Genomic DNA, 56,570 nt, shown 5'->3' with positions numbered 1-56,570 from the left:
TTCATGCCATTGGTGTTCGGCATAGGTGCGAATGGCAATCAGCGACAGGCCGGGCCAGACCACCGCCAGCAGATACAGCCACAGCGGAATGCCCATGACCCAAAGCGCCCCCAGCACCGGCGCCAGCCCCAGCAGATGCAGCATCCAGGCCAGCCGCACCCCGCGCTGCCCGGCAATCAGCGCGCGCGCCTCGGACGCCAGAAACCCCGCCGCCCCCAGCACCGGACCCAGCACCAGCCGCCCCAGCATGGTATTGTTGACCACCAGCAGCCCCTGCAGCCAGCGCGGCATCCGGTCATGCTGCCAGCGCGCCCTGTAATAGCTTTCCGGGTCTTCGATCGGATCGGTCAGGCGCTCGTCGCGGTGATGCGCCAGATGGGTCGCCTTGTAACGCCGATAGGGATAGATGACCGAGATCGGCAGGGCCACCAGCGCCTCATTGACCAACCGGCGCCGCGTGGGATGCCCGTGCAGGCATTCATGCACCAGCGATGAATGCAGCGCCGCCAGAACTGCCATCACCGCCAGCGCCAGACCCGGCGCCACCGGCCACACCACCATACCCGCCACGACCCACAGGCCGTAACAGCCCACAATCAGCGCCAGCGTCGGCCATTCGATGCGCCGCATGCCTCCCCCTGTCCGTTTTTCGAATGTGTGCAGCATGCCCATGCAAATGCGCAGCGACAACGTGCGATTGAACGTCACCCAAAAGAAACATTGACGTTTTTGGTCACGCATGTTTACCAAAAACGGCAGACAACCGGGATCTTTACGATGGGAAAACGCGAAGCCTCGGCCATTTTCCGCGCCCGCCTCGCGCAGTTGCAGGCACAGTCGAGGCTGACCCAAAGCGCCTTTGCCGAAACCATCGGGATCGACCGCTCGGCGCTGTCGCAGCTGATGACCGGGGCCGCACCGCGCCTGCCGCGCGCCGAAACCCTGCTCGCACTCGCCGGGCGGTTCCATGTCTCCACCGACTGGCTGCTGGGGCTGAGCGAAGATACCGGCATCGCCACCCAGACGCTTGATGCCGTGGAAACCGAAGCCGCCCTGGATGAAGAACACCGCACCGCCATGGAGCGATGGCATCTTGACGCCTCGGGGCAGAAGATCCGCTATGTGCCCGCGCAACTGCCGGATCTGATGCGCACGCCTGCGGTCATTTCCTTCCAGGCGCAATCCTCGGAACAGGAACGGCGCCGCCTGCAGGCGCAAACTGCCCGCAGGCTCAACTTTTCACGCGCGCCCGAGGCCGACATCGAAATGTGCATGCCGCTGCAGACATTCGAGGTCTTTGCCGCCGGCGCAGGTGTCTGGCGCGGCCTGTCGGCGCAGGCCCGCGCCGAACAGCTTGACTACATCGCCACGACGGTCCGGGAGCTCTACCCGGCCTTCCGGATGTATCTGTTCGACGGGCGCAAACGCTTCGCCCCGCCGATGACGCTTTTCGGCTATTCCCGGGCCGCCGTCTACGCGGGCGAGGTCTATCTGCTCGTCCGCTCCAAACGCCTGATCCGCGAACTGGCCCAGGGGTTCGACGGCCACATCCGCGCCGCCGAGATCCACGCCCATGAAGCCGCCGACCATGTCCACAGCCTGCGCGTTACCCCGGACTGAGCGCACCCGGGTTGCCGGACCGGCGCCCACCGGCACCTTCCCCCGCTGCCCCCAGGCGACAGGGCTGTTGTCAACTGTGCGCTTGCCGCCGTCGCGCAAGCCTGCATAGCCTTGGGGGCAACCCTGACCACCCGGACGGATACCCCCATGCCCCCCGATGACAGCCAGTCACAGACCCGCCGCCCCAGCAGGAGCCGCGGCGGCGGGCGCGGCGGCAACACCCGGCGCAGCGCAACCTTCACGCTGGACCAGACGCCCTGGCGCGTCCCGCTCAACCCCGACCGGCCCATAGAACCGCTGGATGCCGACGGCGTGCAGGCCATTCATCGCGGCGCCCTGCATATCCTGTCCGAGATCGGGATCGAATTCCTGAACGAGGAAGCCCTCGCCCTGTTTGCAAGGGCGGGCTGCCGCGTCACCGACCAGAACGTGCGCATGGACGCCGATTTCGTCATGGAAATGGTGGGCCGTGCGCCCGCCAGCTTCACCATCACGCCGCGCAACCCCGACCGTGAAATCACCATCGGCGGGCGGCACATGGTGTTTGTCAATGTCTCCAGCCCGCCCAACGCCTGGGATCTGGTGCGCGGCAAACGCCCTGGCGATTTCGCCACGTTTCAGGAGTTCATCAAGCTCACCCAAAGCTTCAACTGCATCCATATCGCAGGCGGCTACCCGGTGGAGCCGGTGGACATCCACCCCGCCATGCGCCATCTGGACTGCCTGTTCGAAAAACTCACCCTGACCGACAAGGTCTGCCACGCCTATTGCCTGGGCCCCGAACGGGTCGAGGATGTGATGGAAATGGTGCGCATCGCAGGCGGGCTCAGCCATGCCGAATTCGATGCCCGGCCGCGGATGTATACCAATATCAACTCCACCTCGCCGCTGAAACATGACTGGCCGATGATCGACGGTGCCCTGCGGCTGGCGCGGCGCGGCCAGCCGGTGATCGTCACCCCCTTCACCCTGGCGGGCGCCATGGCGCCGGTGACCATGGCAGGCGCCGTCACCCTGTCGGTGGCCGAAACCCTGGCCGCCATCGCGCTGCTGCAATACGCCGCGCCCGGCTGCCCGGTGGGCATGGGCACCTTCACCTCGAACGTGGACATGCGCTCGGGCGCGCCGGCCTTCGGCACGCCGGAATACATGCGCGCCACGCAGATGACCGGACAACTGGCGCGCTTCTACGGCCTGCCGCTGCGGTCATCGGGCGTATGCACCGCCAATGCGCCCGACGGGCAAGCCATGTGGGAAAGCTCCAACAGCCTCTGGGCGGCGGTTCAATCAGGCTCGAACATGGTCTATCACGCCGCAGGCTGGCTCGAAGGCGGGCTGATTGCCAGCCCCGAGAAATTCGTCATGGACTGCGAAATGCTGCAGATGATCCAGCGCTATTTCGAACCCCAGATCACCGCCACCACCCCCGAAGACATTGCCCTCGAGGCCGTGGCCGAGGTCGGCCCGGGCGGGCATTATTTCGGCTGCGCCCATACCCGCGAACGTTACCAGAGCGCATTTCACGCCCCCATGGTATCGGACTGGCGCAACTATGAAAGCTGGGAAGCCGATGGCGCGATCCAGACACCCCAGCGCGCCCACACCCTCTATCGCCAGATCGTCGACAATTTCGAACCCCCGGCGATGGACGCTACACTCCGCGAGGAACTGTCGGACTTCGTCGCCCGCCGCAAGGCCGAAGGCGGCGCGCCCACCGACTTCTGACCCGCAGCCGGGCTATTCGTGCACCGGCCCCCAGGGACACCAACCGCACGCAGTGCCAGAAGGCTTGCGCCGCAAGGCGCTCCGTCGGATCAGACCAGCAACGGGCGCCAGCGTCAGAGGAAATCCTCTTCCTCGGCGCTGACATCAACGCCCAGCGCTTCCAGCCCGTTTTCCAGGTTCTCGGCCAGATGCGGCATGCCCATCAGGTAATCTGCCGTGGGGGTGGTGGCCTCGGCCTCGGCGGTGGCCACGGCCTCGGCATAATCCTCGGCCTCGAACGCACCGCGGCCGACCCAGGCGATCGCCACAAGTGCTGACTGCTCATCCATGTTCAGGTTGTCGATGAAGGCGCGCAGTTCGGCATCGGCCATGCGCCCCTCGCGGGCCTGAAAGATGATGTGAACGACTTTCCTGGCACTGATCTCCATGATGCACCTCCAATCCGGGTCGGACCCAGTGTCCACCAGCCGAGGCGTCGGCGCAACAGATATCGCGCAGTCTTCAGCCCTTTGCACCGAACAGCCGGTAATACAGCGCGTCCGGCAGGAATTGCGCGCCGCGGAACACCAGCGAAAACAGCCCCGGAAAGCTGCGCTTGAAGCGCGTACCCGACATCAGCGCAAACATCTCGGCCGCGGCCTGGTCGGGCTCCATCAGGAACGGCATGTGAAATGCGTTCTTGTCGGTCAGCCGGGTGCGGATGAAGCCCGGGTTGGCCAGCTGCACCTCAACCCCCGTCCCGCGCAGATCGGCGTGCATCGATTCGGCCAGATGCATCAACCCCGCCTTGGAGGACCCATAGCCGATGGAGCCGGGCAAGCCGCGAAACCCCGCAAGGCTGCCCGTCAGCACCACATGCCCGCGCCCGCGCGCCACAAAGCCCGGCACCACCGTGCCCAGCACACGGGCCGCGCCGGTGAAATTCACGTCCAGCATCGTCTCGGCCTTTTCGGCATCCCAGTCCTTCGCGCCAAAGGGCCAGTAGACCCCGGCCAGAAACACCACCCCGTCCAGATCGCCCGCAGCCGCAGCCGCCGCCTGGACCGAGGCGCGGTCGGCCACATCACAGGGCACCACATCCACCGGGCCGGGCAATTCTGCGGCCAGCACCTCCAGCCGGTCACGGTCGCGCGCGCTCAGCACCAGATGCGCGCCTGCATGGCTCATGCGCTGCGCCAGCGCCCGGCCCAGCCCTTCCGAGGCGCCCACAAGCCAGTAGCGTTTTCCGGTCCAGTCCCTCATGCCGGTTTCTTGCGCATTGTCGCCACCAGCTCGGCAACCTTGATCCCGAACTTGCGGAACTGGCTGCGGTTCACGATGGTTCCGTTTTCGACCAGATACATCCAGTCATTCACATCCAGCGTGTGCCCGCCCGCGCTCTCGGGCAGGCGGATGCGATAGGCCAGATGCACCGCCGAGCCCTCCTGCCGGCCCGCGCCGGGGCCGACCAGATCGGCGGCCTCGGCCTTGATCCGCCCGTCATTGCCAAGGGTAAGGCGCCATTCCCGCGTCTGTTCGGTGCCGCTGTCATAGCGGAAATGCTCAGTCACCACACCGCGATTGCCGTCCCAGCGGGCATCGAAATCGGCCACGAAACGCGAGGTCACGCGCCCGGTCGGCCCGTAGATCACCCCCTCGCACAGGATCGGGCCGTTCAGATGTTCGCGAATGTCGATCTGCGGCTGGCGCTCGGCGTAATCGGCGGCGCGTTGGGCCGCAAAACCGAAGCCGTAACGCTGCGCCAGCATGAACAGCACGGCGGCCAGCGCCATGCCCAGAAGCAGCGTTGCAAGCGTGCTCATTGGTGATCTCCCTCGTTGATGGGGGTGGCGGCCAGCAGTGCCATGGCCGCAAGTTTCAGGATGCAGGGCGGCCCGGCATAAAGCAGGGTCAGCATGGCCAGCGCCTGCGGCGTGTTTTCCGTGCCCGAGGTAAAGCCCGCCACATCCAGCAGCGGCAGGACGATGATCGCGGCAATGGCCAGCGTGGCCTTGGTGACAAAGGCCCAGAGCCCGAAGCCCCCGGCGGCATCGGGCAGCACCGCCGCCATCCGGCGCGAAAACAGCGCCGAGAGCAGCGTCAGATCCGCCCCCAGCCCCGCCCCGGTCAGCAGGCAGACCACTGCAAAGAGCGCCACATCGCCCGGCCCCAGGAACGGGACCACGGCAAAGGCCAGCACCGCCAGCCCCATCCCCGCCAGCAGCACCCGCTTCGCCCCGAAGCGCCGCGCCAGCCGGGCCCAGACCGGGGCGGACAGGGCGGCGGCCAGGAAGAACAGGATCAGCAGCGGCCCCTCCCACCCCGGCGCCATCAGGCGGCTTTCGACAAAGAACAGGAACAGGGTGGAGGTCACGGCCACCGGGGTTGCGTTCAGAAACGCCACGATCAGCAAGCGCCGCGCCTGGCGGTCGCCCAGGACCACGCCGAACCCCGCGCCGGGGCTGGCCTCCAGCGGATAGCGCGCCCATTCCGCCGCCATGGCCCACAGCGCCAGCGCGGCCAGCAGCGCAAAGCCCATGGCAAAGGCGGCGAAGTGGCTGTCGGTGAGCAACATCAGCGCGCTGGGGGCGGCGGCGGCAAGGCAGACGCCCAGCAGCGCGCCGGTTTCGCGCCAGCCCGCCAGCCGGACATGGCCGCCCGGGCCCAGCGCCTCGCCCTTCTGCGCGCCGGTGGCGTAGAAGGCGATTGTCAGGAAGCTGAAGGCCGAAAACAGCGCCGTCAGCATCAGCGCGAACCACAAGACCGGGGCGAAAGGCGGGGCCACGGCAAAGAGGCCCAGCATCGCCAGCGCCATCACCCCGCCCGCCACCGTCACCGCCAGCCCACGCGCCGCGCGCAGCCGCGCCGCCAGCCAGCCCAGCGCCGGGTCCTGCATGAAATCCAGCAGCCGCAGCAGGAACAGCGCTCCCGCCAGCGCGCCCAGGGTCACGCCATATTCATCGACATAGAATTTCGGCGCATGGATATAGATGGGCAGCCCGGCCATGGCCAGAAGCCCCGCAAACAGCCCATAGGCTGGCAGCGAGGCGCCGCGCGCAGCGGCGGCAGGGGTCCCGGCCAGGGCGGTCACCGCGTGACCTCGTCCAGTGGCGGTTCGGGCCGGGGGCGATAGCGCGCGCCCCGCCACCACAGTTTCAGCGCCTGCCAGTGGATCAGCGCCAGCACCCGGCGCGAGCCCAGCGGCCGGCGCAGAAGCGACCACAGGATCGCCCGGTTGTTCAGCACGCGCCGCCGCCCCGTCAGCGTGGCGATCAGCCCGCCATTGCCCCGGCCGTATTCGATCCAGATCCCCACGCGCTCGGGCGTGATGTCGAAGCGAAAGCTGTAGCCCCCCTCGATCGGCTGAAAGGGCGAGACGTGGAAGACCTTGCGCGCCGCAAGCATGTCCTGCGCGGTGATGGGGCGCAGGTCATCATGGTGGCACAGATAGGAATGGCGGTCGCCAAAGGTGTTGTTCACCTCGGCGATCACCACGCGCAGGGCGCCATCCCGGTCATGGCACAGCCAGAAGCTGACCGGGTTGAACACATGCCCCAGCACCCGCGGCTGCGCCAGCAGCAGCACCTGCCCGTCGGTCACGGCGTCCAGGTCACGCTCGGCCAGAAGCGCACGCACCCAGGCCGCCCCCTGCCCCGCCCCCACCGCGCCGCCATGGTCACGGTCATGCAGCGCGGTGACATTGGCGCGGTTGCGCGACATCAGGGCTGGCAGGCGCTGGTCGGCCTCGGGCTCCAGCAGGATGTAATCCACCGTATAGGTAAAGCGGTTTTCCACCCCGCCCCGGCGCCCGTGAAAGGTGCGCCCGGATATATGCTCCGGCACACTCATGCCGCGCTCAGCGCCGGGTTCGGCTGGCGGCGGATGGCATGGGCGACCTCGGCGGCGCTGGCAAAGCCGTCCTCGTGAAAGCCGTTCTTCATCCAGGCGCCCGCGAACCAGGTCCGTGCCGTGCCGTTCAGCCCGCGCAACGTCTTTTGCGCCTGCAAGGCGGCGCGGTCAAAGAGCGGGTGATCGAAGGTATAGGTGTCGTGGATCAGCTCCTCGCGCACCGGGGTGGTGGCGTTGAGCGTGACAAACAGCGGATCATCCATGGGGATCGGCTGCAGAGAATTCATCCAGTAGCTGAGCGAGATGCGCGCGCGATCCTGCGGCCCGAGTTCAGTATAGACCCAGCTGGCCCAGCATTTGCGCCGCTTCGGCATGACCGCCGGATCGCTGTGCAGGATCGCCTCATTCGGCTGGAAACGCACGGCGGCCAGGGCCTCGGCCTCGGACGGGGTGGCATCTGACAGCAGCCGCAGGGTCACATCGGAATGGGTGGCAAAGATCACCTCATCAAAGGCGTCCCACTCGCCGCCCCGGGCGCGGACTTCCACCCCAATGGGGGTACGCCGCACACCTGCCACCGGCGCGCCCGGGCGCAGGTCCACGCCCGCGTTTCGCAGATATTGCTCCAGCCGCTGGACATATTCGCGCGACCCGCCGCGCACCGTGTGCCATTGGTGTTGGCCGTGATACCCCAGCAACCCGTGATTGCGGAAGAACTCCATCATGGCCGCCGCCGGGAAATCCATGATCCGCGCCGTCGGCGTGGACCAGATCGCCCCCGAGAATGGCAGCAGATACCGCTCGCGGAACCACGCGCCGGTGCGCAACTGCGCCAGCAGATCGCCAATGGTCATGTCCGTTCCTTGCGCCATGGCCAGCCCGTCACGGTTGAACCGCAGGATATCACGGATCATGCGCAAGAAGCGCGGGTCCACCAGGTTGCGGCGGGTGGCAAAGATCGGATCCAGCCCGTGCAGCGCATATTCGCAGCGCCCCCCGTCGAAGGAGGCGCCGAAGCTCATGTTCGACGGCGCGGTGGGCACGTCCAGATCGCGGAACATGCGCAGCAGGCCGGGATAGTTGACATGGTTGAACACGATGAACCCGGTATCCACCGGCTGATCCCCGCGCTTGCCCGCCAGAACGGTGCGGGCATGACCGCCCAGACGGGCCTCGGCCTCGAACAGGACCAGGTCATGGGTGTCGGCCAGGTGCCAGGCCGCCGAAAGACCCGTGATTCCGGCCCCGATGACCGCGATGCGCCGCCGGGGAGTGTCAACTTTCTCAAATGGCATGCAGCCGCTCCTGTCTGATCGCCTTTACAGTGATACGCTGCTTGGACCAGTCCGGATGACATAAGGCAAGCCTGCGACATCATGCCGTGAGCAAGGTATCTTTCGCCGAAAAGCGGTGGATATTTTTCATCCAGCCCCGCAATGCCCCCGTATCACGATTATGTTCGAAGCCGTCCCCTGGCCTGAAAAAGCGGATGCGCCCGCTGTACTGCACACCTATGCTGGTGGGCAGCGACAGACAGGACATTCGCTTGAGGAACAGGCCAAGGTGACACGGACGCACGCTGAACCCGACTGGGTGGCAGACCTGAAACTTGTCGCGGCATCACAGGATGCCGCCGCTTTTGCCCGGCTGTTTGCGCATTTTGCGCCGCGGGTGAAGGCGTTCTTGATGAAATCCGGAGCGGATGAAGCCATGGCCGAGGAATGTGCACAGGATGTGATGGCGACCGTGTGGCGCAAGGCCGCGCTGTTCGACCCGTCGCGCGCCAGTGCCTCCACATGGATCTTCACCATCGCGCGGAACCGGCGCATCGACATGCTGCGCCGCCAGCGCCGCCCCGAACCCGAAGACCTGACCTGGGGCCCCGAGGCCGAACCGGACCAGCTCGATACCCTGTCGCTGCAGCAGGAAACCCGGCGCCTGACACAGGCGCTGGAGACCCTGCCCGAAAAACAGCGGGTGCTGATCGAACGCGCCTATTTCGGTGACCTGAGCCATTCCGAGATCGCCGAGGCGACCGGCCTGCCGCTGGGCACCATCAAGTCACGAATACGGATAGCGCTGGACCGCCTGCGCCATGCCATGTCTCACGAAAGCATACCGAAATGATCCGACATCACCTCACCGATGACCTGCTGATGGCCTATTCGGCCGGCACCCTGCCCGAGGCCTTCAGCCTGATCGTGGCCACGCATGTCTCGCTCTGCGATGACTGCCGCGCGCGGCTGGAAGCCTATGATGCCGTGGGCGGGTCGTTGCTGGACCAGCTCTTGCCCCAGGTGTCGATGGCGCCCGATGCGCTGGCGGCCACCATGCAGAAAATTGCCATGTCGGACGCCGAGGACGCACGGGCGTCACCGCCGAGGCCTGCGCACCGCGTGTTTCCGGAGCCGCTCTACGGCTATGTCGGCGGGGACCTGGACCATGTGCGCTGGCGTGCCGTTGGCGGAGGGGTCCGGCAGGCGATCCTGAACACCTCGTCCGAGGCGAGCGCACGGCTGCTGTATATCCCCGGCGGTGTCGCGGTGCCCGATCACGGCCATCACGGAATGGAACTGACCCTGGTGCTGCAAGGCGCCTTTCGCGATGAGCATGACCGCTTTGGACCCGGCGACATCGAAATCGCCACCGAGGAGACGCAGCATACCCCCGTTGCCGAACCCGGCCTGGATTGCATCTGCCTGGCCGTGACCGACGCACCGCTGAAGTTCAGCGGACTTCTGCCGCGGCTTGCGCAGCCTTTCCTGCGGATCTGAGCGGCGGGCCGGTCCCCCAGGGACTTTCACTTTTTGAACATCTGCCCCGCGGCGCGGTTTCAGTTGTGTTGCCACGCTCCGGGGCGCGCCTTGGTCAATGCAAGATTGACCCCCGGCGGCGCTGACTGTGAAATTTCCCGTTTTTTCCGGGACCTGCGCGGCGGAGTTAAGGCCGAAAAAGAAGGGGCGCCCGGTTATCGCCTGCCAAACAGCTTCTCGATATCCGGCAGTTTGAGCTCGATCCAGGTCGGACGGCCATGGTTGCACTGTCCGGAATGCGGGGTTGCCTCCATCTCGCGCAGCAGGGCGTTCATCTCGTCGATACGCATCGCGCGGCCCGCGCGGACAGACCCGTGGCAGGCCATGCGCGAGAGCACCGCATCCACCCGCTGCTCCAGCGCCTGCGTGCCGCTGCCGTCGCGCAGGGCGTCGGCGCAATCGGCCAGCAAACCAGCACCATCGACAACCCCCAGCAGCGCCGGGGTTTCACGCACCACAACCGCGCCGGGGCCGAAGGCCTCGATGACCAGTCCCAGCCGCGCCAGTTCCGGCGCGAACTCCAGCACCATGGCGGCATCGGCGGGGTCCATCTCGACCACCTCGGGGACCAGCAGCGCCTGGGCAACAACCCCATGGCGGTCGCGGGCGAGTTTCAGCCGTTCATAGACCAGGCGTTCATGGGCGGCATGCTGATCCACCAGGATCACGCCATCCCCGGATTGCGCAACGATATAGGTGCCATGAAGCTGCCCGCGCGCGGCACCAAGCGGGCCAGCCTGGGCGGGCTGAAGCGGCTGGTCGGCGTCCGGGGCGGCACCGCCGGGAAGCGTGTCGAACAGGGCGCGCGTGGCACTGGCTTCGGCAAACCCTTCGGGCGCCTGCGCCAGTTGCGCGGCGGAGAGCGCGCCCTGCGCCGGGGTGTGCGGCGCCAGCGGCCGGGGACCATACCCCCGGCCCGGAGGGGCGCTGCCTTCAGGCCGGAACGCCCCCAGCGCCGCCCCGGCAATGGTGCTGGAGGAGCGATGCCCCGCCCCCGCCAGCGCATGGCGCAGCGCCCCCACGATGAACCCGCGCACCACCCCGGGCTCTCGAAAGCGGACCTCGGCCTTGGCAGGGTGGACATTGACGTCCACAAGCTCGGGCGGGCAGTCCAGATAGAGCGCCACCATGGCATGCCGGTCACGCGGCATCAGATCCGCATAGGCCGCCCGCAGCGCCCCGATCATCAGCTTGTCCCGCACGGGTCGGCGATTGACGAACATATGCTGCGCCACGGCCGCCCCGCGCGATTGCGTGGGCAGCCCGGCCAGACCGGTCAGCACGAAACCGTCGCGCGCGGCCTCCAGGCGCAGGGCATTCTGCGCAAACTCTCGCCCCATGATGCGCGACAGCCGGGCCTCCAGCGCCTCGGCGCCCTGGCCGGGTTCGGGGTCGGCGCGCAGCAGGATGCGATCCCCGCCATCGGTCACATCGCGCAGGGTGAAACCGATCCCCGGCTCGGCCATGGCCAGGCGCTTGATCACATCGCCGATGGCCTGCGCCTCGGCCCGGTCGGTGCGCAGGAATTTCAGCCGCGCGGGCGTGGCGTGGAACAGATCGCGCAATTCGATCACGCTGCCCTGGCCCAGCGCGGCGGGGCGCACCCCGGCCACGCGCCCGGCGGATACCGTGATCTGCGCGGCCTCGGGCGTGCCGACAGCCCGCGAGGTGATGCTCAGCCGCCCCACGGAGCCAAGGCTGGCCAAGGCCTCGCCCCGGAAGCCGAAGCTGCGGATATTGACCAGATCACTGCCGTCGATCTTGGAGGTCGCATGCCGCGCCACCGCCAGCGGCAGGGCCTCCGGCGCCATGCCGTGGCCATCATCCACCACCCGGATCAGGGATTTGCCGCCATCGGCATAGGCGACATCAATCCGCCGCGCGCCTGCATCAATGGCGTTTTCCACCAGTTCCTTGACCGCCGAGGCCGGGCGCTCCACCACCTCTCCGGCAGCGATGCGGTTGACCGCCGCTTCATCCAGCGGGCGGATTTCAGGGCTGATATTGCGGTCCTGATGCGTCATACCACTAGGACTAGCATGCGCCCCCCGGCGGCGGCAATGATTCTGGCGCCGCGCTCAGTCCCGCCCGGCCTGCAGCGCATCCAGATAGTGGCGCACAGCCGTTTGCACATGGCGGAAACGGTCGCCGCCCAGATGCTTGCCGCCGAACCAGCGCGTGACCACCACAAGGTGATCGCGCAGCCCCTCGCGCTCCAGCATCCGCAGGATCACCATGCCCGCGCCAGCCTCGCCATCGTCATTCTTGATCGCACCGTCATCGCAGATCAGCGCCCAGGTGTTATGGGTCGCCTTGGCGAAGCGCTTGTTGCGTTTGAGCTCTCGCAGCAGGTCGCGCGCTGCATCGCCAGAGCGGCAGGGCGCGCCGGACACGGCGTATCTTGATCCGCGGTCGCTTATGATCCCGTCCATCACGCGCATGCCTGCCCCCGTAGCCCGGGCGCCCCGTGGCCGCAACCCCGGCAACGGCAAACACCCTTTGCGCGCAGGCGCACTGGTTTGCCGGGACCGGGGCCGTTATCTGTGCCCCATCGCAACAGGAGCCTGATCGGATGTTCTACCAGCCCAAGGATGGCCACGGCCTGCCGCACAACCCGTTCAACGCCATTGTCACCCCCCGGCCCATCGGCTGGATTGCGACCCGCGGCGCGGACGGGCAGGACAATCTGGCGCCCTATTCCTTCTTCAACGCCGTGGCCTATGAGCCGCCGCAGGTCATGTTTGCCTCCACCGGGGTCAAGCCGGACCGGGACGGAACCAAGGACAGCGTGGCCAATATCCGTGACACCGGCGTCTTTTGCGTCAATGTTGTGGAGATGGCAGCGCGGGACGTGATGAACCGCACCTCAGGGCCCTGGCCGCGCGAGGTGGACGAGTTCTCGGACGCCCGGGCGCCGCGGGCCGAGTGCAGCATGATCCCCTGCGCGCGCGTCGCCAATGCACCCGCGGCGCTGGAATGCCGGATGCGCCAGATCGTGCAGTTGGACGGGGCCGCGAATTTCCTGGTCATCGGCGAGGTGGTGGGCGTGCATCTGCGCGATGACTGCCTGCGCGATGGCATTTTCGACATCACCCGCTACCGCCCGCTGGCGCGCATGGGCTACCGCGATTACGCCGTGGTGCAGGACGTTTTCGCGCTCAAACGCCCCGGCGAGTAGCCGCGTTCCCGCGGCGGGACCCTTTGCATTGGCGCGCGGGGTTGCGTATGCAGGCGCAAACCCCAAGGGAGCGCGCGAATGTCCGCCGACATGCTGTCCACCGTCATCAAGCCCGTCCACCGCGAAGGGCACAAGTTCATCGCCATCTTCGCCGTCTGTGCGCTGATCCTCTATTTCATCTGGGCGCCACTGGGCTGGGTGGGGCTGGGGCTGACGGTCTGGTGCTACTATTTCTTCCGCGACCCGGAACGCTACACGCCGGTGCGCGAGGGGCTGATCATCAGCCCGGCTGACGGGGTGATCTCGTTGATCGAGCAGGCCGTGCCCCCGGCCGAGATGGAGATGGGCGACACGCCGCTCACGCGGGTGTCGGTCTTCATGAACGTCTTCAACTGCCATGTGAACCGCGCGCCCATCGGTGGGACGGTGGCAAAGATCGCCTACAGGCCGGGGAAGTTCCTCAACGCCTCGCTGGACAAGGCGAGCGAGGATAACGAGCGCAACGGCATGGTGCTGGAGATGGAGGACGGGCGCAAGCTGGGCGTGGTCCAGATCGCCGGGCTGGTGGCGCGGCGGATATTGTGCGAGGTGCAGGAAGGCCAGACCCTGGCCACCGGCGAACGCTTCGGCATGATCCGCTTCGGCTCGCGTCTGGATGTGTATCTGCCCGCAGGCGTGGAGCCGCTGGTCGCCCTGGGCCAGACGATGATCGCGGGCGAAACGGTGCTGGCGGACCTTCACGCCAATGAGGCGCACCGCCTGGCCGCGACCCGTTGAGCACCGGGCCCCGCCGATGACCCCGCCCGAACGCCGCCCGCTGTCACGAAACCTGTCGCTGGTCCGGCTGATGCCGAATCTGGTGACCATCCTCGGCCTCTGCGCGGGGTTGAGCGCGATTCGCTTCACCCTGGACGCGCGGTTCGAGGTTGCCGCCGCGCTGATCATCTTTGCGGCACTTCTGGATGCCGTGGACGGGCTGGTGGCGCGGCGCCTGAACGCGGCCAGCGATTTCGGCGCCGAACTTGATTCGCTGGCCGATTTCGTGAATTTCGGCGTGGCGCCCGGGGTGCTGGTCTTTGGCTACGCGCTGCAGGCGGATTTTGCCGGCCCGGGCTGGATCTTCGTGCTGGTCTTTGCCGTTTGCGCCTGCCTGCGGCTCGCCCGGTTCAACATCAACCGCGATTCCCCCAAGTCCAAGGGGCGGCAGTTCTTTACCGGCGTGCCCGCACCCGCAGGCGCCATGCTGGGCCTGTTCCCGGTGTTTCTGGGCCTGGCCCATCTGGCCGAGCCGCAGAAAGCGCCCTTGCTGGTGGCGATCTGGCTGGCCGCGGTTGGGCTGCTGATGGTGTCCACCCTGCCAACACCCTCGATCAAGGGGCTTTGGGTGCCCCGGGAAAAGGCGCCCTATCTGCTGATTGCCACGGCCTTTCTTGTCGGGCTGGGGATCACGCGCTTCTGGCTGCTGATGGTGCTGGTGATCCTGGTCTATCTGGTCACCATTGCGACGGTGGCGCTGTGGCAGCGCCGGAGCGGTTGAGCGGGTGCCCTCAAAAAACCGGATGAGAAAATCGGGCGTGGCGACGCAGTTTTTCGCCCAAATCCGCTTGACGCCGCGCGCCACGCTGAATATTACCGCGCCATCGCACCGTCGGATCGGCAGCGCGAATTCGGAGCGGTTGTAGCTCAGTTGGTTAGAGTACCGGCCTGTCACGCCGGGGGTCGCGGGTTCGAGCCCCGTCAACCGCGCCACTTCAAAGAACCCTCGCCTCTGGCGGGGGTTTTTTGGTTTTCAGCCCCGGCACAACCGCCCTCAGGGGCAATACAATGATCCAGATCAAGAATCCGCGCGCCTGCGACATCATCTGCATTGCCCCGCCCGCTGCGACCTTCTAAAACGGAGGCGTATTCGTCTGCGGTGTTCGGCCCGCAGGCGGCGCTGGACGTAAAAAATAATGGGAACGGGAGACACCTATGGCCGACGCAGCCACCCATGGCGGGGGACATGAGGACACGCGGAGCTTCTTCGTGCGCTGGTTCATGTCCACCAATCACAAGGACATCGGCATTCTGTATCTGTTCACTGCGGGCATCGTCGGCTTCATCGCCGTGCTGTTCTCGGTCTACATGCGCATGGAGCTCATGACGCCCGGCGTCGAATACATGTGCATGGAAGGGGCGCGCTTCCTCAGCGCCGCGCCCGAAGGCGAATGCACCCCCAACGGGCATATCTGGAACGTGATGATCACGGCGCACGGCATCCTGATGATGTTCTTCGTGCTGATTCCGGCGCTGTTCGGCGGTTTTGGCAACTACTTCATGCCGCTGCACATCGGGGCGCCGGACATGGCCTTTCCGCGGCTGAACAACCTGTCCTACTGGCTGTTCGTCGCCGGCTCCACCCTGGCTGTGCTTTCGGTCTTCTCGCCTGGGGGCAACGGGCAGCTGGGTTCGGGTGTGGGCTGGGTGCTGTATCCGCCCCTGTCGACCACCGAGGCGGGCTATTCGCTGGACCTGGCCATCTTTGCCGTCCACGTATCGGGCGCGTCGTCCATCCTGGGCGCGATCAACATCATCACCACCTTCCTGAACATGCGCGCGCCGGGCATGACCCTGCACAAGGTGCCGCTGTTCGCCTGGTCGATCTTCATCACCGCCTGGATGATCCTGCTGGCCCTGCCGGTGCTGGCCGGCGCCATCACCATGCTGCTGACGGACCGCAACTTCGGCACCACCTTCTTTGATCCTGCCGGGGGCGGCGACCCGATCCTCTATCAGCACATCCTGTGGTTCTTTGGCCATCCTGAGGTGTATATCATCATCATCCCGGGCTTCGGCATCATCAGCCACGTGATCGCCACCTTCTCGCGCAAGCCGATCTTCGGCTACCTGCCGATGGTCTATGCCATGGTCGCCATCGCGGTGCTGGGCTTCATCGTCTGGGCACACCACATGTATACCGTGGGCATGTCGCTGACCCAACAGACATACTTCATGGCGGCGACGATGGTGATTGCGGTGCCAACGGGGATCAAGATCTTCAGTTGGATCGCAACCATGTGGAAAGGGTCGGTCAGTTTCGAAACTCCGATGCTCTGGGCTTTCGGCTTCCTGTTCCTGTTCACCGTGGGCGGGGTCACGGGTCTGGTGCTGTCCCAGGCGCCCATCGACCGGGTTTACCATGACACCTATTATGTGGTGGCGCATTTCCACTATGTGATGTCACTCGGCGCCGTCTTCGCCCTGTTTGCCGGGATATATTACTGGATCGGCAAGATGTCCGGCCGACAGTACCCGGAATGGGCGGGCAAGCTGCACTTCTGGGCGATGTTCATCGGGTCGAACATCACCTTCTTCCCGCAGCACTTCCTGGGCCGTCAGGGCATGCCCCGGCGCTACATCGACTACCCCGAGGCCTTCGCGCTGTGGAACTATGTCAGCTCGATCGGGGCGTTCATCTCCTTCGGGTCCTTCCTGTTCTTCATCGGCGTGGTCTACTACACCCTGCGCCACGGCAAGAAGGTCGAGGAAAAGAACTACTGGAACGAGCACGCGGATACCCTGGAATGGACCCTGCCCAACCCGCCGCCGGAGCATACCTTTGAAACGCTTCCGAAGCGCGAGGAATGGGACAAGCAGCCCGCGCATTGACGCGGACCCATGCCGGAAATATCCAAAGGCCCCGCTTCGGCGGGGCCTTTTTTGTGAAGGTACATGTCCTGCAGCGCGTCCCCGCCCGAAGGCCGCGCGTGAGTCCGCGCCGACCCGGCTTATGTTGCCGTGGCCAGCGCCGCGGTCGGCCCCGCCACGTCCGGATGATAGGGCAGTTCGGCGAAACTGACCGCCTGGCCCGTCCGGGCCGAGTGCTGCGCCGCCATCCCCATGGCCACCGCCCACCATCCATCCGAAAGCGTGACTTCCACCCTGCCCTGCCCCCGCAAGACATCCAGAAACCGGCGGTGCTGGTAATAGGTGGAGCCATTGTGGTCGCCCGCATCCAGCAACAGCGGGTCCACCGGCACCTCCAGCGCGCGCGGGCCTTTGGGCAGACGCGGGCTGACGATCACCTGCGGCACCGGCTGCGGCCCCAGATCGGCGGGCCAGAACCGCCCCGGCCCTGGCACCAGGCATTCGATCTTGCCCTTTGGCCCCACGGCGCTGATCTCCTCCTGATAGCGGGTCCCTTCGGCGAACATGCACAGCTCCAGCATGGCCCGGGCACCGCGGGCAAACTCCACGATCACATAGCCATTGTCCCAGATATCCGGGCGCTGGCCGTCATAGCTTTCGTCCAGATGGTTCACATCCTGCCCGGCGCTGGCCATCACCCGGACCGGATCATCGCGCAGGATATGGCGCATCAGGTCAAAGAAATGGCAGCATTTCTCCACCAGAGTGCCGCCGGTATTGCGGTTGAAGCGGTTCCAGTCGCCCACCTTTGGCAGAAAGGGAAAGCGGTGCTCGCGGATGGTCAGCATGCGGATGCCGCCGGTCACGGCCTCGGCCTGTTCGATCAACCGGGCCACGGGGGGCATGTAGCGGTATTCCATGGCCACCCAGACCGGCGCCGGATAGCCCTCGCGCAACCGGCCCAGCGCGGGAGCCGCCTCAGGGTCGGTAAAGAGCGGCTTTTCCACCAGCAGCGGCAGCGGCTGGCGCGCGGCAATCGCTTCGATCTGCGCAAGATGGAGGTGGTTGGGGCTGGCGATCAGCAGGCAGTTCAACCCCGGATGCTCCAGCAAGGCCTCCAGGCTTTCGTAAAACCGCGCTTCCGGGGCCAGCATTTCCGCGGCCTGACGCATCGGGGCATCCGGTTCGAAGATCGCGGCCACCGCGGCGCCCTCCAGAAGGGCGATGTTGCGCAGGTGCTCCTGCCCCATCATCCCGCAACCAATGATCCCGTAGCGAATGGGTGCCATCATGCCGATCATCCTATGTCAGCCGCGCCACATACTGGGCGCGCGCGGGGTCGAACCATGTGTGCGAGACCTCGGCCCGCATATTGTCCTGCGCCCAGCCAATGCGCAGGATATGCCCGGCAGGCGCCCCTTCCGGCAGTGGAAAACCGGGCGGCGCCCAGTCGGGGACGGTGCCCAGGCCGATCCGGTCCTCGGCGCGCTGGATCCAGAGGCCAAGCGCGCGCCGGTAGTGCAGATACAGCGATTGCGACAGCGCCGAAGGCTCCAGCTGCGCACTATAGTCGCCGTCCAGCCAGATCTCCTCGATCGCCACGGCAATCCCCGACAGGCGGCGCAGCCTGCGGATGCGGTGCGCCTCGGGCGCCGTGCCGAAATGCGGCAGCGTGGCCGGTTTCACCAGCCGCTGTACAGAAAGCACCTCGGCCGTGGGCAGGCCACCGCCATCGGGCAGTTCCAGCCGGAACATGGCATAGATGCTGGGCACATCGGCACGCGCACGCACATAGTTTCCGGACCCTTGCACCCGTTCCAGCAACCCCTTGCCGGCCAGATCATCCAGCGCCTTGCGCAGGGTGCCCACCGCCACGCCAAGCTCCGCCGCCAGATCCCGTTCCGGCGGCAAGCGACTGCCATCGGGCAACCGGCCGGCGGCAATATCACGGATCAGCAACTCGCTGATCTGCAGGTAGCGCGGCAAGGCGCCGGTCTGGTCAGACATGCAGGTCCTGCCTTCAAATTGATACACTATTGATTTACATTTTCCCGCCTGCTACGCAAGCGTCATCCTGCGCCAGTGTGACGAGCCCCCATGCCCCCTGCAAGCCCCGACCTCGGCGCTGCTGCCCCCAACACCTCCCCCCGCGCATTGCGCCAGGCACTGGGGCGCTTTGCAACCGGCGTGACGGTGGTGACCACTCTGGCCAGGGTCGGTCCCGTAGGGATGACGGCCAACAGCTTTGCCAGCCTGTCGCTGGACCCGCCGCTGGTGCTGTGGTCTCCGGCCAGGGCCTCTGCCCGGTTTCAGCATTTCGTGGCGGCGCAATCCTATTGCATCCATGTGCTTGCCGAAGACCAACAGGACCTTGCCAGCCATTTCGCCCGCAACGGTTTCGACTTTGCGCTGCCGAATCTGGGGCAAGGGTTGAACGGCACCCCGCTTCTGCCAGGCTGCCTTGCGCGGTTCGAATGTCGCCGCACGGCCCTGCACGAAGGCGGGGACCACATGATCATGGTGGGCGAAATCCTGCGCAGCCAATGGCAGGAAGGCCGCCCCCTGGTCTTCTACGGCGGCCGTTACGGATGCTACAGGGCCTGACCCGCGGCCTCGCCGACATGAAGGCGCTGCTGCGCCACACCATCGCTGGCCCGGAACAGGTGGCAGAACTCCGGCCGGATCGCCAGCATCACGGTATCCCCGCGCCGGATGCCTGTCTGTCCCGGCATGTGCACCGTCACCTCGCGCCCATCGGCGGCGCTGCAATACAGGTAGCTCTCACCCCCCAGTTGCTCGATATTGCCCACGCTGACCGCGATGCCATTCTCAGCGCCACTCTCAGGATCCGTGCCGGGGCGCAGATGCTCCGGGCGTACGCCCAGGTCAACCTTGTTGCCCGGGTTCAATCCCCGCCCGTCCACCGCGACCGATATCGCCCGGCCCGTGGCATCCTCTACCACCGCGCCTGCGCCATCGGCCTCGACCACCGTGCAGGGTATGAAATTCATCCGGGGCGAACCGATGAACCCCGCCACAAAACGGTTCGCGGGGCGATTGTAGAGATCAATCGGACTGCCCACCTGCTCGATCCGCCCGTCCCGCAACACCACGATCTTGTCCGCCATGGTCATCGCCTCAACCTGATCATGGGTCACATAGATCATGGTATTGCCAATGCGCCGGTGCAGGGCGGCAATCTCGCCGCGCATGGTCACGCGCAATTCCGCGTCCAGGTTGGACAAGGGCTCGTCAAACAGAAACACCCGCGGCTCACGCACCACGGCACGGCCTATGGCCACCCGCTGGCGCTGGCCGCCTGAAAGCGCCTTGGGGCGGCGCTCCAGATAGGGCTCCAGCTGCAGCATGCGCGCCGCCTCACCCACCCGGCGGGCGATCTCGTCCTTCGGCATGCGGATATTCTCCAGCCCGAAGGCCAGGTTCTGGCGCACCGACATATGCGGATAGAGCGCATAGGTCTGGAACACCATCGCCAACCCCCGTTCGCTGGCGCGCTGGTCATTCACCCGGGTCCCGCCAATCAGCAGATCCCCGCCCGAGATTTCTTCCAGCCCCGCAATCATCCGCAGCAACGTGGACTTGCCACAGCCCGAAGGCCCCACGAAGACACAGAATTCGCCATCCGCAATGTCCAGGTCGATCCCGTGCACCACACGCACCGCGCCGTAGTCCTTCACCAACCCTTGCAATTCTACCCGTGCCATCCCCGCCCCTTCATCTTGCCCCAAATACGCAGGGACATTCCCCACCCCCTCACCCCGGCCCGAAGTTGCAGACCGGCGGCGGCGCGCAGCCCGCCGCCACGCCCAACCGAAGCGGTGGCATCTTCGATGCCACCAGCGCCGGGCGGGAGCGCCCCCTGCCCCCCGAGGCGCCTCATTTCACACCTGACTGCGCGATCCCCTGGGTGATGTATTTCTGCAGGAACGCGAAAACCACCGTGATCGGCAACAGCGTCAGCACCGTCATCGCCAGCAGGTTCGACCAGCTGGTCTGCAACTCCCCCTGAAAGGCGTTGAGCGCCAGTTGCAGGGTAAAGACCTCGGACCGGTTCAGCACGATCAGCGGCCACAGAAACTCATTCCAGCGCCACATGACCGAAAAGATCACCAGAACCGCCAGCGCCGGGGCCGAGAGCGGCAGCACGATCTTCCAGTAGACCCGCCATTCGCTGGCATGATCCATCCGCGCCGCATCGAGCAGGTCGTCGGGGATCGTCAGCATATACTGGCGCAGCAGGAACACCCCCGTCGGCGTGGCAATCGCGGGCCAGATCACCCCCCAATGGCTGTTGACCAGCCCCATCTGGCTGACCACCAGGAACAGCGGCACCAGGGTGATCGTTGGCGGGATCATCAGCGTGGCAATGATCAGCACGAACACCGCCGTGCGCCCCGTGAACCGATACTTTGCCAGGGCAAAGGCGGCCATGGAATTGAACAGCACCGTCAGGATTGTCGCCACCACGGTGATGAAGGTCGAATTCCAGAAATAGAGCAGGAAGTTGAAGCGCGTGAAGACGGTGGTGTAATTCTCGGTCGCCACGGCCACGCTGCGGATCGCCTCGCGGTCGTTGATATGGATGTTCAGCACCTCATCGGGGCGGGCGGGGTCCACCATCTGCGCATTCAGCCCGATCCGCCGGATCTGCGCCAGTTCGCGCCCGGCCTCGGGGCCGTCGGTGATGGCGTAGAGCGGCAAGGGCTCCGCATGCCCGGAAACCTCCACCATCACCGGCGCCAGCGGCATCAGCCGGGGCGGGAATTCCTGCAACGCGGCCTCGGTCTTGAAACTGGACAGCACCAGCCACAGGACCGGCCCCAGCATCAGCACCACCCCCAGCCCCAGAAAGCCAAAGGCCAGCCAGTCGGTCAGATCGAACCCGTTGCGCCCGCGCCGTCCCAGAAGCCAGGAAAACATCCGCCCGCCCCCCTTCAGCCGTCTTCGCCGCGTTTGCGGGTGGCGGCCAGCTGCGCCATGGTCAGCACGAACAGCACCCCCGCCATCATCAGCGAGGCCGCCGCCGCCAACCCATAGACCCGCGGCCGCGTGGCAAAGCCCACGTCATAGATATACTGGATCAGCAGCGTCGTGGCCGATCCCGGCCCGCCGCCGGTCAGCACATAGATCTCATCAAACGCCTGCACCGCGCGGATGAGCGAGAGCACCAGCACCACCAGCATGGTGGGCATCAGCAACGGCAGGGTGATGCGCAGCAACTGGCGCCAGCGCGGGGTGCCGTCCATCTCGGCCGCTTCATAGACATCGCCGGGGATGGATTGCAGCCCCGCCAGCAGGATCAGCACATAGAACCCCATGTTCGCCCAGATCGACACAAAGACGATCCAGAAGAAGGCCCAGTTGGCCTCGAGCAGCCAGTTCACCGTGCCGAAGCCCGCCCAGTCCAGCCCGGCGTTCAGCACCCCGTTGCGCTGCAGGATCCATTTCCAGATCAGCGCCACCACCACCGGCGACAGCAGCACCGGGTAGAAGAACACCGCCCGGAAGAACCCGCGCAGCACGATATCGCGGTTCAGAATCAGCGCGGTGATCAGCGAAAACAGCACCATGAACCCCACCTGCAGCACCACGAACCAGCCGGTGTTGTGCACCGCACGCCAGAACAGGTCACGCCGGCAGGTGTTGGGGTTCAGGTAACTTTCGCAGTCCAGGAGCGAGGCGAAATTCGCCGCCCCCACATACGGGCGGTCACCGATGATGATCCGGTCGCCCGAGGTGGTGGCGAAGGCGAAGTTCAGGATGATCGGCACAAAGGTGAACAGGCCAAAGATCAGCAGGTTCGGCAGCAGGAACACCCAGGCCAGCCGGTGCTGGCCCAGCACCCGCTGCAAGGCCAGCATGGGCCGTTCCAGCAGGTTGAACGCCCCTTCATAGAGCGCAACGCCCGCAGCCCTGATCTGCACCATCGCCCCAGCCCCCTTGCGCGATCCCCGGCCCCGAAACCACGGGGCCGGGCCGTCTGTCGGGTGTTACTGCGCTTCGGCCAGCGCGTCGGCGATATCCTGGTCCAGCCGCTCCAGCGCCTCGTCCAGGCTCAGCTCGCCCACGATCGCCTGGGTGATCCGCGCCGGGATCGAGGTATAGATCGCCCGGTTGTTGGCATAGCCCTGCAACGCATAGGCCGTGTCCGAGAAGGACGGGATCGAGGCAGCAAAGGCCGTAAGGGCCGCGGCCACATCCTCGCTGACATCCTCATAGGCGATGCCCGCTTCCTGCAGCATGGCATTTGCGGGAATGTTGCGGGTCTGGGCCAGCACCGCGGCTTGCACGTCATCACGGGCGATGAACTCCATCACCGCGCCCACGGCTTCGGGGTGCTGGGTGTGGCTGAAGCCCACGATCCCGGCCCCGCCGGGCATCCCGGTGCAGGCCTCGGGGCCGCAGATGGCGCCGGTGGCCACCCAGTCGAACATATCGCCGATATCGCGGCCAAAGCGGCCGATCTGCCAGCTGCCCGAGTAGTACATCACCAGGTTGGCGTTGATGAACTCTCCGGCGGCATCCTGATAGGTGCCGCCCCCCGCACCGGCCCAGACATCGCGGGCCATGGTGCCGTCTTCATGCCAGGCGACGAATTGTTCGGCAAAGGCGCGGAACCCGTCATCCACCAGAATGGGGTCGCCATTGTCATCGAAGAGCGCCGCGCCAAAGGACATGGCGGGGGCGGCGAAGCGGTGGCCGGTGCGGTCGATGGCCATGGCGAAATCCACGCCCACGGCGTCGCGCACGGCGCGGCTGGCCTCGGCCCAATCCGCCCAGCTGGCGCCGGGTTCGGGCATGTCCACCCCGGCCTGTTCAAAGAAGGTCTTGTTGGCAAAGCCGCCCGTGGCGGTCAGCTGGTCCACGATGTTGTAGATGCCATCGGGCGCATTGTCGCCCACCCGCGCCCAGGCCAGCGACTGGCCATAGCGGGCCTCGATCGCATCGGCGTCCGAGACATGGGGCCGCACGTCCAGCATGTAGCGCGCCAGCCCGCCGTAATCGGTCACGCGGGCCAGATCCGGGCCCTCGCCGACCTCAAGCTGGATGGGCAGGGATTCGATGATCGCGGCATAGGGCACCTCGTCCACGATGACGGTGATGCCGGGGTTTTCCGCGTGGAAGGTCTCGAACTGCGCCTCCCAGGCCTGGCATTCGGTGCCGTCCTGATAGCACATGAAGCGCAGCTCCTGCGCGTGGGCCATGCCCGCGCTCAGCGCCAGTGTGGCGGTGGTGGCAAGTATCCGTTTCATTGTGGTTCCTCCCGTCATGTTTCAACTGTCATGGCCCACCGCTCCCCCTTCGGTGGGCCTGTGATTGCGTCAGGGCACCTCGGCCCCGGCGGCGGCGGTCCAGAGTTCGAACCAGTCCTGCCGGTCAAGGTTGACGCGCAGCGCGTCCGATATCCGCGCGATCCGATCCAGACTGTTGGTGCCCAGCACCGGCAGGATCCGCGCGGGATGCGCCAGCAGCCAGGCCACGGCCACGGCATCCGCGCCCACCCCCGCTGCGGCCCCCATCCGCGCCAGCACCGGCGCCAGCCGCGCGGCTTCTGCGCCGGTGCCAAAGAGCGCGCCCCCCGCCAGCGGCGACCAGGCCATGGGCGGCACGCCCAGCCGCTGCAGATGCGCCAGATCGCCATTGGTGAAGGCCGCGCGCGACAGCAGGCTGAGTTCGATCTGGTTGGTGGCCAGCGGCGTGGTCATGGCCGATTGCAGCAGCTCCCAGTCCCAGGGGCGGAAGTTCGACACCCCCACGGCGCGGAGCTTGCCCTCGGCCACCAGCGCGTCCAGCACCTGGCCGGTGGCGTGGTGGTCCATCAGAGGATCGGGGCGGTGGATCAATAGCAGATCAATCCGATCCGTCGCCATATGCTGCAAGGATGCCTCGACCGACGCCCGGATATGCGCGGGCGAGGTGTCATAATGCTTCACCCGCGCATCCGCATAGCGGCCCACAGGGGCCACGATGTCGCATTTGGTGACGATCTCCAACCGATCGCGCAAGCCGGGGGCGGCGCGCAGGGCGGCGCCCAGCAGGGCCTCGGCGCCATAGTCGCCATAGATATCGGCCTGATCCATGGTGGTGACGCCCTGGGTCAGACAGGCCTCGATCTTGGCCTGGACATGGGCGGGGCGGGTGTCCGTGTCATCGCCCAGCCGCCACATGCCATAGACCAGCCGCGACAGGGCCACGCCGCCCGGAAGCTCCACGCGTTCCATCATTTGAATTCTCCGGCCATCATGCTCGCTCTCCAATTCCCAATGGGGTCGGCGGGGTGGTGGCCGGAACCCGCCCGTATTCATGCGGCAGCGAACAGGTCTTCAGCTCAGGCATGACCAGACGGCCGAACTGGTCGCATTCATCCAGATGCGGATAGCCCGAGAAGATGAAGGCCCGGATGCCCATGGCGCGATAGGCCTCGATCTCGGACAGGACCTGATCGGCGCTGCCCACCAGCGCCGCCCCGCAGCCCGAGCGTGCCCGCCCCACGCCGGTCCACAGATGCGGCTCCACATAGCCGAACTGATCGGCCAGTTCGCGCGCGCGGGCCTGATGCGACACACCCAGCGAGCCCGCATCATGCGCGCGATCCCGGATGGTACGGCCGAATTCGTCATCGAGCTGGCTGACCAGATGCTCGGCATAGTCGCGGGCCTCGGCCTCGGTGTCGCGTACGATCACATGCACGCGCAGCCCGTAATCCAGCACTCTGCCATGGGCTTCGGCGCGCTCGGCCACCGCCTGCATCCGCGCGGCGATCTGGTCCTTTGGTTCGGGCCACATCAGATAGACATCACACTGCGCCGCGCAGAGCTCCAGCGCCGCAGGACTGTAGCCGCCGAAATACAGAAGCGGGCCGCCGTTCTGCTGATAGGGTTTCGCGGGGGCCGAGGGCACCTTGTGGAATTGGTAGATCTCGCCCTCATGGCTGATCTCGTCACGCTCCCACGCCTGGCGCAGGATCTGGACGACCTCATGGCTGCGCCGGTACCGATAGGCGCTGTCGGCCTTTTCGCCCGGAAAATCGCTGGAGATCACATTCAGCGTCAGCCGCCCCTGCAGCATGTGGTCCAGCGTGGCCACGGTGCGCGCCAGCATGATCGGCTGCATCTCTCCGCAGCGGATGGCGGCCAGCATGTTGATCCGGTCGGTCACCTGGGACCCGGCGGCCACGAAGCTCAGCGTGTCCTGCCCCACCTGATAGCTGGAGGGGCACAGGATGTTGCGAAAGCCGTTGGCCTCGGCCCGCTGCAGGATCGAGGAACAATGCGCCCAGCTGGAGCGCAGATCGCCCTCGGGCACGCCCAGAAACCGATAGTCATCCGAACAGAGTGCCGCGAACCAGGATACCTCGGCGGCATCCAGATCGGCAGATTTCACCGGCACAACGCTCATCCAGTCCTCCCCCCGTTGCAGGATCGTTGATTGCCCTGCACTAGGCCTGCATAGCATCTGGATAAACGTAAATCAATTATGTATCAATCAGCAGGCGCGCTTCCCTGAAGGCAAGCAGAAAACCCCTGCCTGTTGCAGCCCATGGCGCATCCGCGGCCTGCGCCGCAGTGGTCGAAAGCATATGTCCGGGAACGGGCCGAGGGGCGCGGGGTGGCAATGGGCGCGCGGCTACCAGCGCGACAGGGCGTCCTCATCGGCCTCCTTGGCCGCAACCCAATGGGCGCCCTCGGCGGTGCGCTCCTTCTTCCAGAAGGGCGCGCGAGACTTGAGGTAATCCATCAGATACTCGGCGGCGGCAAAGGCATCCGCCCGGTGGGGTGCCGCGGTGGCCACCATCATGATGCGCTCGCCGGGGCCAAGGGGGCCGAAGCGATGGATCACCAGCGCATCGGTCAGCGCCCAGCGGGTGCGCGCGGTGTCCACCATGGCAGTGATGGCCGATGCGGTCATGCCCGGGTAATGCTCGATCTCCATGGCGTGCAGCCCGCCGTCATCGCGCACGATCCCGCAAAAGGTCACCACCGCGCCCGTATCGCTGCGCCCGGCGGCAAAACGGTCACATTCGGCACCAAAATCAAAGGGCTCTTGCTGGATACGCACGGACATGGGACCTAGCCCCCGGTCATGGGCGGGAAGAACGCGACCTCTCGTGCGCCTGCCAGAGGCGCGTCAAAAGCGGTGAGTTCCTGATCCACCGCCACGCGCAGCGCCGACAGGTCCGAGAACGCCAGCGCGTAGCGATCCTCGCGCGCGCTGAGTTCGCGGACCAGATCGGCCACGGTGGTGGCGTCGGTGTCCACGGTCTCGCGCGGTTCGCCAATACGTTCGCGCACCCAGGCGAAATACAGCACATCCAGTTTCATGTTGCGTCATCCTTGAGCAGCGGCAGGGATTTGCGGAAGTAGTCCCAGCCGGTGATCAGCGTCATGATGGCCGCGATCCAGACCAGCGCCAACCCGGTGTTCCACACGATATTGCCGCCGAATTCGGCCACCACCACCACGTTCAACTCCTCGGACCCCAGCTCGGCCAGGGTTTCCAGCAAGGCGGCGTGTTCGCGCGCCTGCGCGTTTTCGCGCACATACTCCAGCCCCATGGCCAGGAACAGCACCGCGATAGCCACCATCTGGGCCGTGGTTTTCCACTTGGCAAGGGCGGTGACCTTCAGCAGCCCGGACCGGTCGCCCAGATACTCGCGCAGGCCGGAGACGAAGACTTCGCGGAACAGGATGACCGTGGCGGGCAGGATCAGCCAGGGGTCCATGCCCGAATAGCCGGTGATCACCAGAAGCGCGATCACCACCATGGCCTTGTCGGCAATGGGGTCCAGCATGGCGCCAATGCGGCTTTCCTGTTTCCAGGACCGCGCCAGATAGCCGTCAAAGAAATCGGTGATCGCGGCCAGCGCAAACAGCGCCAGGGCGAACCAATCCGCCCAGGGGCGGTGGAAATACAGGAACATGACCGCCACGCCCGGGGCGGCCAGCAGACGCAGAATCGTCAGGATATTTGGTACGGTCCAGCGCATGGCTTTGTGTAGGACAGAACGCGGGCGCGTGAAAGCGCAATTGGCTGCCGCTCAGCGTAGGCGCGCCAGCACGCGGTGCAGGTCTTCATGCAGTTGCACGCGCTCCTCGGGGCTCAGGAAGCCCCCCAGCTCAACCTCGCGCCCGCCGCCCGAAAGGGTCAGGTACTGCTCCACCGGACCGCCCTTCTCGGTCAGTTTCAACTGCACCCAATAGGGGTTGGCCGCCCATGTAAGAGGGGCGCCACGCGGTTGATAGCGGGTCAGATGCATCTGGTCACGGCTCAACGTCAGTTCCTCACGCAGGCGGGCGCGGTCGGCATTGTTGCGGTTCAGCGCGTACCATACCCCCCAGAGCGCCGCCCCCATGAAGGGCAGCAACCCCCACAGCACCATGGTGCCCACCACGGCAACCATCGGCAACGCAAGGAAGCCAGCCGTCAGGCCGATGAACCAGACAAAGCCACGCGTGCCAAGCGACCGGTTCGGGGTCACCTGGATCCGGACCAAGGCGTCACTGTCACGGGTCATTTGATACGGCAAGCGCAGGATATCCTTTGCTGGCGGCAATGCCCGGCCTGGGGATCGCCGATGAAAACTGCGTGAATGATATGCTGCTCCTTGCGGCGGGCAAGCAATTCGTGGCCGAGGCCGCAGGGAAGCTGCCGACAAGCGGGGCAAGGGGCCACACCATCAAAAGGCGCCCCCGAGGCGCGCGGGGCGCGGCTCGGGGGCGCCTTGGCGCATGACAAGCAGCCCCGCGCCGGATCATGCAGGATCAGTCACCGCCCAGCAACCGGCCCAGCCCGCGCCCGATCTCCTGTTCCAGCCTGCGGCGGGCAGCATCCTCAAGCGATTCGCCCGCGCCGCGTTCCACGCCCAGACGCTCCTGCAACGCACGCTCGGCCCGGTCCCGCAGATCCTGCTCTCGGCGGCGCGCTTCATCGCGGGCGATCTCTTCCAGGCGCTGCTGCTCCTCACGCAAACGGTCCTGCGCCAACCCTTCCAGATCCAGCCGGAAGCGCGGCGCCTCCCATGGCCCGGTGATCAGCACCGGCACGCGCAGGGCCTGGCCGGTTTCGGGGTCGCGCATGGCCTCGGGGGTGACGCGATAGTTCAGAACGCGCTCTCCCAGCCCCACCGTTCCGCGCCCGGTGACATCCAGCCGCGATGCCGTCAGCCGCAGATCATCATTGCGCAGCACCCCGCCCTCCATGGTGAAGCTGCCGCTGATGCTGTCATAGATGGTGCGCGCGCCCTCCCCCATATACCCAAGGTCGAGGTTGCGGAGCATCCCGGCAAGATCCAGCCCGATGATCTCTCCCTGCCCCAGATCGATCCGCCCTTCGCCGGAAAGACTGGTCATGATCGCATGCAGGGAATCGCCCACGCCCAGGAACCGTAGCTGCATGTTGCCCTGCCCCTGAAGGCGTTCAAACCCGGCCAGATCGCGCAGGAAAGGCAAGAGCGCCACATCCGCGGCCCGCAGATCCCCGCCGACCGAACCGCTGCCCCGGCCGTTCAGAACGAACTCGCCGGTCAGCACCCCGTCAAACAGGCGCAGCTCACGCAGATCGAAGACGGCCCGGGCATTGTCCAGTCGCAGGCCCAGCCGGGTCTGATCCAGCCGCACGATTCCCGTTTCCACCGATGGCGCGGTCAGAGAGATTTCGGCATCCACCCCCCCCAGTGCCGCCAGATTCAGCGGTGCGCGCGACCAGCCCGGCGCCCCGCCGCCACCGCCCCCCGGCGCCCCACCAAAGGCGCGCAGATCCAGCGCATCGGCGGCAAGCTGCGCGGTCAGATGTGGCCGCTCGCTGCCCGGGCGCAGATCAAGCGCGCCGCGCATCCGGTTGGGGCCAAGGGCAAGGGCCCCCTCACGCAGATGCAGGCTGCCCTCGGCGCTGCGCGTCAACTGCCCCGAAACCCGCAGCGGGACAAGCGCCGTTGGCAATTCAACCCCGGCCAAGCCCAGCAAGGCCAGCGCCGGCTGCGCCGAGGGCACGTCCAGATCCAGTTGCCCCTCAGCCGACATCGGCGCGACCCCCATGCGCCCGTCAAAACCCAGCCGCGCGCCCGCGCCTTCGGCCCGCAGCGTCACGGCTGAGACCTGCCCCTCCAGCAGCGCGCGCGGACGGGCCAGCGTCAGATCCAGTGTCACGTCCTGCCCGTTGACCACCCCGCGTCCGCGCAGCGTCGCCTCGCGCGCGGGGTCCGGCAGGCGCAGATCCAGATCCAGCCCCGAGGCCGCGAACCCCGTCCCTGTGCCATGATCGCGGAAAATCACCTGCCCATCGCTGATTTCGGCCAGATCGAGCGTGATCTCGCGCCCGGGTTGGCCGCTGCCCCCCGCGCCGCCCCCGTCGCCCGCAGGGGCCAATTGCCAGTTCTCCTGCCCATCGGCGGCGCGTTCCAGCAGCAGCCGCGGCGCGCGCAGTTCCAACCGCCGGATCACGATATCCCCGGCCCAGAGCGCGGCGACATCCAGCCCCACATCGATGCCTTCGGCCTGCAGCATCGGCCCGGCCTCGGACCAGGGCGCATTGGCCAGCGTCACCGCCTCCATCCGCACCCCGATCAGTGGATAGATCGAAGGGCGCACCGCGCCCTCGATGCTCAGCGCCCGGCCTGTGGCAGCCTGAAACCGTTCGGCGGCAATGACGGCGATGCGTTCAGTCGGGATCAGAAACAGCGCCAGCAACGCCAGCACGGCGATCGAGGCCAAGACCCCCAGAAATCGGAAAATCCAGCGCATCGCGCCCCCAAAAGCTAAAGCTCCGACATCACCCTAGCGCAGGTTGCGCCACCGGGGGAATACCCCGGCCCGCACGCCGCCGTGAACCGGAACGCGACGCAGGCGCGTCAGAGCGTGATCCGGCGAAACGCATCGCGCAGCGCGGCGGACCAGGCCTCGGACATGGCGGCAAAGGCGGCATCGCCCGCTTCGATCCGGCGCGACCGGGTTACCGCGCAGGCGTCCTTTTCGATCACCGCCAGATCCAGCGGCATCCCCACCGACAGGTTCGACCGCAGGGTGCTGTCCATGGACAGAAGCACCGCCTTCTCAGCATCGGCCAGCGGCGTTTGCGGGGTGATCACGCGGTCCAGGATCGGTTTGCCATACTTGTGCTCACCGATCTGCAGATAGGGCGTGTCCTCGGTGGCTTCGATGAAATTTCCTTCGGGGTAGATCAGGAACATGCGCATCGCGCCGCCCCTGCGCTGCCCCGCCACGATCATCGAAGCACTGGCCGCCTGCTTCATGCGCGTCAACTTGTCCGCGACCTCCTGGCTGACGGCGTTGAGCGTGCGACCGACAATTTCCGCCACCTGCAGCATGGTGGGGGCGGCGAGGATGCTGGGGGTATCCTCGGTCTCGGCGTGAATGGCCTCTTCCAGCCGCGCCAGTGTGGTCTGCGTCACCGACAGGCTGCCGGCGGTCAGGATGGCGATGATACGCTCCCCCGGCTCTTCGAACAGGAACATCTTGCGATAGGTAGCAATGTTGTCCAGACCCGCATTGGTACGCGTGTCGGACAGCAGAACCATGCCCTCCTTTAGCAGCAAACCCACGCAATAGGTCATCTGGCGGGGCCCTTTCGCTGCCGCATCCGATCAATCCGCCTTACTGCTGCGCGATATTCACCGCAACCGTGACGTCAAGGCTCTCAGCTCCCGGACCGCGGGCGATGCCGCGGATGGGCGCCGCCTCGCGCGCATCGCGCCCCGAACCCAGCCGGACATAGCGGTCATCCGGGCAAACCCCGTTTGAGGCATCGAACCCCACCCAACCCAGACCGGGCACGAACAGTTCCGCCCAGGCATGGGCAGCCTCATGCGGGGCGCCGTCCTCGGTCGCCTGCAGATAGCCCGAGACATACCGCCCCGGGATGCCGACACAAAGCCCGGCGGCAATCAACGCATGGGCATGGTCCTGGCACACCCCCTCCCCCAGCGCGAGGGATTCGGCAGCGGTCGTATGCGCCTCGGTCACGCCGGGGCGATAGGCGATGGCCGCCTGCACGGCCCCGGCCAGCGCATGGGCACGGGCCAGCGGCTCCTGCGTCTCGGCCACGGCCGCCTGTGCCAGCTCATGCAGGGCCACATCCGGGGCGGTGGCGGGCGTGTGGCGCAGATAGGCCTCGGGCGGGATCCGCTCCCGGTGGCCACGCAGCACGCCGCTCAGGTCATTGGTCTCGATCCGCCCGGTCACGCGCACGCTCACCGCGCTGACCGGACCGACAACGGTGCAGCCCTGCACCCAATCGCCCGCCCCATCGCGAAAGCCCCCGCCCCACAGGACCGAGGCCCCATCGCAGCCCGAAACCTCCACCGACCAGTCCAGAACCGTCTGCCCGTCAAACCGCGCCGGGGTCAGCCGCTGGGTCTGGACCACCCCGCGCATGGGGTGGTCATAGCGATACAGCGTCTCATGGGCGATGGTCAGGATCATCGCGTGTCTCCACTCAGATAGACATCGAACACGGCGCCGCCGACATCCGACACCTCGCCGATGAAGCGGGTCAGGAACTCGTGCAACCCCTCGTCGAATACCTCGTCAATGGTCAATTCGGCCAGCCCCCCCAGCAGCGCCCGCGCCCGGCTCTGGGCGATGGTGGCAGTGCCATAGCCCCGGGCCAGACTGTCCAGATGATCATTCACCCCCTGGACCGAGGTCAGCAGCGATCTTGGCGACTGCCGGTTAAGAATCAGGAAATGCGCGATCTTCGAAGCCGTGACCTCGCCGCCATACGCCCAGTGAAACGCCCGATGCGCCGAGAGCGCCCGCAGCAGCGTCGTCCACTGGTAATTGTCCAGCCCCGAGCCCACGAATTCCACCCGCGGCAGCAGCACGAAATATTTCACATCCATCAGCCGCGCGGTGTTGTCCGCACGTTCCAGGAAAAACCCGATATTCATGAAATCATAGCCATCGTTGCGCAATTGCGTCGCATCGATGGCCCCACGGATCAGCGCGCTGCTGCGCAGCGTCCATTCCGTCAGCCGGGTCAGGGGCAGTTCGGACCGTTCGGTCCGCTCCAGCGCCATCAACTCCTGATAGGCGGTGTTGAGCGCATCCCACACCTGGCTGGTCAGGGCCGTGCGCACGATCCGCGCGTTTTCGCGCGCCGCCGTGATGCAGGACGCCACCGACGATGGGTTGTCCCGGTCAAAGAACATGAAACTTTCGACATTGCGCTGCACCGGGTCGCGATACTTGGCCATGAACCCATCATGGCTGCCATTGGCCTGCAACAAGGGCACCCATTCGTTGCGATTGCCGGCCCCGGTGCTGGGGATCAGCGACATCCGCTCGCCCACCTCCAGCAACCGTGCAGCGGTTTCGGCACGCTCGATGTAACGCGCCATCCAGAACAGATTGGCGGCCGTCCGGCTCAGCATGTCTCAACCCCGCTCACTGCATTTTCTTGCCGAAAATACTCGCGGGGGAGTCCAGCCCCCTTGCGGGGCTGGGCGGGGGCGGCAGCCCCCTGCACCGCGCGGCACACAGCAACCCCGCTCATTCCGACAGCACCCATGTATCCTTCACCCCGCCCCCCTGGCTGGAATTGACCACCAAAGACCCCTCGGTCATCGCCACCCGCGTCAACCCCCCTGGCACCAGGGTCACCCGCTCACCCACCAGACAATAGGGCCGCAGATCCACATGGCGCGGCGCCACGCCTTCGCCCACGAATGTCGGGCAGGTGGACAGCGACAATGTCGGCTGGGCGATGTAATTCCCGGGCTTCGCCAGGATCCGGTCGCGGAAACTCTCCACCTGCTCACGCGTGGATTTCGGCCCCACCAGCATCCCGTAACCGCCCGAGCCATGGACCTCCTTGACCACCAGCTCCGGCAGATGCTCCAGCACATATTTCAGATCATCGGGCCTGGCGCATTGCCATGTGGGCACGTTCTGCAGGATCGGCTCCTCGCCCAGATAGAAGCGCACCATCTCGGGCACGAAGCAATAGATCGCCTTGTCATCGGCCACACCGGCCCCGGGGGCCGAGCATATGGTCACCCCGCCGGATCGATACACATCCATCAATCCCGGCACGCCCAGCATCGAATCGGGGCGGAAACACAGCGGGTCGATGAAGGCGTCATCGATCCGGCGATAGATCACATCCACCCGCTGCGGCCCTTCGGTGGTGCGCATCCAGACGAACTCACCCTCCACGAACAGATCCTGCCCCTCGACCAGTTCCACCCCCATCAGGTTGGCCAGGAAACTGTGCTCGTAATAGGCCGAGTTATAGGCGCCGGGGCTGAGGATCACGATCGTCGGATCCCGCTCACATTTGCGCGGCGCGACCGAGGCCAGCGTGCGGCGCAACTCCTCGGAATAGCCATCCACCGGGGCGATCCGGTTCTCGCGGAACAGACCCGGGAACAGCCGCATCATGATCTCGCGGTTTTCCAGCATGTAGGACACGCCCGAAGGCGTGCGGCAATTGTCCTCCAGCACAAAGAACTCATCCGGCCCGGTGCGCACCAGATCCGCGCCGACGATATGGCTGAACACCCCGCGCGGGGGCGTGAAGCCCACCACGGCGGCCTCATAGGCCTCATTGCGATAGACCAGATCGCGCGGCACCAGCCCGGCGCGCACGATCTCGCCACGGGCATAGACATCGGCCAGAAACGCATTCAGCGCCTTGGCCCGTTGCACCACGCCACGCTCCAACCGGCGCCATTCCTCCTGCGCGAACACTCGCGGAAACATGTCAAATGGCATCAGGCGTTCGGGGTCGCCCCCTTCGCCATAGACGGCAAAGGTAATGCCGATGCGGCGAAACAGTTCCTCAGCCTCGGCCTGTTTGAGGCTGCGCAATTCGGCGGGCATGTCGCCCATCCAGCCCTGCAAGCCCTGATATGACGCGCGCACCGCGCCATCTTCGAACATCTCGTTGAAGAACTCCGCCTGTTTCACTGCTGCGCCACCTCGTAATTGCTGAACGCCACGGTCTTGCGCGGCTGCAAGAAGCGCCATGCCCGGCCCGTATGCCTCGCATGGCCATGCCCGCATTTGCCTTCATTCTTGTCGCACAACGCCAAGAATGCCAGCGAATAATGCACGATATCAATATCCCGGGAGGGTCATCGCCCCCCAGCGCGTATCCCTGCGGCAGCAGATCGCCCCCCGGTTGCCAGCTGTCCACGCAACGCCTAAAACTCCTGAAACAACCGCGAGGAGCGCATGAAAAACCATATCAAGATGCCCGTCTTCGACGCCGATGCCACCACAGGCAAAGGCTTCGGTGACCTGCCCGAATGGGATCTGAGCGATCTGTACCCCGCCCCCGATGCGCCCGAAATAGCCCGCGACTTCACAGCGCTGGAGGAAACCTGCGCCGCATTCGCCGCCGATTACGAGGGTAAACTGGCAGGGCTGGACGCTGCCGGGATGCTTGAATGCGTGCTGCGCTATGAGCGGATCGACCTGCTGGCCGGGCGTCTGATGTCCTATGCGGGGCTGCGCTACTACCAGAACACCACCGACGCGGGCCGCGCCAAGTTCATGGCCGATGCCCAGGACCGCGTCACCGTGGCCACCACGCCGCTGGTGTTCTTCACGCTGGAACTCAACCGGATCGACGATGCCGCACTGGCCGCGCTGTTCGCCGCCAATGCCGATCTGGCCCGCTACAAGCCCGTGTTCGACCGCATGCGCGCCATGCGCCCGCACCAGCTTTCGGATGAGCTGGAAAAATTCCTGCATGACCAGTCCACCGTCGGCGCCGCCGCCTGGAACCGCCTGTTCGATGAAACCATGGCCGGGCTGGAATTCACTGTTGATGGCGAGGCGATGGCCCTCGAATCCACCCTCAACCTGCTGACCGATCCTGACCGCGCCCGGCGCGAGGCCGCGGCCCGCGAACTCGCCGCTGTGTTCGGCCGCAACCTGCGGCTCTTTGCCCGCGTCCACAATACGCTGGCCAAGGAAAAGGAGATCGAGGATCGCTGGCGCAAGATGCCCTCGCCCCAGCACGCCCGCCACCTGGCCAATCATGTGGAACCCGAGGTCGTCCAGGCCCTGCGCGACGCCGTGGTGAATGCCTATCCGAAGCTCTCGCACCGCTATTACGCGCTCAAGGCCCGCTGGATGGGGCTGGACAAGCTGGAGGTGTGGGACCGCAACGCCCCCCTGCCGGTCGAGCCGCCCAGAACCATCGGCTGGGACGAAGCCCGCGCCACGGTGATGGAGGCCTACAAGGGCTTTTCCCCCGACCTCGCCCACCTGGCCGAACCCTTCTTTGACCGTGGCTGGATCGATGCGGGGGTGAAGCCGGGCAAGGCCCCGGGCGCCTTCGCCCACCCCACCGTCACCGATGTGCACCCCTACATCATGCTCAATTACCTGGGCAAACCGCGCGATGTGATGACGCTGGCCCATGAAATGGGCCACGGCGTGCACCAGCGCCTGGCCGCCGGTCAGGGAGAACTCTTGTCATCCACCCCGCTGACGCTTGCCGAAACCGCCAGCGTCTTCGGCGAGATGCTGACCTTCCGTCGCCTGCTGGCCCAGGCGAAAACGAATGCCGAGCGCAAGACCCTGCTGGCGGGCAAGGTCGAGGACATGATCAACACGGTCGTCCGCCAGATCGCCTTCTATGACTTCGAATGCAAACTCCATGAGGCGCGCCGCGGCGGAGAGCTGACCCCCGATGACATCAACGCCCTGTGGATGAGCGTGCAGGCCGAAAGCCTTGGCCCCGTGTTCAACTTCATGGACGGGTATGAGACCTTCTGGGCCTATATCCCGCATTTTGTCCACTCGCCCTTTTACGTCTATGCCTATGCCTTCGGCGACGGGCTGGTGAACGCGCTTTACGCCGTCTACGAAGAATCCCCCGAGGGGTTTGAGGAAAAATACTTCGACATGCTCCGCGCGGGCGGGTCCAAACACCACAAGGACCTGCTGGCGCCCTTCGGGCTGGATGCTTCGGACCCGAAGTTCTGGGACAAGGGGCTGAGCATGATCGCGCGCTTCATCGACGAACTGGAGGCGATGGAGGATTGAGCCGCCCAAGGTTCGAAATCTGTCACCAACCCCACAGGCCCGCCCCACAGCGGGCCTGTTTTTTTCATTAACTCATTGAAGAATTTGAAAACACCAGACTACAGCCAGAAACCCGAAAGCGGCAAACATCGCAAATTCAACATCCCCCGCGGCGCCAGAGCCACGGCACCGGGGTGCGCGTGGGTGGGTGGGTGGGCGCGCCCCGGGGGCGTGGCTCTGGCGCCGCAGCCTCAGGCGCTGCGCGCGAAAAGCTCCCAGATGCGCTGCGGCGTCAGCGGCATCTGCACGTCTGCCCCATCGCCCAGCGCGTCCTGCACCGCATTGACCAGCGCGGCGATGCTCCCCACCGTTCCCGCCTCGCCGCAGCCCTTGACCCCCAGCGGATTGGTGGCTGTCGGCACCGGCTCGGACACAAAGCGCAGGAAGGGCAGATCACTGGCGCGCGGCAGGGCATAATCCATGAAACTGCCGGTCAGGGGCTGCCCGTCCGGGTCGAACACCACCCGCTCGCTCAGCGCCTGCCCGAAGCCTTGCACAATCCCGCCATGCACCTGCCCTTCAACCAGACGCGGATGCAGCAGGTTGCCGAAATCATCCACCGCCGTATAGCGCTCCAGCCGCAGGGCGCCGGTTTCGGGGTCGATCTCGACCTCGGCCAGATGGGCGCCATTGGGGTAGGAACGCGCCTCCAGCGTGGCCGAGGCCTCGTGGCGCAGCAGATCGTCGCGGCCTTCGGCACGGGCCAGGGCTGCGGCTTCGATCAGCGTCAAGGTGCGGTTGGACCCGGCCGCGCGAAAGGTGCCGTCCTCGAACGCCACATCCGCACCCAGCTCGGGCGCCAGAAAGGCGGCAAAGGCTTCGGTCATCTGGCCCACCATGGCCACCGTTGCCGTTGTCTGCACCGTGACCGAGCGAGAGCCGCCGGTCCCCCCGCCGCGAGCAATCCGGTCACTGTCGCCCTGCACCACCCGGATCGCGTCCAACGGAACCCCGGTCTGATCCGCCAGGAATTGCGCGAACACCGTTTCATGCCCCTGCCCGTTGGACTGGGTGCCGACAAACAGCGTGAGCGTGCCATCGGCGTGGAATTCCACCGCGGCACCTTCGGTCGGATTGCCCAGGATGCTTTCGATGTAGAAACACAGCCCCAGCCCCCGGCGCATCCCGCGCGCTTCGCTTTCGGCGCGGCGGGCGGGGAAGCCTGCGACATCGGCCTCGGCCCGCGCGCGCTCCAGCACCCGGGCAAATTCACCGTCCATGATCCGGTCCTGCGCCAGGGTGTCATGCGGGAAGGCATCGGGCGCGATGAAATTGCGGCGCCGCAGGTCGAACGGGCACTGACCCAGTTGCCGCGCGGCCTTGTCCATGAGGCGCTCCAGCACCGTGATCGCCTCGGGGCGGCCAGCGCCGCGATAGGCATCCACCTGGGTGGTGTTGGTGTAGATGCCCCGGCTGTGCACCATCGCCGCAGGGATCGCATAAGCCCCGGTGGCCACCATGGAAAACAGCCCCGACTGAATCCCTTGTGCGAATTCTGAATTGAACGCGCCCAGATTCGACCAGTTCCGCACCCGATAGGCCAGAATTCTGTAATTCTCATCCAGCGCCAGTTCCGCGTCCGAGCGCAGGTCGCGGGCGGAATTGTCCGACAGGATGGCCTCGGACCGGTCCGAGGCCCAGCGCACCGCCCGCCCCAGCGCCCGAGCCGCATGGGCGACGACGAAATATTCCGGATGCGGCATGGCCTTCATGCCGAAGCCGCCGCCGACATCTGGGATGGTGACGCGCACATCCGCGGGCGCCAGGTGCAGCATTCTGGCCAACCGCTCCTTCATGGTCCAGACGCCTTGCCCGCTGAAACACAGATGCAGGCGCTGCCCGTCCCATTCGGCACAGGCGCCACGCGGCTCCATCGAGGCCGCCAGCAGGCGCGGCTGTTCCACGGTGATCGCCACCCTGCGGGCGGCACGGGCAAAGGCGGCCTCGACCGCCTGCTCATCGCCGATGGCCCAGTCATAGGCGATGTTCTCGGGCGCTTCCGGGTGGATCTGCGGCCCGCCGGGTTCCAGCGCCAGATGCGCGGGCAGCGGGTCCAGATCCAGATCGATCATCTCGGCCGCGTCACGGGCCTGCGCGGCGGTATCGGCCACCACCATGGCCACAGGCTGGCCGACAAAGCAGACGCGGTCCCCCGCCAGCAGCGGGCGCGGCGGATTGGCCCCCTGCGAGCCATCGCGGTTGGTGCGCAGGCTGGCCTCCATCGCCGGGGCAAGGCCCGCCTGCGCCAGCGCGGCGGCATCGAACACCGCATGCACCCCCGGCGCGGCGCGCGCATCGGACAGGTCCAGCGCGGTGATCCGGCCATGGGCGATGGGCGCGCGCAGGAACACCGCGTGAAGAGCATCGCGCGGGGCGATGTCATCCAGAAAGCGCCCCTGTCCGGTCAGCAGCCGCCTGTCTTCGATCCTGTGCACCGACTGACTTTTTCCAAAGGCTTGCATGGGTTTCTCTTTCTGCCGATCCGGTTTGCGCGAGACGGTAGCGCGCGCGGCGGATAATGCAAAGAGCCTGGCCGCCGACACCTGCAGGCCGCAGCATGGCAGCACCGATGCCACCGATCCGGTTGGCGCGCGCGCCGGGCAAGCTGGCGGTGTCGGCCCTGGCGGAAGGACGGCGCTACGATGCGCAACAGACCTGCAGCCCACCCGAAATCCGGCTGGACGGCCACCACTGGGCGTGGTCTGTTCACCCTGCCCAAGCGCGTTCCTTTCCAGACCGGAGGCCCCCCGGATGCCAGGACCATTGCACGGATTTCGGGTCATTGACCTGACCACCATGATCTCGGGGCCGCTGGCCACCATGACGCTGTGCGATCAGGGTGCCGAGGTGATCAAGATCGAGCACCCCCATGGTGGCGATCACAGTCGGCAGGTGACCGGGCGGCGCGGCGGGTTCGCGGCGTCCTTTCTCAACAACAATCGGGGCAAGAAGTCGGTGACGCTGAATCTGAAGACCCCGCGCGGCGTCAAGGCCGCGCTGCGGTTGTGCGAAACTGCCGATGTGTTCGTGCAGAATTTCCGCCCCGGTGTGGCCGAGAGGATCGGGCTGGGAGAGGCCGCCGTGCGCGCGGTCCGGCCGGACATCATCTACACCTCCATCGCGGGTTTCGGCTTCACCGGCGACTGGGCGCGCAGGCCGGTCTATGATCCGCTGATCCAGGCGCTTTCGGGGCTGGCCAGCCTACAGGGCGGCGCTGATGCCGCCCGGCCCCGGCTGGTCCGCACCATCCTGCCGGACAAGCTGACCGCGGTGCAGACCGCGCAGGCGATCACGGCGGCACTTCTGGCCCGTGCGCGCACGGGCGAGGGAAGCCATGTCCGGATTTCCATGCTCGACACCGTGCTGGCGTTTCTGTGGAGCTCTGACATGGCGGGCTATACCTTCGTCGGTGATGAGCTGGCCCCTGCGCAAGGCGATGACGCGCAGAGTTTTGTCGAACTCATCTACCAGACCACCGATGGATGGATGGCGGTTTCTGCCCATACTGACAGCACATGGGCGGGCCTGTCGGCCGCCGTGGGCCGCCCGGACTGGCTGACAGACCCCCGCTTCGCCACCGTTGCCGCACGAGAAGAGCACAAACCCGCCCGGCTGGAGCTGACACAGGAGGCCCTGATCACAGACACCACCGACAACTGGATGCAGCGCCTGACCGCGCATGACGTGCCCTGCGCACCGGTCCTGAGGCGTGATCAGGTCTGGTCACACCCGCAGGTGCAGGCCAACGGAGCGGTGATCGAACAGGACCACCCGCAGGCCGGGCGGATCCGCCAGGCCAGGGCACCGGCGCGGTTCTCGGCCACGCCGCTTGCCCCCCCGGCGCCCGCGCGCCGCCTTGGCGAAGACACCCGCGCGGTGCTGTCGCAGATCGGCTATGACGCGGACGAGATTGCCGAAATGATCGCGCAGGGCATCGCAACCGACACGCAGGAGGGCACCTGATGATCGATCTCTATTTCGCGCCCACACCCAACGGGTGGAAGGCCGCCATCATGCTGGAGGAAACCGGCCTTGCCTACCGCCCCATCCTGATGCGGCTCAGCAAGGGCGACCAGTTCGCGCCCGCGTTTCTGGATATCAGTCCCAATGCCAAGATGCCGGCCATCGTCGATCATGCGCCGGATGCAGCATGGGGCGATGCCCCTGTGACCGTCTTCGAATCCGGCGCGATTCTGCTCTATCTTGCTGACAGAACCGGGCAGTTTGCGCCGCTGCCAGGCGATCTGCGCGCGCGCAAGGAATTGATGGAGTGGCTTTTCTGGCAGGTGGGCAACCAGGGGCCCATGGCCGGTCAACTCAGCCATTTCAGGAACTATGCGCCGGAAGATGAGCGTGACTACGGCTTCAAGCGGTATCTGGGCGAATATGACCGCAACCTTGGTGTTCTGGAAAACCGCCTGGAGGATCGCCCCTACATTCTGGGGGAGTACTCCATCGCCGATATGATGGCCTTTCCCTGGGCCTTCATCGCAAAGCCGCTTGGCGCCGCGCTCGCGGATTTTCCCCGCGTGGCCGACTGGCGCGCGCGGATCAAGGCACGCCCGGCGGTGCAGCGCGCCATTGACCTGCACAAGTCCGAACAGAACAAGGGCCAGCACCGGGTCGACAACAACAGCGTCCTGTTCAACCAGTCCGCATCATCCCTCAGGCCCAGGCCGAAAGATGAGACATCATAGGATTTCCCCGGTCCGGGCAGGTTCCGGATCAGACCCGCAGAACGTTGATGGATTGGGACAGCATTTCCGCAGGCGCCTGCGATTCCATGAAGGCAACATCATAAGCATCACGTCCGACCGAGATGACGGCCATGCTGTCAGCGCGGCCCATGCCCGTCGCATCGACAAGATGCCACTCTCCGCCCAGCCAGACCTCGGCGACCGCGTGAAAGTCGGGCGGGATCACATCGGGGCTGTAGACCGCCACCATCCGCGCCGGAATTTGCGCCGCCCGGACCATGGAGCACATGAGATGCGCGTAATCGCGGCACACGCCCTGGCGTCCCGCGAAAGTCTCAAGGACATTGGTGTCGGCGTCCGAGCTGCCGTGAACATAGGTCAGGTTGGCCTCGATCCAGTCCCGTATGGCAGCGACCTTCCGGCCTCCGGAGAACCGGGCGAAGCGCTTTTCCACAAAGGTCACGAACTTGTCCGACTGGCAATACCGCGACGGACGCAGATACGGCGCGACCTCGCCGGGGATGCGGTGCAGCGGCGCGGCCTCCAGCGCCTCCAGCGCCATGGCCGGCCGGGTGACATCGACCAGCGCGCGATAGGTCAGGTTCAGTTCGCTGCCGGGCAGGCAGGCCCAGATCCGCTCTCCGACACCCGCGTCGCCCACGATGCGGTACAATTCGGCATCCCCGAGAAACAGGTCCTCCTGCACGATCTCCTGCCCCGCCTCCCGCGCCGCCTCCAATGTCAGGAAGACGGTGTTCGGCTGCATGAAGCGGTAGTGCAAGGCGACGTCAATCTGAATGCGCAAGTCGGCTCCTCTGGTCTGCTTGCCCAGCCGTGCCACGGTCACGCCGGGACGACGGACAGGTTTGGGCAGGATATGCGGGCCAGGCTGATCCGCTTCCCTTTCACCGGCGACACTGCCCTGCCAATGTCACGGCAGCAAGGGGGAACGGACCGTCCGCAAGGGCCGGGCAGAACCGGGGGGCGGCGCCCGCGTGCTGCGTTAGGCCGCACGCATCAGCATGCCATAAAGATCGCGGGGATCATCGGGATCGGCCAGCAGATCAAGATCAGCGTAATGGCCCGTTGCCGCCAACTGGTCGCGCACATAGCGCAGCGCCGAGAAATCCTCGGTGGCGAAGCCGACTGAATCGAACAGCGTGATCTGCGCCGCGCCCTTGCGCCCCGCCACCTTGCCCGCGATCACCTGCCACAGTTCGGCAACCGGGTGCCGGGGGTCAAGTTGCTGGATCTCGCCTTCGATCCGGGTCTGCGGCGGATATTCGACGAAGATGTCCGAGCGCAGCAGGATGTCGCGGTGCAACTCGGTCTTGCCGGGACAGTCTCCGCCGATCGCGTTGATATGCACGCCCGCGCCCACCATGTTGTCGGTCAGGATCGTTGCATATTGCTTGTCGGCGGTGCAGGTGGTGATGATCTGCGCCCCCTCGATCGCCGCCTGCGGCGTGCTGCAACGGACCACGCGCAGCCCCGACCCTGCAAGGTTGCGTGCGCTTTTGGCCGTCGCTGCGGGATCGATGTCATGAAGCCGCACGGTATCGATACCGCAGACCGCCTTGAAGGCCAGCGCCTGAAACTCGCATTGCGCACCGTTGCCGATGATCGCCATCACCCGCGCGCCCTTGGGCGCCAGATGTTTCGCCGCCACCGCCGAAACCGCAGCCGTGCGCAGCGCCGTCAGCATCGTCATCTCGGACAGCATGAGGGGATAGCCCGTGGCCACATCGGCCAGCACGCCAAAGGCGGTCACGGTCTGCCGGCCCTCGCGGCTGTTCTTCGGATGCCCGTTCACGTATTTGAACCCATAGGCCGCACCATCCGAAGTCGGCATCAGTTCGATCACCCCCTCGGCGCTGTGGCTGGCCACGCGCGGGGTCTTGTCGAACAACTCCCAGCGGCGGAAATCTTCCTCGATGTAATCGGCAAGCTCGGTCAGGAAGCGTTCCAGGCCAATGGCATGGACCAGTTTCATCATGTGGTCGACGCTGACAAAAGGCACCAGGTTCAGCGTGTCGTTCAGGGCCAGTGCGGGTGTGCGTGTCATCTCAGAAACTCCGGGTTGGACGGTCCATCACGCGGCGGCCCATCAGGCTTGCCACCAGATCGACCATCAGCGTCGCGGTCCGTCCGCGCTCGTCAAGGAAGGGGTTCAACTCCACCAGATCAAGGCTGGTCACCAGTCCGGTGTCATGCAGCATCTCCATCACCAGATGCGCTTCGCGGAAGGTGGCGCCGCCCGGCACAGTGGTGCCGACCGCCGGTGCGATGCCGGGGTCAAGAAAATCCACATCCAGGCTGACATGCAGCAAACCGCCCGCCGCCTCGACCCGCGCAAGAAAGGCGCGCAAGGGCGCGGCGATGCCATGCTCATCGATCGCGCGCATGTCATGCACGCTTACCCCCGCCGCAGAAAGCGCCCGCCGCTCATCAGGGTCGACACTGCGAATGCCGATCATGCAGACGTTCTGCGGGTCCACCCGGGCGGCAAGGGCGGGGAAATACCCCTCAAACCCCGGCTGGCCCACCGCATAGGCGACGGGCGTGCCGTGCAGGTTGCCGCTGGTCGTGGTGTCAAGCGTGTGGAAATCCGGGTGCGCATCCAGCCAGAGCAGGAACAGCGGCCGCCCCGCTTCGGCTGCGCGACGCGCCACCCCGGCGACAGTCCCGGCCGACAGGCTGTGGTCCCCGCCCAGAAACACCGGCATCGCCCTGTCCGAGGCCGCATAGGCGGCCTCGGACAGCGCCGCGGTCCAGGCCGCGATCTCGGGCAGGGCCTTCAGCATCGTGTTGCCATGCACCATCGGCTGCGGCGCAAGCGGCGTCACATTCCCCATATCGCTGACCTCATGGCCCAGCCCGGTGATGGCGGCATGGATCCCCGCGGTGCGCAGCGCGCTCGGCCCCATCTCGCAGCCAGGCCGCCCAGCGCCGTCCTGCACCGGCGCCCCTACCAATCTGCAATGCATGTCACTCTCCGACTATCGCGATTTCCGCGACACTCTCACCATGGACTGGCGATATGGAGAGCAAGGATTGGCAGAATTGTATAATTCGCTTACCATATTGATCAATATGATCACCGATTCAGGCAATGTATATGGATTCCCTTGATCAGCGGCTCGTCACCCTTCTGCGCCATGACGCGCGGCGCAGCATCTCGGATCTGGCGGTGGAGCTCGGCGTCAGCCGCGCCACCGTGCGCAGCCGGATAGAGCGGCTGCAACGCACAGGCGAGATCCTTGGCTACACCGTTATCCTGAAGGCGGACGCGGTGGAGTTGCCGGTGCGCGGCATCATGCTGATCCAGATCGAAGGCCATGCCACCGCCCGGATCATCCGCGCGCTGGGTGGCTTTCCCGAGGTCTCGACCATCCATACAACCAACGGGCGCTGGGATCTGATCATGGAACTTGGTGCCACCAGCCTGAGCGACCTTGACGCCGTGCTCGGTCGCATCCGCCAGATCCCCGGCATCACCAACAGCGAGACGAACCTGCTGCTGGCCACCCCGCGCAGCACAAGGGCCCGGCTCTGACAGCCCCCTGCCCCCCCATCGTGGTGGCGGCACCCTGTGGACGCAGCAAGGTCGCGCAGGGCTGAACCTCATCACCGAGTGCGGAGGGCGCGAACAGGTTTTCCTCATCTTCCGGATCACTCTGCGCGCCCGGCGGCGACGTGGAAGGGGTCATGCAGGTTCCGGTGCGGATGCAGGATGCCCGCCAGACCGCACCGGGGGTTGACCAGTGCAGACCGTGATCAGGACCGGCAGACGCTGACCTGCCAGCATGATGCCGCACCCCTGCAGCGCTTCCATCCGGACGAAAGCAATCGGCGCGCTGAAGGCAACCGGCGTGGCGCGTTGGCACAGTCAATGCGCCATCAGCACCGGCACGCGCGCCAGTTCGACAACCTCCTGTGTCACCCCGCCAAACAGATCCTCGCGGAACTTGGAATGTTCATAGGCGCCCATGACGATCAGCTCCGCGTCGATATCCCGGCTGACGGCCATGATTGTCTTGCTGATACTCTCGGCCCTGGCCCGGATCAGGCGTTCCGCCTTCAGACCATGCCGCCCCAGAAAGCCCATGACATCATCCCCCGGTGACCATTGCTCCCGTTCGCCCACGGTCAGCACGGTGATCTCTGCATCCGAGTCCAGCAACGGCAGGGCATCTGCCAGCGCGCGGGTGACGGCGCGCTGGCCGTCCCAGGCCACCAGGATGCGCTTGCCCGGCAGCGCGCGCGCTGGTTCGTGATCGGTGGGCACCAGCATCACCGGCCGCCCGGAGCGCAGCGCCACAACATCGGGCCGCGCGCTGAAATGCTCGCGTCCGACCTCGGCGGCCCGGCTTCCGATGACGGTCAGATCATACCCGCGGGCGCAATCGGACAGGCGGAAATCGCCGACCCCCTGGAGATCCAGAAAGGCCGAGCGCGTCTGCATGCCTTCGGCGGCGATGCGGTTCTCGAAATCCGCCCGGATTTCGGCCACCACCTCGGCATCGCGGGCGGCCAGCATTTCAAGGATCTGGTCTGTCAGATAGGGCTGGTAGCGTTGTTCGAAGCGGCTTGGACCGTGCCAGACCACCCCGGTCAGAAAGGCGTCGAAGCGATTGGCAAGGGCGATCGCGTATTTCAGGCCGCCTGAGCCTTTGGCATCGCCGGAATATGCTGCCAGGAGCGTTTTGATGGTCATTCAGTCAGGCCTTTCTGGTTCATTTCCGGTGTGCTGAATGGTTTCGCGCAGCGCGCAGGACTTGTTTTCAAGGTGCAGGCGCAGCAACCGGCCGGTTAGCGTACCATCCCGGGCGCGCAATGCGCGGGCGATCTGGACGTGTTCTTCCATGGCCTGATTCCAGCGGCTGCTGGAAATGTTGGCCTGGTACCTGCCCCGGCGGACACGGCCATCAAGGCTGCGCTGCAGGCGCCACAGGGTCGGGTTTCGGGCGGCTTCGGCGATGGCCAGATGGATCTTCTGGTTGAGGTCGAAATAGGGATCGCGGCGCCCGGCCTTGTGGTGGTCGGCCATCTCCCGGGTCAGTTGATCGATATGGGCGATTTCCGCATCCGTGGCATGCGCACAGGCCAGTTCTCCGGCCAGGGCTTCTAGGGCGGCCATGACCGGAAATGCCTCGTCCAGGTCTTCTTCGGACAGGCCCGCAACCCAGGCGCCGCGGCGGGGGATCAGGGTGATGTAGCCTTCGGTGGCCAGAACCTTGAGCGCCTCTCGCAAGGGGGTGCGCGACACGCCGAAGCGCTCGCACAGATCTCGTTCGTCCACGCGCGCCCCGGCAACCAGCGTGCCGGTCATGATCATTTCACGCAGGCGTTCCACCAGTTCATCATGAAGGCTGCGCTGGGCGATGCGCCCGGAAGGGGGATTTTCGGAAATCTGGTTCATCATTCTGTCCGATTGCTTGGCATCATCCAAGGGTACATCCTGCGGCTGCGTGGTGGAACCGTGCTGTTACAGGTTTTGCGAAACCTGCGCACTGTGAGCAGCCTTCCGGGCCGCCGGCGCCGGGCCGGTGGGGTGGTCTTGCCTGCCGACGATTGCACGTTCCAGGACGCGGATGGCATGCATTGCGGGCCTTCCGGACCCGTCGGCGATCTGGTGGCGGCACGATGTCCCGTCGGCCACGATGAACGCCTCGGGCCCGGCGGCGCGCACGGCGGGAAGCAACGAAAGCTCGGCCATGGCGCGGGATACATCCAGGGTTTCGGCCTGATAGCCAAAGGCCCCGGCCATACCGCAGCAGCCGGAGTCGATCGCCGTGACCTTCAGTTCAGGGATCAGGCGCAGCATCTCCAGGGTCGGCTGGAACGCATTGAATGCCTTCTGGTGGCAATGCCCGTGCACATGCGCCTCGCCCGCCAGCGGGGACAGGGGCAGGTCCAGACGACCCGCCGCAGCTTCGGCGGCCAGGAACTCATCCACCAGCAAGGCGCAGGCCTTGACGGCGTCGGCGTCATCCCCGGGCAGCAGGGCCGGGGCTTCGTCGCGCAGCGTCATCAGGCAGCTTGGCTCCAGCCCCAGGATCGGCACGCCCCGGTGCGCCAGTGGTGCCAGAGTGTCCAGGGTGCGTGTCAGCTCGGTGCGGGCCTGATCCACCAGCCCCGCGGCCAGGAAACTGCGTCCGCAACACAAGCCCCGCCCCGGTTGCTGCGTTGCCCGCGGCATCAGCACCCGAAACCCCGCCGCCGCCAGCACATTTACCGCAGCGCGGGCGTTCTCTGGTTCGAAATGGCGGTTGAACGTGTCGGTGAACAGCACCACTTCGCGGCCATCTTCGGGCCCTGCGGTCTGGCCGTCAAAGACATCGCGCCGCCAGCTTGGCAGGGGTCTTTCGGCGCTGAGGCCAAGCAGGCGCTCGCCCAGCCGGGCCAGCAGCGGCACACGGTTGCGCAGGTTCATCAGCCCGGCCAGCCGGGCAGCCACCGGTGCGTAGCGGGGCAGATAGGCGATGGTCCGGTCCCGCAGCGACAGCCCGTGCCGCTGCGCCCGCGCGGCCTGGACCTCGATCTTCATCCGGGCCATATCCACGCCGGTGGGACATTCGCGCTTGCATGCCTTGCAGGAGACGCACAACGACAGGGTTTCCGCCATGGCATCCGAGCTGAGCGCATCCGGACCCAACTGCCCCGAAAGCGCCAGCCGCAGCGTGTTGGCCCGCCCCCGGGTGACATCACGCTCATTGCGCGTGACCCGGAAGGACGGGCACATGGCCCCCCCCTTCAGCTTGCGGCAGGCGCCGTTGTTGTTGCACATTTCCACCGCGCCCTGCAGCCCGCCCGACGCACCGGGCCAGGCCGACCACTCCAGGGCAACCTTGCGATCCTCGGCCTTGTATCCGGGCGGGAAGCGCATGAGGCTGCGGTCATCCATGCGCGGCGGGTTGACGATCCGCCCGGGGTTGAGCACGCCATCGGGGTCAAAGCCGGTCTTGACCGTTTCAAAGGCCGCAACCATGCGCCGCCCGAACATGGGTTCGTGAAACTCCGAGCGCGAGATGCCATCGCCATGCTCGCCGGAATGCGACCCCTTGTAGTCGCGCACCAGGGCCATGGCCTCTTCGGCGATGGCGCGCATCGCGCGCACGTCCTTGTCCTGCTTCAGGTTCAGCACCGGGCGCACATGCAGGCAGCCCACCGATGCGTGGGCATACCATGTGCCCCGCGTGCCGTGGCGTTCGAAGACCTCGGTCAGGCGGCTGGTATAGGCGCCCAGATGCTCCAGCGGGACGGCGCAATCCTCGACGAAAGACACCGGCTTGCCTTCGGATTTCATGGACATCATGATATTCAGGCCCGCCTGGCGCACCTCGGTGATGGCCGCCTGCAGCGCGGGGTCCTTGACCGGGACCATGCCGCCCCAGCGCCGCCCCTGCCCGCTCCAGGAATAGCCCAGATCCCCCATCATCTCGGACAACCGTTCAAGCCGGCGCAGGTTTTCGGACGGGTCCTCTTCGCCGAATTCGACGATCAGCAGCGCATCCGGTTCTCCGCGCACGCAGCGTTCCAGCGTCGGGCGGAAGATGTCGATGTCGCGGGACAACTCGATCATGGTGCGGTCCACCAGCTCCACCGCTATCGGGTCCAGCGTGACCAGATGCTGCGCGGCCTCCATCGCATCATGGAAGCGCGGAAAATGGCAGACCCCGAAGACCTTGTTGCGGATCACGGGCGAAAGCGCGATCTCGATCCGCTCGAACAGCGCCAACGTGCCTTCGGATCCGACCAGGAGTTCGGCGAGGTTGTTGGTCGGCCCCTTCGGCACCAGCGCGTCAATATTGTAGCCGCCCACGCGCCGCAGCACATCGGGAAAGCGCGCGCCGATCTCTTCGGCCTCCTGCGCGCCAAGCTCCAGCAGGCGGGCCACCAGGCCGTCATCGCGCGCGGGCGATTGCGCAATGGCCTGATCGCGCTGGACCGTGCCGAAGTGCAGCGCGCGGCCATCAGCCAGCCGGGCGTCGATGCCCAGCACATTGTCGCGCATCCGTCCGTAGCGCAGCGACCGAGTGCCGCAGGAGTTGTTCCCCGCCATGCCGCCGATGGTGGCGCGCGACGCCGTGGACACATCGACCGGGAACCACAGCCCGTGCGGCTTCAACATGCGGTTGAGCTCATCCAGCACCACGCCGGGTTCGACCACCGCGCGCCGGTTGTCGGCATCCACCTCGATCACGCGGTTGAGGTATCGTGTGGTGTCCATCACCATGGAGGCGTTGATCGTCTGCCCGTTCTGCGAGGTGCCGCCCCCCCGGGGGGTCACCGCCACGCCTTCGTCACGCGCAATCGCCAGCGCGGCCGCCATCTCCTGGGTCGAGCGGGGCGTGACGACGGCCTGAGGCATGATCTGATAGATCGACGCATCGGTCGCGTAGCGCCCGCGCGAGAAGGCATCGAACATCACCTCACCGCTTACGGCGTCACGCAAGCGCTGTTCGAAGCGCGAATCGGATCGGTCAGGACGGGGTTGGGATGCTGACATTTGCCCCTCATTCTCGAGATATCGGTTGGCCTGCGGCCCTTGGCGCCCGCAGGCTTGAAGCTGCGGGCATGCGGATTGTCTGGCAGAATATAATGCAAAATTCAATATTATACTTGACGTAATGCAGAATATATAATTCAAAGAGGGCGTCTTGGCGCAGAAACTGCCGTTCCGGGCCAGGACATGAAGGGAATCAGGGGAGATCATCGCTATGCGCAAGCCAGGCCGCCATTTTCTGCAGATACCCGGACCGACCAATGTGCCCGACCGTATCCTGCGCGCGATGGACCTGCCCACCATGGACCATCGCAGCCCGGCCTTCGGTGAGCTTGGCCGCCGCGTTCTGGACGGGATGCAAAGCGTCTTTCGCACCCGTGAGCCGGTCTATATCTACCCCGCCTCGGGCACCGGTGCGTGGGAGGCCGCGCTGGTCAACACCCTGTCGCCCGGCGACCGGGTCCTGATGTTTGAAACCGGGCAGTTCGCAACGCTGTGGAAGAGCATGGCTGCGCGGCTGGGGCTTGATGCGGTCTTCATCCAGGGCGACTGGCGCGCTGGCGCCGACCCGCAGGCCATCGAAAGCCAACTGCGCGAGGACCGCAACCACGACATCAAGGCCGTCTGCGTGGTCCATAACGAGACATCGACCGGCTGCGTCACCCAGATCCCCGAAATCCGCAAGGCTCTGGATGCCGCCGGACACCCGGCCCTGCTGATGGTCGATACCATTTCGTCGCTGGCCTCGATCGACTATCGCCATGATGAATGGGGGGTCGATGTCACGGTTGGCGGGTCGCAAAAGGGTCTGATGCTGCCGCCCGGACTGAGCTTCAACGCCGTCAGCGCCAAGGCGCGCGAGGCCGCGAAAACCGCGCAACTGCCCCGCTCCTTCTGGTCGTGGGAGGAAATGGACGGCCCCAACGCCACCGGCTATTTCCCCTACACCCCGGCGACAAACCTGCTCTATGGCCTGGCCGAGGCCGTCGACATGCTGCACGAGGAAGGGCTTGACGCCGTCTTCGCCCGCCATGCGCGCCACGGCGAAGCGACCCGCAAGGCGGTTGCGGCCTGGGGGCTTGAGGTGTTGTGCCAGGAACCGCGGCATTACTCCGGGTCACTGACTGCGGTGATGATGCCCCAGGGCCACAGCGCGGATGCGTTCCGCAAGGTCGTGGCCGATACATTCGACATGTCGCTTGGAAACGGGCTGGGCAAGGTTTCCGACAAGGTGTTCCGGATCGGTCATCTGGGCGATTTCAATGACCTCATGCTGGCCGGCACCCTGTCGGGGATCGAAATGGGCCTTCAGCTTGCCGGCGTGCCTCACCAGCAGGGTGGCGTTCAAGCGGCCCTGAACCATCTTGCCGAAACACCCCAGAATTCAGTCGGAGACGTGACACCGCAGAACAAGCGCAGAACCGGCTGATACAGCGTGCGCCCCGTCCCGGGGAGGGGATGGCGCATGACGCAACCCGAGGAAATGGGAGGAACTTCATGAAACTCAAGGCAGCAGTTGCAATTGGCGCCCTTGTGGTCGGCGCCAGCGCCATGCAGGTCGCCGCACAGGATCTGCGCTGGCGCACGATCAACGTGATCGTGCCGGTCGGGGCCGGGGGCGGGTCGGACACCTATGCCCGCACCATTCTGCCGGTCATGGCCGACTGTCTGGGAACCAATGTCGCGGTGCGCAATGTGCCGGGGGATGGTCACCTTCTGGGCATCGGACAGGCGCATCGCTCCAACCCGGACGGGCATACCATCACGGTGTTCAACCTGCCCGCAATCCCGATCACCCAGCTGTCGCGCGGCGAAGACGCCCAGGTCGATATCCGGGACATGACCTATGTCGGCACCTACGGGTCATCGACGCTGGTGCTCTATGCGCACCCTGAAGCGGCCGAAAATATCGACGACCTGATGGCGCTTTACGAAGGCGGAGAATCCGTGATCGGCGCGCAGGACCGTGTCGGTGGCGGTGAGGTGATCACCCATGTCATGCGCGACCAGTGGGGCCTCGACTGGCAGGAACTGGTTGTCTATGACGGCGGGGCGCAACTGGTTGCGGCGATCCTGCGCCAGGAAGTTCCCGGCGGCGTGACCACCGATGCCTCGGGGCAGAGCGCGGTGGGATCGGGGCAGTTGCTGCCCATCGCGTCGCTTGGCGCCGAGCGTTCGCCGCTCTACCCGGACGTTCCGACGGCCGAAGAGCAGGGATACGAGGACCTGTCCGCGCTTGGCTTCTGGCTGCGCACGGTCGCAGCACCTCCGGGCATGGATGAAGAGCGCCTTGCCGCGATGGAAGCCTGCCTGGAGGAAGCGGTGAATTCGGATCAGATCCAGGAATGGTCCGAAAACACCGGCAACCCGGTCATGTTCGTCGGCGCTGAAGCGACATCGCGGTCCGCGGCCGAAGCCTTCAGGATCATCGGCGAGATTCCGAATTTCGACGAGATCGCCGGGAACTGACCGGCCAGCAGCACCCGCATGCCGTTCCCGGCCATGCGGGTGCCTGCCGCCCCGAGCAATGACAGACGCCCACAAGACGGATGCGGATCGGTCGATCACGGCCGGTTGGCGCCGAAGAGGATGCCCCGGCCATGATCGACACGCCTTCGACAAAAGGACCGGAACAGGACCCCGGAGCGGACCGGCCTGACGCCACGCCTGACCCCGGAAAGCTGCCGGATCGTCCTTCGCACTGGTTGTTCTGCGCCTGTCTTGGCGTGATCTCGGCGCTGGCGCTGATCGGGGCGCTGGAATTCCATTATCAGATCCGGCGTTGGCCGCTGATCCTGAGCAGTTTCATCCTGATCTGTCTGGTGTTCTACGCCATTGAACAGATGTTCCTGCTGCGCAAGCTGCGCGCGGCCGGGCTGGACCATCTGCGCGATCCTGTGGACCCTGACTACAGCGCCCGCGCCACCGCTGTCACCACTGTCGCCACCGCAGCCTTCGGCCTGTTCCTTCTGGTGGCCCATTTCTTCAGCTTCCTGGTGGCCACGCTGTTGTTCGTGCCCGCCTACATGTGGATGACCGGTTCGCGCCACCTGCCGACCCTGGCCGGGGTCACGGCGGGCATGCTGGTCGCGGTCTGGTTCCTGTTCGGGCGCATCCTGTTCGTGCCTGTGGAAGCAGGCCGGCTACTGGAACTCCCCTGGCTTGCGCCCTGATGCGGCGCGGATCCTGACGCACTGGAGATAACATGTTCGAAGCCCTTGGCGCTGCGGCCGCTGTCACCCTGCAGCCGGACAACATATGGTACGCAATCCTGGGATTCCTGATCGGCGCCGTCGGCGGCGCCATGCCCGGGATCGGCGGCCCGCTGGTGCTGACGCTGATGATGCCCTTCACCATCGGCATGAGCCCGGAAAGCGCGATGATCCTGCTGATCGGGGCATATACCGGCGGGCAATACGCCGGGTCCATCCCGTCCATCCTGATCAACACGCCGGGCAATTCCTCTTCGGCGGCAGCGGTCTTCGACGGCTACCCGCTGGCCAAACAGGGTGAAGGCGTGACCGCAATCGCCGTGTCGGCCACGGCTTCGGGGATCGGATCGATCCTGGGCGGTATCCTTCTGATCCTGATTGCACCGCTGCTCATGCAACTGGTGATGCTGTTCGGCTCGCCCGAGTTCTTCATGCTGGGTGTCGTGGGGCTGGCCGTGATCGTGTCGATTTCGCGCGGGAGCCTTCTGAAAGGCCTGATCGCCGGGGCGCTGGGCGCGCTTGTGGCATCGATCGGCACCAGTCTGATCCGCGCGCAACCACGATATACCATGGGCATTCCCGAACTTTATGATGGCATCAACCTTGTCGCGGCCTTCATCGGGGTCTTTGCCGTGGCCGAGATGATGCGCCTTGCCGGCCAGCGCGGAGGGTCGATCGCGGCCGCCCTGTCAAAGACCGGCAGCCGGATCAAGGGGATCTGGTGGACGCTCAAGGAATGGTGGACGCTGCTGAAATCCACGGCCATCGGCATTGCGCTGGGCGTTGTCCCGGGCGAGGGCGGCACCGTCGCGGCCTTTGTCGCCTATGGCGAGGCGAAGCGGTCCAGCAAGGAACCGGAACGCTACGGCAAGGGCCATCCCGGCGGGCTGGTCGCGGCGGATGCGGCCAACAACTCGGTGATCTCGGGCTCTCTGGTGCCGACACTTGCCTTCGGCATTCCCGGCTCCAACCAGGCGGCAATCCTGCTGGCGGCACTGATGCTGCATGCGGTGCGGCCCGGCCCGGACATGTTCGGCGCCGATATCCAGCTGACCTATACCATGATCCTGGCGGTCATCGTCGGTGGGGTCGCCACGCTGGTGCTGGGTCTGGCCTTTGCCAAGCAGCTGGGCCTGCTGAGCCTGGTGCCCACGGCAATCCTCATTCCCTGTGTGATCGTCGTCTCGATGCTGGGATCCTATGTCCTGGCCTTCAATTTCATGCTGACCCTGCAGGCGCTGGTCTTCGGCATCATCGGATACACGATGATCCGTTTCGGGTTCTCGGTGGTCCCGTTCATTCTGGGGCTGATCCTGGGGCCTCTGGCCGAACTCAACCTCAGCCGCACGGTGCAGCTTGCCGGGGATCAGAACGTGATCTGGTTCATCCTGCAACGCCCGCTGTCGATGATCCTGTTCCTGATCATCCTGGTTCTGCTGTTCTCCGATCCGATCAAACGCCTGCTGAAATCCCTGCGGCAGCGCCGGAACTCCTGAAGAAAGACCCCGAAAATGGCCCAGAGCACCTCAACATACAGCGCCAGCGACGGCCCCGCCTATGAGCGTTTCATCGGGCGGTGGACCGCGCGCGTGGCAGAGCGCATCGCAAGGGACTGCATCGATCCGCCTTCCGCCCCGCTGCCCGAAGGCCCCCTGCTGGACGTGGGCTGCGGCACCGGAAGCCTGGCCTGCGCCCTGGCCACCCATCACCCCGACCGCCAGATCACCGGCGTCGATGTGGCCGAGCCCTATCTGGCCTTTGCACGCGACCGCGCCGAGGCGCAGCGGATTGATTTCCGCCACGGCGATGCCTGCGCCCTGCCCCTGCCGGATGATGGCTTTGCAGCGGCCTGCGCACTGATCGTCCTGAATTTCGTGTCCGACCCCGATACCGCGATCCGCGAAATGGCGCGGGTGGTGCAGCCCGGTGGGCGCATTTTGCTGTCCGGGTGGGATTTTCGCGGTGGACTGGTCTATCAGCGCCTGCTGTGGGACACCGCCGCCATGCTGGACGAGACCGCCGCCGAACTGCGCGACAGGATCTTCGCCAATCCGCTGGCCTTGCCCGAAGGGATGCCCGATCTGCTGGCTCGGGGCGGTCTGGCAGACATCGTGCGCGACTCGGTGACCATCCGGATGGATTTCGCCGATTTCGATGATTACTGGTCGCCACTTCTGGGCGGCCAGGGCCCGGTTGGCGGCTATGTCGCCGGGCTGCCCGAAAACCGGCGCGCGGATGTCGCGCGCGCGGTGCGCCGCGCCTTTCTGTCCGGCGCGCCGGATGGGCCGCGCTCGCTCACTGCAACCGCATGGGTCGTGACGGGCCGTGTTCCGTGACCAATACAACAGGAGGCTTGCAATGAAACTCAAGGACCGGATCGGTGTCGATACCGGAAACATCCTGCCGATCGAAGAGGCCATCCGCTGGGCTGCGGCAAACGATGTGAAATATCTGGATGTGCAATGCGATTTTGCACCCAACGATCAGCATGACGTCCACGCCCGCGCCTCTGCCATACGCGCGCTGGTCGAGGAAACCGACATTCACCTTGGACTGCATACGGTGTCCGGCGTGAACATCGCCGAACGCTCGCCCTTTGTTGCGGACGCAGCCGATGAATACCTGCGCAGCTATATCGACCTTCAGCTTGCCACGGGTGCGGAATGGGTGATCGTCCATGCCGGGTATCACTTCACCGGCGATTATGAGGCACGCCGCGTCGCCGGGCTGGAACGCTTGAAGCGCGCGGCCGATTATGCCGAACAGAAGGGCGCGCTGCTGCTTCTGGAAAACACGAACCGCGAACCGAAGGATGCCGAAGTCCAGTATCTGGCCTGCACCATCGAGGAATGCCTGTATTACTTCGACAACCTGAAATCGGACGCGCTGCGCTTCGCCTTCACCGCCAATCACGCCCATCTCTATGACGAGGGTGTGGCGGGTTTTGTCGATGCCCTCGACATGGTTCGCGCCAAGGAAGTGCGCCTGGCCGACAATCACGGCGATGTCGAGATCCATCTGAAACCGGGCGAGGGCAACATGGATTTCGGCGACATGTTCCGCCGGATCGAGGCTGCGGGTTTCACCGGCCATTACATGAACCAGTTCGGCACGCTTGAGGACATGCTCGATGCGCGCGACTGGCTGGTGGACCGCGCCCGGGAAGCCGGGGTGACCTGACAGCACGCCCAAAAACGCCCTGTGACCTTAGAGGCCAATCGGAAATGAGTTGAGTGAATTCAGCAGGTTGTGATTCTGTTCAGTTGCGACACAGAACGGAGATCAT

Annotated in this window: 53 protein-coding genes and 1 tRNA gene (1 of these 54 running past the window's edge); 20 read left to right on the top strand and 34 right to left on the bottom strand. The window is 65.8% G+C overall.

The genetic code is table 11. The annotated features are described in order from the left end of the window. Positions 1 to 630, bottom strand: partial view of a fatty acid desaturase gene (locus tag HUK65_RS04870; protein WP_179905020.1) — the 5' portion only. Its footprint begins 321 nt before the window's first position; 630 of the gene's 951 nt are visible here — the first part of the coding sequence; it begins with the start codon at positions 628 to 630; the stop codon falls past the left edge of the window. Positions 631 to 777: 147 nt separating this feature from the next. Here HUK65_RS04870 and HUK65_RS04865 point away from each other — a divergent pair, with 147 nt between their 5' ends. Together HUK65_RS04865 and HUK65_RS04860 are read left to right on the top strand one after the other, a co-directional pair. Then, on the top strand, positions 778 to 1,620 hold the full coding sequence (locus tag HUK65_RS04865; RefSeq protein ID WP_179905019.1) for a helix-turn-helix domain-containing protein: 843 nt from the start codon (positions 778 to 780) through the stop codon (positions 1,618 to 1,620). A gap of 147 nt (positions 1,621 to 1,767) precedes the next feature. Continuing rightward, the gene (locus HUK65_RS04860) at positions 1,768 to 3,345 is read left to right on the top strand and encodes a trimethylamine methyltransferase family protein (protein WP_179905018.1); all 1,578 of its coding nucleotides are present in this window, start codon (positions 1,768 to 1,770) and stop codon (positions 3,343 to 3,345) included. Between the two features lie 113 nt (positions 3,346 to 3,458). Here the strand turns inward: HUK65_RS04860 and HUK65_RS04855 are convergent, their stop codons facing one another. The 6 genes from HUK65_RS04855 to HUK65_RS04830 form a co-directional block, all read right to left on the bottom strand. Continuing rightward, positions 3,459 to 3,776 (bottom strand): DUF3775 domain-containing protein, encoded by a 318-nt coding sequence (locus HUK65_RS04855; protein WP_179905099.1) that lies wholly within the window; start codon positions 3,774 to 3,776, stop codon positions 3,459 to 3,461. A gap of 70 nt (positions 3,777 to 3,846) precedes the next feature. Then, the gene (locus HUK65_RS04850) at positions 3,847 to 4,587 is read right to left on the bottom strand and encodes an SDR family NAD(P)-dependent oxidoreductase (RefSeq protein ID WP_179905017.1); all 741 of its coding nucleotides are present in this window, start codon (positions 4,585 to 4,587) and stop codon (positions 3,847 to 3,849) included. Further along, positions 4,584 to 5,147 (bottom strand): DUF3833 domain-containing protein, encoded by a 564-nt coding sequence (locus HUK65_RS04845; RefSeq protein ID WP_179905016.1) that lies wholly within the window; start codon positions 5,145 to 5,147, stop codon positions 4,584 to 4,586. Before HUK65_RS04845 ends, HUK65_RS04850 begins: the two co-directional genes overlap by 4 nt. Beyond that, positions 5,144 to 6,406, bottom strand: coding sequence for an MFS transporter (locus tag HUK65_RS04840; RefSeq protein ID WP_268839265.1), 1,263 nt, complete (start codon positions 6,404 to 6,406; stop codon positions 5,144 to 5,146). Before HUK65_RS04840 ends, HUK65_RS04845 begins: the two co-directional genes overlap by 4 nt. A gap of 5 nt (positions 6,407 to 6,411) precedes the next feature. Beyond that, positions 6,412 to 7,173 carry a DUF1365 domain-containing protein gene (locus HUK65_RS04835; protein ID WP_179905015.1) on the bottom strand — a complete coding sequence of 254 codons (762 nt, stop codon included), beginning with the start codon at positions 7,171 to 7,173 and terminating at the stop codon, positions 6,412 to 6,414. After that, positions 7,170 to 8,468, bottom strand: a complete 1,299-nt coding sequence (locus tag HUK65_RS04830) for an NAD(P)/FAD-dependent oxidoreductase (RefSeq protein ID WP_179905014.1) — start codon at positions 8,466 to 8,468, stop codon at positions 7,170 to 7,172. Before HUK65_RS04830 ends, HUK65_RS04835 begins: the two co-directional genes overlap by 4 nt. A gap of 268 nt (positions 8,469 to 8,736) precedes the next feature. Here HUK65_RS04830 and HUK65_RS04825 point away from each other — a divergent pair, with 268 nt between their 5' ends. Then, the gene (locus HUK65_RS04825) at positions 8,737 to 9,300 is read left to right on the top strand and encodes a sigma-70 family RNA polymerase sigma factor (protein WP_327787032.1); all 564 of its coding nucleotides are present in this window, start codon (positions 8,737 to 8,739) and stop codon (positions 9,298 to 9,300) included. After that, positions 9,297 to 9,947, top strand: a complete 651-nt coding sequence (locus tag HUK65_RS04820; RefSeq protein ID WP_179905012.1) for a ChrR family anti-sigma-E factor — start codon at positions 9,297 to 9,299, stop codon at positions 9,945 to 9,947. Before HUK65_RS04825 ends, HUK65_RS04820 begins: the two co-directional genes overlap by 4 nt. Before the next feature lie 194 nt (positions 9,948 to 10,141). Here HUK65_RS04820 and mutL read toward each other — a convergent pair whose 3' ends face one another. Next, a complete protein-coding gene (gene mutL, locus HUK65_RS04815; RefSeq protein WP_179905011.1) occupies positions 10,142 to 12,010 on the bottom strand; it encodes a DNA mismatch repair endonuclease MutL in 1,869 nt (622 codons plus the stop codon). 54 nt (positions 12,011 to 12,064) lie between these two features. Beyond that, positions 12,065 to 12,427, bottom strand: coding sequence for a YigZ family protein (locus HUK65_RS04810; protein ID WP_179905010.1), 363 nt, complete (start codon positions 12,425 to 12,427; stop codon positions 12,065 to 12,067). A gap of 131 nt (positions 12,428 to 12,558) precedes the next feature. Between HUK65_RS04810 and HUK65_RS04805 the strand changes: the two genes are divergently transcribed. The 5 genes from HUK65_RS04805 (at position 12,559) to ctaD (ending at position 16,812) form a co-directional block, all read left to right on the top strand. Further along, positions 12,559 to 13,164: a flavin reductase family protein gene (locus HUK65_RS04805; RefSeq protein WP_179905009.1), complete on the top strand. Its 606-nt coding sequence runs from the start codon at positions 12,559 to 12,561 to the stop codon at positions 13,162 to 13,164. 78 nt (positions 13,165 to 13,242) lie between these two features. Continuing rightward, positions 13,243 to 13,941 carry a phosphatidylserine decarboxylase gene (locus tag HUK65_RS04800; RefSeq protein WP_179905008.1) on the top strand — a complete coding sequence of 233 codons (699 nt, stop codon included), beginning with the start codon at positions 13,243 to 13,245 and terminating at the stop codon, positions 13,939 to 13,941. Between the two features lie 16 nt (positions 13,942 to 13,957). Continuing rightward, complete coding sequence (pssA, locus tag HUK65_RS04795) at positions 13,958 to 14,701, top strand: CDP-diacylglycerol--serine O-phosphatidyltransferase (RefSeq protein WP_179905007.1); 744 nt, start codon at positions 13,958 to 13,960, stop codon at positions 14,699 to 14,701. A gap of 135 nt (positions 14,702 to 14,836) precedes the next feature. After that, positions 14,837 to 14,913 (top strand) — tRNA-Asp (locus HUK65_RS04790). Between the two features lie 222 nt (positions 14,914 to 15,135). Then, positions 15,136 to 16,812: a cytochrome c oxidase subunit I gene (ctaD, locus tag HUK65_RS04785; RefSeq protein ID WP_179905006.1), complete on the top strand. Its 1,677-nt coding sequence runs from the start codon at positions 15,136 to 15,138 to the stop codon at positions 16,810 to 16,812. 119 nt (positions 16,813 to 16,931) lie between these two features. Here the strand turns inward: ctaD and HUK65_RS04780 are convergent, their stop codons facing one another. Then, entirely contained in the window at positions 16,932 to 18,080 is a 1,149-nt protein-coding gene (locus HUK65_RS04780; protein WP_235441773.1) for a Gfo/Idh/MocA family protein, read from the bottom strand. A 13-nt stretch (positions 18,081 to 18,093) separates the two neighbouring features. Next, entirely contained in the window at positions 18,094 to 18,798 is a 705-nt protein-coding gene (locus tag HUK65_RS04775; RefSeq protein ID WP_179905004.1) for a GntR family transcriptional regulator, read from the bottom strand. 90 nt (positions 18,799 to 18,888) lie between these two features. Here HUK65_RS04775 and HUK65_RS04770 point away from each other — a divergent pair, with 90 nt between their 5' ends. Then, positions 18,889 to 19,395 (top strand): flavin reductase family protein, encoded by a 507-nt coding sequence (locus HUK65_RS04770; protein ID WP_179905003.1) that lies wholly within the window; start codon positions 18,889 to 18,891, stop codon positions 19,393 to 19,395. Here the strand turns inward: HUK65_RS04770 and HUK65_RS04765 are convergent. The 16 genes from HUK65_RS04765 to HUK65_RS04690 form a co-directional block, all read right to left on the bottom strand. Next, a complete protein-coding gene (locus HUK65_RS04765) occupies positions 19,383 to 20,516 on the bottom strand; it encodes an ABC transporter ATP-binding protein (protein ID WP_179905002.1) in 1,134 nt (377 codons plus the stop codon). The genes HUK65_RS04770 and HUK65_RS04765 overlap by 13 nt on opposite strands. Before the next feature lie 172 nt (positions 20,517 to 20,688). Then, on the bottom strand, positions 20,689 to 21,732 hold the full coding sequence (locus HUK65_RS04760; protein ID WP_179905001.1) for a carbohydrate ABC transporter permease: 1,044 nt from the start codon (positions 21,730 to 21,732) through the stop codon (positions 20,689 to 20,691). 14 nt (positions 21,733 to 21,746) lie between these two features. Then, complete coding sequence (locus tag HUK65_RS04755) at positions 21,747 to 22,739, bottom strand: carbohydrate ABC transporter permease (RefSeq protein WP_179905000.1); 993 nt, start codon at positions 22,737 to 22,739, stop codon at positions 21,747 to 21,749. Between the two features lie 63 nt (positions 22,740 to 22,802). After that, positions 22,803 to 24,065 (bottom strand): ABC transporter substrate-binding protein, encoded by a 1,263-nt coding sequence (locus HUK65_RS04750; RefSeq protein WP_235441766.1) that lies wholly within the window; start codon positions 24,063 to 24,065, stop codon positions 22,803 to 22,805. Positions 24,066 to 24,134: 69 nt separating this feature from the next. Beyond that, a complete protein-coding gene (locus HUK65_RS04745) occupies positions 24,135 to 25,034 on the bottom strand; it encodes an aldo/keto reductase (RefSeq protein ID WP_179905097.1) in 900 nt (299 codons plus the stop codon). Positions 25,035 to 25,053: 19 nt separating this feature from the next. Then, on the bottom strand, positions 25,054 to 26,211 hold the full coding sequence (locus tag HUK65_RS04740; protein WP_179904998.1) for an LLM class flavin-dependent oxidoreductase: 1,158 nt from the start codon (positions 26,209 to 26,211) through the stop codon (positions 25,054 to 25,056). A 228-nt stretch (positions 26,212 to 26,439) separates the two neighbouring features. Beyond that, positions 26,440 to 26,877, bottom strand: coding sequence for a molybdenum cofactor biosynthesis protein MoaE (locus HUK65_RS04735; protein ID WP_179904997.1), 438 nt, complete (start codon positions 26,875 to 26,877; stop codon positions 26,440 to 26,442). A gap of 5 nt (positions 26,878 to 26,882) precedes the next feature. Beyond that, a complete protein-coding gene (gene moaD, locus HUK65_RS04730; RefSeq protein WP_179905096.1) occupies positions 26,883 to 27,128 on the bottom strand; it encodes a molybdopterin converting factor subunit 1 in 246 nt (81 codons plus the stop codon). Positions 27,129 to 27,130: 2 nt separating this feature from the next. Continuing rightward, positions 27,131 to 27,799: a CDP-diacylglycerol--glycerol-3-phosphate 3-phosphatidyltransferase gene (gene pgsA, locus HUK65_RS04725; protein ID WP_179904996.1), complete on the bottom strand. Its 669-nt coding sequence runs from the start codon at positions 27,797 to 27,799 to the stop codon at positions 27,131 to 27,133. Positions 27,800 to 27,850: 51 nt separating this feature from the next. Continuing rightward, complete coding sequence (locus tag HUK65_RS04720; RefSeq protein WP_179904995.1) at positions 27,851 to 28,327, bottom strand: DUF2244 domain-containing protein; 477 nt, start codon at positions 28,325 to 28,327, stop codon at positions 27,851 to 27,853. A 247-nt stretch (positions 28,328 to 28,574) separates the two neighbouring features. Beyond that, a complete protein-coding gene (locus HUK65_RS04715; protein WP_179904994.1) occupies positions 28,575 to 30,551 on the bottom strand; it encodes an AsmA family protein in 1,977 nt (658 codons plus the stop codon). Between the two features lie 107 nt (positions 30,552 to 30,658). Next, positions 30,659 to 31,381, bottom strand: a complete 723-nt coding sequence (locus tag HUK65_RS04710) for a proteasome-type protease (RefSeq protein ID WP_179904993.1) — start codon at positions 31,379 to 31,381, stop codon at positions 30,659 to 30,661. A gap of 40 nt (positions 31,382 to 31,421) precedes the next feature. Next, a complete protein-coding gene (locus HUK65_RS04705) occupies positions 31,422 to 32,249 on the bottom strand; it encodes a transglutaminase family protein (protein WP_179904992.1) in 828 nt (275 codons plus the stop codon). Next, entirely contained in the window at positions 32,246 to 33,199 is a 954-nt protein-coding gene (locus tag HUK65_RS04700; RefSeq protein WP_179904991.1) for an alpha-E domain-containing protein, read from the bottom strand. Before HUK65_RS04700 ends, HUK65_RS04705 begins: the two co-directional genes overlap by 4 nt. A gap of 118 nt (positions 33,200 to 33,317) precedes the next feature. After that, on the bottom strand, positions 33,318 to 34,709 hold the full coding sequence (locus HUK65_RS04695) for a circularly permuted type 2 ATP-grasp protein (RefSeq protein WP_179905095.1): 1,392 nt from the start codon (positions 34,707 to 34,709) through the stop codon (positions 33,318 to 33,320). Between the two features lie 23 nt (positions 34,710 to 34,732). Next, the gene (locus HUK65_RS04690; protein WP_179904990.1) at positions 34,733 to 34,882 is read right to left on the bottom strand and encodes a hypothetical protein; all 150 of its coding nucleotides are present in this window, start codon (positions 34,880 to 34,882) and stop codon (positions 34,733 to 34,735) included. Positions 34,883 to 35,021: 139 nt separating this feature from the next. On the opposite strand from HUK65_RS04690, the gene HUK65_RS04685 reads away from it, so the two are divergent. Further along, on the top strand, positions 35,022 to 36,827 hold the full coding sequence (locus HUK65_RS04685; protein ID WP_235441765.1) for a M3 family oligoendopeptidase: 1,806 nt from the start codon (positions 35,022 to 35,024) through the stop codon (positions 36,825 to 36,827). Positions 36,828 to 37,057: 230 nt separating this feature from the next. On the opposite strand, the gene HUK65_RS04680 is transcribed toward HUK65_RS04685, so the two are convergent. Then, positions 37,058 to 39,328 (bottom strand): xanthine dehydrogenase family protein molybdopterin-binding subunit, encoded by a 2,271-nt coding sequence (locus HUK65_RS04680; RefSeq protein WP_179904988.1) that lies wholly within the window; start codon positions 39,326 to 39,328, stop codon positions 37,058 to 37,060. 289 nt (positions 39,329 to 39,617) lie between these two features. Here HUK65_RS04680 and HUK65_RS04675 point away from each other — a divergent pair, with 289 nt between their 5' ends. Together HUK65_RS04675 and HUK65_RS04670 are read left to right on the top strand one after the other, a co-directional pair. Beyond that, entirely contained in the window at positions 39,618 to 40,829 is a 1,212-nt protein-coding gene (locus HUK65_RS04675; RefSeq protein WP_179904987.1) for a CaiB/BaiF CoA transferase family protein, read from the top strand. Beyond that, on the top strand, positions 40,829 to 41,563 hold the full coding sequence (locus HUK65_RS04670) for a glutathione S-transferase C-terminal domain-containing protein (protein ID WP_179904986.1): 735 nt from the start codon (positions 40,829 to 40,831) through the stop codon (positions 41,561 to 41,563). Before HUK65_RS04675 ends, HUK65_RS04670 begins: the two co-directional genes overlap by 1 nt. Positions 41,564 to 41,591: 28 nt before the next feature. On the opposite strand, the gene HUK65_RS04665 is transcribed toward HUK65_RS04670, so the two are convergent. The 3 genes from HUK65_RS04665 to rocF form a co-directional block, all read right to left on the bottom strand. Further along, positions 41,592 to 42,368, bottom strand: a complete 777-nt coding sequence (locus tag HUK65_RS04665) for a transglutaminase-like domain-containing protein (RefSeq protein ID WP_179904985.1) — start codon at positions 42,366 to 42,368, stop codon at positions 41,592 to 41,594. 198 nt (positions 42,369 to 42,566) lie between these two features. After that, on the bottom strand, positions 42,567 to 43,628 hold the full coding sequence (locus tag HUK65_RS04660) for an ornithine cyclodeaminase (RefSeq protein WP_179904984.1): 1,062 nt from the start codon (positions 43,626 to 43,628) through the stop codon (positions 42,567 to 42,569). Position 43,629: 1 nt separating this feature from the next. Next, entirely contained in the window at positions 43,630 to 44,550 is a 921-nt protein-coding gene (rocF, locus tag HUK65_RS04655) for an arginase (protein WP_179904983.1), read from the bottom strand. Between the two features lie 131 nt (positions 44,551 to 44,681). Between rocF and HUK65_RS04650 the strand changes: the two genes are divergently transcribed. Beyond that, on the top strand, positions 44,682 to 45,119 hold the full coding sequence (locus tag HUK65_RS04650; protein ID WP_179904982.1) for an Lrp/AsnC family transcriptional regulator: 438 nt from the start codon (positions 44,682 to 44,684) through the stop codon (positions 45,117 to 45,119). A 333-nt stretch (positions 45,120 to 45,452) separates the two neighbouring features. Here HUK65_RS04650 and HUK65_RS04645 read toward each other — a convergent pair whose 3' ends face one another. The 3 genes from HUK65_RS04645 to HUK65_RS04635 all read right to left on the bottom strand — a co-directional run bounded on the left by HUK65_RS04645 (position 45,453) and on the right by HUK65_RS04635 (position 50,021). Further along, a complete protein-coding gene (locus tag HUK65_RS04645) occupies positions 45,453 to 46,280 on the bottom strand; it encodes a universal stress protein (protein WP_179904981.1) in 828 nt (275 codons plus the stop codon). Continuing rightward, entirely contained in the window at positions 46,281 to 46,985 is a 705-nt protein-coding gene (locus HUK65_RS04640) for a GntR family transcriptional regulator (RefSeq protein WP_179904980.1), read from the bottom strand. 66 nt (positions 46,986 to 47,051) lie between these two features. Continuing rightward, a complete protein-coding gene (locus HUK65_RS04635; RefSeq protein WP_327787031.1) occupies positions 47,052 to 50,021 on the bottom strand; it encodes an FAD-binding and (Fe-S)-binding domain-containing protein in 2,970 nt (989 codons plus the stop codon). A gap of 265 nt (positions 50,022 to 50,286) precedes the next feature. Here HUK65_RS04635 and HUK65_RS04630 point away from each other — a divergent pair, with 265 nt between their 5' ends. The 6 genes from HUK65_RS04630 (at position 50,287) to HUK65_RS04605 (ending at position 56,464) form a co-directional block, all read left to right on the top strand. Beyond that, positions 50,287 to 51,501, top strand: a complete 1,215-nt coding sequence (locus HUK65_RS04630; RefSeq protein ID WP_179904978.1) for a pyridoxal-phosphate-dependent aminotransferase family protein — start codon at positions 50,287 to 50,289, stop codon at positions 51,499 to 51,501. Between the two features lie 68 nt (positions 51,502 to 51,569). Then, positions 51,570 to 52,541: a Bug family tripartite tricarboxylate transporter substrate binding protein gene (locus HUK65_RS04625; protein ID WP_179904977.1), complete on the top strand. Its 972-nt coding sequence runs from the start codon at positions 51,570 to 51,572 to the stop codon at positions 52,539 to 52,541. A 131-nt stretch (positions 52,542 to 52,672) separates the two neighbouring features. Continuing rightward, complete coding sequence (locus HUK65_RS04620) at positions 52,673 to 53,245, top strand: tripartite tricarboxylate transporter TctB family protein (protein ID WP_179904976.1); 573 nt, start codon at positions 52,673 to 52,675, stop codon at positions 53,243 to 53,245. Positions 53,246 to 53,277: 32 nt separating this feature from the next. Beyond that, positions 53,278 to 54,780, top strand: coding sequence for a tripartite tricarboxylate transporter permease (locus HUK65_RS04615; protein WP_179904975.1), 1,503 nt, complete (start codon positions 53,278 to 53,280; stop codon positions 54,778 to 54,780). Positions 54,781 to 54,795: 15 nt separating this feature from the next. Further along, positions 54,796 to 55,620, top strand: coding sequence for a class I SAM-dependent methyltransferase (locus HUK65_RS04610; protein ID WP_179904974.1), 825 nt, complete (start codon positions 54,796 to 54,798; stop codon positions 55,618 to 55,620). 22 nt (positions 55,621 to 55,642) lie between these two features. Then, positions 55,643 to 56,464: a sugar phosphate isomerase/epimerase family protein gene (locus HUK65_RS04605; RefSeq protein WP_179904973.1), complete on the top strand. Its 822-nt coding sequence runs from the start codon at positions 55,643 to 55,645 to the stop codon at positions 56,462 to 56,464. Positions 56,465 to 56,570: the final 106 nt, after the last annotated feature.

Origin of the sequence: Rhabdonatronobacter sediminivivens (genome assembly GCF_013415485.1) — a bacterium.
Taxonomy (GTDB): Bacteria; Pseudomonadota; Alphaproteobacteria; order Rhodobacterales; family Rhodobacteraceae; genus Rhabdonatronobacter; species Rhabdonatronobacter sediminivivens.
The sequence above is the reverse complement of the archived record's forward strand: the minus strand, read 5'-3'. Positions and strand labels throughout refer to the sequence as shown.

Bases quoted from the DNA above. Each gene is read 5' to 3' on its own strand.
- HUK65_RS04645 (WP_179904981.1), bottom strand. From the start codon at position 46,280: ATGACCATCAAAACGCTCCTGGCAGCATATTCCGGCGATGCCAAAGGC.
- HUK65_RS04710 (WP_179904993.1), bottom strand. From the start codon at position 31,381: ATGACCTATTGCGTGGGTTTGCTGCTAAAGGAGGGCATGGTTCTGCTG.
- HUK65_RS04630 (WP_179904978.1), top strand. From the start codon at position 50,287: ATGCGCAAGCCAGGCCGCCATTTTCTGCAGATACCCGGACCGACCAAT.
- HUK65_RS04760 (WP_179905001.1), bottom strand. From the start codon at position 21,732: ATGTTTTCCTGGCTTCTGGGACGGCGCGGGCGCAACGGGTTCGATCTG.
- HUK65_RS04830 (WP_179905014.1), bottom strand. From the start codon at position 8,468: ATGCCATTTGAGAAAGTTGACACTCCCCGGCGGCGCATCGCGGTCATC.
- HUK65_RS04680 (WP_179904988.1), bottom strand. From the start codon at position 39,328: ATGCAAGCCTTTGGAAAAAGTCAGTCGGTGCACAGGATCGAAGACAGG.
- pssA (WP_179905007.1), top strand. From the start codon at position 13,958: ATGACCCCGCCCGAACGCCGCCCGCTGTCACGAAACCTGTCGCTGGTC.
- HUK65_RS04775 (WP_179905004.1), bottom strand. From the start codon at position 18,798: ATGTCTGACCAGACCGGCGCCTTGCCGCGCTACCTGCAGATCAGCGAG.
- mutL (WP_179905011.1), bottom strand. From the start codon at position 12,010: ATGACGCATCAGGACCGCAATATCAGCCCTGAAATCCGCCCGCTGGAT.
- HUK65_RS04750 (WP_235441766.1), bottom strand. From the start codon at position 24,065: ATGAAACGGATACTTGCCACCACCGCCACACTGGCGCTGAGCGCGGGC.
- HUK65_RS04745 (WP_179905097.1), bottom strand. From the start codon at position 25,034: ATGGAACGCGTGGAGCTTCCGGGCGGCGTGGCCCTGTCGCGGCTGGTC.
- HUK65_RS04810 (WP_179905010.1), bottom strand. From the start codon at position 12,427: ATGCGCGTGATGGACGGGATCATAAGCGACCGCGGATCAAGATACGCC.
- ctaD (WP_179905006.1), top strand. From the start codon at position 15,136: ATGGCCGACGCAGCCACCCATGGCGGGGGACATGAGGACACGCGGAGC.
- HUK65_RS04800 (WP_179905008.1), top strand. From the start codon at position 13,243: ATGTCCGCCGACATGCTGTCCACCGTCATCAAGCCCGTCCACCGCGAA.
- HUK65_RS04820 (WP_179905012.1), top strand. From the start codon at position 9,297: ATGATCCGACATCACCTCACCGATGACCTGCTGATGGCCTATTCGGCC.
- HUK65_RS04685 (WP_235441765.1), top strand. From the start codon at position 35,022: ATGCCCGTCTTCGACGCCGATGCCACCACAGGCAAAGGCTTCGGTGAC.
- HUK65_RS04735 (WP_179904997.1), bottom strand. From the start codon at position 26,877: ATGTCCGTGCGTATCCAGCAAGAGCCCTTTGATTTTGGTGCCGAATGT.
- HUK65_RS04845 (WP_179905016.1), bottom strand. From the start codon at position 5,147: ATGAGCACGCTTGCAACGCTGCTTCTGGGCATGGCGCTGGCCGCCGTG.
- HUK65_RS04780 (WP_235441773.1), bottom strand. From the start codon at position 18,080: ATGGCACCCATTCGCTACGGGATCATTGGTTGCGGGATGATGGGGCAG.
- HUK65_RS04650 (WP_179904982.1), top strand. From the start codon at position 44,682: ATGGATTCCCTTGATCAGCGGCTCGTCACCCTTCTGCGCCATGACGCG.
- HUK65_RS04705 (WP_179904992.1), bottom strand. From the start codon at position 32,249: ATGATCCTGACCATCGCCCATGAGACGCTGTATCGCTATGACCACCCC.
- HUK65_RS04625 (WP_179904977.1), top strand. From the start codon at position 51,570: ATGAAACTCAAGGCAGCAGTTGCAATTGGCGCCCTTGTGGTCGGCGCC.
- HUK65_RS04860 (WP_179905018.1), top strand. From the start codon at position 1,768: ATGCCCCCCGATGACAGCCAGTCACAGACCCGCCGCCCCAGCAGGAGC.
- HUK65_RS04695 (WP_179905095.1), bottom strand. From the start codon at position 34,709: ATGTTCGAAGATGGCGCGGTGCGCGCGTCATATCAGGGCTTGCAGGGC.
- HUK65_RS04605 (WP_179904973.1), top strand. From the start codon at position 55,643: ATGAAACTCAAGGACCGGATCGGTGTCGATACCGGAAACATCCTGCCG.
- HUK65_RS04610 (WP_179904974.1), top strand. From the start codon at position 54,796: ATGGCCCAGAGCACCTCAACATACAGCGCCAGCGACGGCCCCGCCTAT.
- HUK65_RS04865 (WP_179905019.1), top strand. From the start codon at position 778: ATGGGAAAACGCGAAGCCTCGGCCATTTTCCGCGCCCGCCTCGCGCAG.
- HUK65_RS04805 (WP_179905009.1), top strand. From the start codon at position 12,559: ATGTTCTACCAGCCCAAGGATGGCCACGGCCTGCCGCACAACCCGTTC.
- HUK65_RS04615 (WP_179904975.1), top strand. From the start codon at position 53,278: ATGTTCGAAGCCCTTGGCGCTGCGGCCGCTGTCACCCTGCAGCCGGAC.
- rocF (WP_179904983.1), bottom strand. From the start codon at position 44,550: ATGCATTGCAGATTGGTAGGGGCGCCGGTGCAGGACGGCGCTGGGCGG.
- HUK65_RS04765 (WP_179905002.1), bottom strand. From the start codon at position 20,516: ATGGCACGGGTAGAATTGCAAGGGTTGGTGAAGGACTACGGCGCGGTG.
- HUK65_RS04670 (WP_179904986.1), top strand. From the start codon at position 40,829: ATGATCGATCTCTATTTCGCGCCCACACCCAACGGGTGGAAGGCCGCC.
- HUK65_RS04755 (WP_179905000.1), bottom strand. From the start codon at position 22,739: ATGGTGCAGATCAGGGCTGCGGGCGTTGCGCTCTATGAAGGGGCGTTC.
- HUK65_RS04740 (WP_179904998.1), bottom strand. From the start codon at position 26,211: ATGAGCGTTGTGCCGGTGAAATCTGCCGATCTGGATGCCGCCGAGGTA.
- HUK65_RS04715 (WP_179904994.1), bottom strand. From the start codon at position 30,551: ATGCGCTGGATTTTCCGATTTCTGGGGGTCTTGGCCTCGATCGCCGTG.
- HUK65_RS04620 (WP_179904976.1), top strand. From the start codon at position 52,673: ATGATCGACACGCCTTCGACAAAAGGACCGGAACAGGACCCCGGAGCG.
- HUK65_RS04835 (WP_179905015.1), bottom strand. From the start codon at position 7,173: ATGAGTGTGCCGGAGCATATATCCGGGCGCACCTTTCACGGGCGCCGG.
- HUK65_RS04640 (WP_179904980.1), bottom strand. From the start codon at position 46,985: ATGAACCAGATTTCCGAAAATCCCCCTTCCGGGCGCATCGCCCAGCGC.
- HUK65_RS04675 (WP_179904987.1), top strand. From the start codon at position 39,618: ATGCCAGGACCATTGCACGGATTTCGGGTCATTGACCTGACCACCATG.
- HUK65_RS04770 (WP_179905003.1), top strand. From the start codon at position 18,889: ATGCCCCCTGCAAGCCCCGACCTCGGCGCTGCTGCCCCCAACACCTCC.
- HUK65_RS04720 (WP_179904995.1), bottom strand. From the start codon at position 28,327: ATGACCCGTGACAGTGACGCCTTGGTCCGGATCCAGGTGACCCCGAAC.
- pgsA (WP_179904996.1), bottom strand. From the start codon at position 27,799: ATGCGCTGGACCGTACCAAATATCCTGACGATTCTGCGTCTGCTGGCC.
- HUK65_RS04700 (WP_179904991.1), bottom strand. From the start codon at position 33,199: ATGCTGAGCCGGACGGCCGCCAATCTGTTCTGGATGGCGCGTTACATC.
- HUK65_RS04850 (WP_179905017.1), bottom strand. From the start codon at position 4,587: ATGAGGGACTGGACCGGAAAACGCTACTGGCTTGTGGGCGCCTCGGAA.
- HUK65_RS04660 (WP_179904984.1), bottom strand. From the start codon at position 43,628: ATGACACGCACACCCGCACTGGCCCTGAACGACACGCTGAACCTGGTG.